At 73.4% G+C, this 47,556-nt stretch carries 40 protein-coding genes; 28 read left to right on the top strand and 12 right to left on the bottom strand.

Annotated elements, in window-relative coordinates:
- Positions 1-212 precede the first annotated feature (212 nt).
- From ACFC1T_RS33945 to ACFC1T_RS33850, 20 genes are all read left to right on the top strand, one after another.
- On the top strand, positions 213-1,001 hold the full coding sequence (locus tag ACFC1T_RS33945) for a response regulator transcription factor (RefSeq protein ID WP_375895337.1): 789 nt from the start codon (positions 213-215) through the stop codon (positions 999-1,001).
- A gap of 11 nt (positions 1,002-1,012) precedes the next feature.
- Positions 1,013-2,524: a sensor histidine kinase gene (locus ACFC1T_RS33940; RefSeq protein WP_375895335.1), complete on the top strand. Its 1,512-nt coding sequence runs from the start codon at positions 1,013-1,015 to the stop codon at positions 2,522-2,524.
- A 185-nt stretch (positions 2,525-2,709) separates the two neighbouring features.
- A complete protein-coding gene (locus ACFC1T_RS33935) occupies positions 2,710-3,630 on the top strand; it encodes an LAETG motif-containing sortase-dependent surface protein (protein ID WP_375895332.1) in 921 nt (306 codons plus the stop codon).
- A gap of 233 nt (positions 3,631-3,863) precedes the next feature.
- The gene (locus tag ACFC1T_RS33930) at positions 3,864-4,478 is read left to right on the top strand and encodes a Uma2 family endonuclease (protein WP_375895329.1); all 615 of its coding nucleotides are present in this window, start codon (positions 3,864-3,866) and stop codon (positions 4,476-4,478) included.
- On the top strand, positions 4,471-5,838 hold the full coding sequence (locus ACFC1T_RS33925) for an oxygenase MpaB family protein (protein ID WP_375895327.1): 1,368 nt from the start codon (positions 4,471-4,473) through the stop codon (positions 5,836-5,838). The genes ACFC1T_RS33930 and ACFC1T_RS33925 overlap by 8 nt, the downstream gene beginning before the upstream one ends.
- A gap of 378 nt (positions 5,839-6,216) precedes the next feature.
- Positions 6,217-7,761 (top strand): cytochrome ubiquinol oxidase subunit I, encoded by a 1,545-nt coding sequence (locus tag ACFC1T_RS33920; protein ID WP_375895324.1) that lies wholly within the window; start codon positions 6,217-6,219, stop codon positions 7,759-7,761.
- A gap of 56 nt (positions 7,762-7,817) precedes the next feature.
- Complete coding sequence (cydB, locus tag ACFC1T_RS33915) at positions 7,818-8,855, top strand: cytochrome d ubiquinol oxidase subunit II (RefSeq protein ID WP_375895323.1); 1,038 nt, start codon at positions 7,818-7,820, stop codon at positions 8,853-8,855.
- A gap of 4 nt (positions 8,856-8,859) precedes the next feature.
- Entirely contained in the window at positions 8,860-12,432 is a 3,573-nt protein-coding gene (gene cydD / locus ACFC1T_RS33910; protein WP_375895321.1) for a thiol reductant ABC exporter subunit CydD, read from the top strand.
- Positions 12,433-12,501: 69 nt separating this feature from the next.
- The gene (locus ACFC1T_RS33905; RefSeq protein ID WP_375895318.1) at positions 12,502-14,355 is read left to right on the top strand and encodes a GAF domain-containing protein; all 1,854 of its coding nucleotides are present in this window, start codon (positions 12,502-12,504) and stop codon (positions 14,353-14,355) included.
- 91 nt (positions 14,356-14,446) lie between these two features.
- On the top strand, positions 14,447-15,034 hold the full coding sequence (locus tag ACFC1T_RS33900; RefSeq protein WP_375895316.1) for a DUF1508 domain-containing protein: 588 nt from the start codon (positions 14,447-14,449) through the stop codon (positions 15,032-15,034).
- A complete protein-coding gene (locus ACFC1T_RS33895) occupies positions 15,024-15,428 on the top strand; it encodes a hypothetical protein (RefSeq protein ID WP_375895314.1) in 405 nt (134 codons plus the stop codon). The genes ACFC1T_RS33900 and ACFC1T_RS33895 overlap by 11 nt, the downstream gene beginning before the upstream one ends.
- Before the next feature lie 373 nt (positions 15,429-15,801).
- Positions 15,802-16,836, top strand: a complete 1,035-nt coding sequence (locus tag ACFC1T_RS33890) for a PstS family phosphate ABC transporter substrate-binding protein (protein WP_375895311.1) — start codon at positions 15,802-15,804, stop codon at positions 16,834-16,836.
- Between the two features lie 85 nt (positions 16,837-16,921).
- The gene (locus ACFC1T_RS33885) at positions 16,922-17,968 is read left to right on the top strand and encodes a substrate-binding domain-containing protein (protein WP_375895308.1); all 1,047 of its coding nucleotides are present in this window, start codon (positions 16,922-16,924) and stop codon (positions 17,966-17,968) included.
- Positions 17,969-18,014: 46 nt separating this feature from the next.
- Positions 18,015-18,611 carry a hypothetical protein gene (locus ACFC1T_RS33880; RefSeq protein ID WP_375895306.1) on the top strand — a complete coding sequence of 199 codons (597 nt, stop codon included), beginning with the start codon at positions 18,015-18,017 and terminating at the stop codon, positions 18,609-18,611.
- Between the two features lie 261 nt (positions 18,612-18,872).
- Positions 18,873-21,449 (top strand): hypothetical protein, encoded by a 2,577-nt coding sequence (locus tag ACFC1T_RS33875; RefSeq protein ID WP_375895303.1) that lies wholly within the window; start codon positions 18,873-18,875, stop codon positions 21,447-21,449.
- A 395-nt stretch (positions 21,450-21,844) separates the two neighbouring features.
- Complete coding sequence (gene pstC / locus ACFC1T_RS33870; RefSeq protein WP_375895301.1) at positions 21,845-22,888, top strand: phosphate ABC transporter permease subunit PstC; 1,044 nt, start codon at positions 21,845-21,847, stop codon at positions 22,886-22,888.
- 127 nt (positions 22,889-23,015) lie between these two features.
- Complete coding sequence (gene pstA, locus ACFC1T_RS33865; protein ID WP_375895298.1) at positions 23,016-24,290, top strand: phosphate ABC transporter permease PstA; 1,275 nt, start codon at positions 23,016-23,018, stop codon at positions 24,288-24,290.
- 65 nt (positions 24,291-24,355) lie between these two features.
- The gene (locus ACFC1T_RS33860; protein WP_375895296.1) at positions 24,356-26,134 is read left to right on the top strand and encodes a substrate-binding domain-containing protein; all 1,779 of its coding nucleotides are present in this window, start codon (positions 24,356-24,358) and stop codon (positions 26,132-26,134) included.
- Positions 26,131-27,027: a sortase gene (locus ACFC1T_RS33855; protein ID WP_375895294.1), complete on the top strand. Its 897-nt coding sequence runs from the start codon at positions 26,131-26,133 to the stop codon at positions 27,025-27,027. Before ACFC1T_RS33860 ends, ACFC1T_RS33855 begins: the two co-directional genes overlap by 4 nt.
- A gap of 154 nt (positions 27,028-27,181) precedes the next feature.
- Complete coding sequence (locus ACFC1T_RS33850) at positions 27,182-27,958, top strand: phosphate ABC transporter ATP-binding protein (RefSeq protein WP_375895339.1); 777 nt, start codon at positions 27,182-27,184, stop codon at positions 27,956-27,958.
- Between the two features lie 5 nt (positions 27,959-27,963).
- On the opposite strand, the gene ACFC1T_RS33845 is transcribed toward ACFC1T_RS33850, so the two are convergent.
- The gene (locus tag ACFC1T_RS33845) at positions 27,964-28,818 is read right to left on the bottom strand and encodes an HAD family hydrolase (RefSeq protein ID WP_375895292.1); all 855 of its coding nucleotides are present in this window, start codon (positions 28,816-28,818) and stop codon (positions 27,964-27,966) included.
- A gap of 197 nt (positions 28,819-29,015) precedes the next feature.
- Between ACFC1T_RS33845 and ACFC1T_RS33840 the strand changes: the two genes are divergently transcribed.
- From ACFC1T_RS33840 to ACFC1T_RS33810, 7 genes are all read left to right on the top strand, one after another.
- Positions 29,016-29,204 carry a hypothetical protein gene (locus ACFC1T_RS33840; protein WP_375895290.1) on the top strand — a complete coding sequence of 63 codons (189 nt, stop codon included), beginning with the start codon at positions 29,016-29,018 and terminating at the stop codon, positions 29,202-29,204.
- Positions 29,205-29,259: 55 nt separating this feature from the next.
- Positions 29,260-30,147, top strand: coding sequence for an LLM class flavin-dependent oxidoreductase (locus ACFC1T_RS33835; protein WP_375895288.1), 888 nt, complete (start codon positions 29,260-29,262; stop codon positions 30,145-30,147).
- 109 nt (positions 30,148-30,256) lie between these two features.
- Positions 30,257-30,838, top strand: a complete 582-nt coding sequence (locus tag ACFC1T_RS33830; protein ID WP_375895287.1) for a hypothetical protein — start codon at positions 30,257-30,259, stop codon at positions 30,836-30,838.
- A 152-nt stretch (positions 30,839-30,990) separates the two neighbouring features.
- Positions 30,991-32,040, top strand: a complete 1,050-nt coding sequence (locus ACFC1T_RS33825) for an ABC transporter ATP-binding protein (protein WP_375895284.1) — start codon at positions 30,991-30,993, stop codon at positions 32,038-32,040.
- Positions 32,024-32,923, top strand: a complete 900-nt coding sequence (locus tag ACFC1T_RS33820) for an ABC transporter permease (protein WP_375895281.1) — start codon at positions 32,024-32,026, stop codon at positions 32,921-32,923. Before ACFC1T_RS33825 ends, ACFC1T_RS33820 begins: the two co-directional genes overlap by 17 nt.
- Positions 32,924-32,932: 9 nt before the next feature.
- Positions 32,933-33,850 (top strand): ABC transporter ATP-binding protein, encoded by a 918-nt coding sequence (locus tag ACFC1T_RS33815; RefSeq protein WP_375895278.1) that lies wholly within the window; start codon positions 32,933-32,935, stop codon positions 33,848-33,850.
- A gap of 52 nt (positions 33,851-33,902) precedes the next feature.
- Positions 33,903-34,619 carry an ABC transporter permease gene (locus ACFC1T_RS33810; protein ID WP_375895275.1) on the top strand — a complete coding sequence of 239 codons (717 nt, stop codon included), beginning with the start codon at positions 33,903-33,905 and terminating at the stop codon, positions 34,617-34,619.
- Positions 34,620-34,687: 68 nt separating this feature from the next.
- On the opposite strand, the gene ACFC1T_RS33805 is transcribed toward ACFC1T_RS33810, so the two are convergent.
- From ACFC1T_RS33805 to ACFC1T_RS33755, 11 genes are all read right to left on the bottom strand, one after another.
- On the bottom strand, positions 34,688-35,953 hold the full coding sequence (locus ACFC1T_RS33805; protein WP_375895274.1) for a CynX/NimT family MFS transporter: 1,266 nt from the start codon (positions 35,951-35,953) through the stop codon (positions 34,688-34,690).
- Positions 35,954-36,106: 153 nt separating this feature from the next.
- Positions 36,107-36,838: a FadR/GntR family transcriptional regulator gene (locus ACFC1T_RS33800; protein ID WP_375895271.1), complete on the bottom strand. Its 732-nt coding sequence runs from the start codon at positions 36,836-36,838 to the stop codon at positions 36,107-36,109.
- A gap of 113 nt (positions 36,839-36,951) precedes the next feature.
- A complete protein-coding gene (locus tag ACFC1T_RS33795; protein ID WP_375895269.1) occupies positions 36,952-37,785 on the bottom strand; it encodes an HAD family hydrolase in 834 nt (277 codons plus the stop codon).
- Positions 37,782-39,056, bottom strand: coding sequence for a serine--tRNA ligase (gene serS, locus ACFC1T_RS33790; protein WP_375895266.1), 1,275 nt, complete (start codon positions 39,054-39,056; stop codon positions 37,782-37,784). The genes ACFC1T_RS33795 and serS overlap by 4 nt, the downstream gene beginning before the upstream one ends.
- Positions 39,057-39,606: 550 nt before the next feature.
- Complete coding sequence (pheA, locus tag ACFC1T_RS33785; RefSeq protein ID WP_375895263.1) at positions 39,607-40,542, bottom strand: prephenate dehydratase; 936 nt, start codon at positions 40,540-40,542, stop codon at positions 39,607-39,609.
- 139 nt (positions 40,543-40,681) lie between these two features.
- On the bottom strand, positions 40,682-41,962 hold the full coding sequence (gene efeB / locus ACFC1T_RS33780) for an iron uptake transporter deferrochelatase/peroxidase subunit (RefSeq protein WP_375895260.1): 1,281 nt from the start codon (positions 41,960-41,962) through the stop codon (positions 40,682-40,684).
- On the bottom strand, positions 41,959-44,025 hold the full coding sequence (locus ACFC1T_RS33775) for a FixH family protein (RefSeq protein ID WP_375895257.1): 2,067 nt from the start codon (positions 44,023-44,025) through the stop codon (positions 41,959-41,961). Before ACFC1T_RS33775 ends, efeB begins: the two co-directional genes overlap by 4 nt.
- Before the next feature lie 13 nt (positions 44,026-44,038).
- Complete coding sequence (locus ACFC1T_RS33770; protein ID WP_375895254.1) at positions 44,039-44,536, bottom strand: copper chaperone PCu(A)C; 498 nt, start codon at positions 44,534-44,536, stop codon at positions 44,039-44,041.
- Positions 44,536-45,207, bottom strand: a complete 672-nt coding sequence (locus ACFC1T_RS33765; RefSeq protein ID WP_375895252.1) for an SCO family protein — start codon at positions 45,205-45,207, stop codon at positions 44,536-44,538. The genes ACFC1T_RS33770 and ACFC1T_RS33765 overlap by 1 nt, the downstream gene beginning before the upstream one ends.
- 73 nt (positions 45,208-45,280) lie before the next feature.
- Positions 45,281-46,036 carry a YcnI family protein gene (locus ACFC1T_RS33760; protein WP_375895249.1) on the bottom strand — a complete coding sequence of 252 codons (756 nt, stop codon included), beginning with the start codon at positions 46,034-46,036 and terminating at the stop codon, positions 45,281-45,283.
- 179 nt (positions 46,037-46,215) lie between these two features.
- Entirely contained in the window at positions 46,216-47,034 is an 819-nt protein-coding gene (locus ACFC1T_RS33755) for a hypothetical protein (protein ID WP_375895246.1), read from the bottom strand.
- 229 nt (positions 47,035-47,263) lie between these two features.
- Between ACFC1T_RS33755 and ACFC1T_RS33750 the strand changes: the two genes are divergently transcribed.
- The coding region (locus ACFC1T_RS33750) for an ATP-binding protein (RefSeq protein ID WP_375895243.1) at positions 47,264-47,556 on the top strand (293 nt) is incomplete at its 3' end.

Raw genomic sequence — 47,556 nt, 5'->3', positions numbered from 1 at the left:
GGCCGCCCGCCGCCGCCCGCCGCCGTCCGCGGCCGCCGCGGGCGGGTGGGGGCGTGACCGGCCCGTGCGCACACCACCGAGCCCCACCCCAGGGGGCTTGTCACCGCAAAACCGACCGTTAAGGTGTTAATCCAACATTCATCCATGCCGCATAGCCTCCGGGGGCTAGCCTCATGCTGAACGTCATCGTCCGACCGGGAGGCGGAACCCCCGTGCAAGGCACTGTCACCACACCGGGCGGCCCCGCCGTGGCCGGGGGCCAGGGCGAGGCCTTCCTCCTCGTCGTGGACGACGAGCCGAACATCCGCGAACTGCTCGCAGCCTCGCTGCGCTTTTCCGGATTCCGGGTCGCCTCCGCCGCGAGCGGGACGGAAGCGCTGGAACTGATCGCCGTCGAACGTCCGGACCTGGTGGTCCTCGACGTGATGCTGCCCGACCTCGACGGCTTCACCGTCGTCGAGAAGCTGCGCGAGCGCACCAACCGGGGCCAGATAGCCGGGCCCGCGCACGGACACCCGGGCGACCACCTGCCGGTGCTGTTCCTCACCGCCAAGGACGGCGTCGGCGACAAGGTGCAGGGCCTGGCCGCGGGCGCGGACGACTACGTCACCAAGCCGTTCAGCCTGGAGGAGCTGATCGCCCGGATCCGGGCGATCCTGCGCCGGGCCGGCGGCCCCGCCGAGGACGGGCGCCTGCTGGTGGCCGACCTCAGCCTCGACCCGGTCGCCCACGAGGTGACCAGGGCCGGCACCCCGGTCGCGCTCTCCCCGACCGAGTTCAAGCTGCTGCACTACCTGATGGCCAACGTCGGCCGGGTGGTGTCCAAGGCGCAGATCCTCGACCACGTCTGGGCCTACGACTTCGGCGGCGACCTCTCCATCGTCGAGTCGTACATCTCCTACCTGCGCCGCAAGCTCGACTCCGGCCCGGCGCACGGTCCCAAGCTGATCCACACCGTGCGCGGCATCGGCTACGCGCTGCGCCGCCCCCCGCAGGGCTGACGGGCCGGCCCGTGTTCACCCGCTTCACCTCCCGGTTGTCGCTTCGCGCCCGGCTCCTGATCCTCGCCCTCGTGCTGGTGACCACCGGTCTCGCGGTCAGCGACACCTTCGTGCTGGGCGCCGTGCGGGCCCAGCTGGTGGAGCAGCTGGACGAGCAACTCCAGCGCTACGGCGTGCCGTTGTCCCGCAAGGCGCCGATGCAGCTGAGCACCCCGGGCAGCAGCAAGCCGGTCGTCTCGGGGCGCCGGATCAGCCTGCCCAGCCAGTACCTGGTGCAGTGGCTGTCCGCGGACGGCAAGGTCCAGACCTCGCTCCGCCAGCCCGTCTCGGACACTGACCCGGCCCCCCAACTCGGCGGCCTGGACCCGACCCAGACCGCCCCCGACACCCCCTTCGACCTGCCCGACCAGCGCGGCCACCACAGCTGGCGGGTCCTGGTGCTGCCGATCCAGGCCCCGCGCACGCCGACCCCCGGGCCCGGCGTGTTCGCCTCCCCGGTCAGCACCCCGACCTACGTCATGGTCGCCGTCTCCCGCGAGGACATCGACACCACCGTCGGCCGGCTGAGCACCTCCTTCCTGGCCATCGGCGGCGGCGTCCTGCTGCTCATCGCCGCGCTCGGCTTCTTCGCCGTCCGGGCCGGGCTGCGGCCGCTGCGGCGGATCGAGGAGGGCGCCGCGCGGATCGCGGCCGGCGAACTCTCGCACCGGATGCCGGAACTCTCCCCCGGCACCGAGGTCGGACGGCTGTCCGTCGCGCTCAACGGCATGCTCACCCAGATCGAGGCGGCCTTCGCGGCCCGCGCCGAGTCCGAGGCCCGGATGCGGCGCTTCGTCGCCGACGCCTCGCACGAACTGCGCACCCCGCTGGCCGGCATCCGCGGCTTCGCCGAGCTGTACCGGATGGGCGCGCTGCCCACCGGGGCGGACGTCACCCGGACCATGAGCCGGATCGAGAGCGAGGCCGTCCGGATGGGCACCCTGGTCGAGGACCTGCTGGTGCTCGCCCGGCTCGACGAGGAACGCCCGCTCGACCTCGCCCCGATGGACCTGCGCACCCTCGCCGCCGACGCCCTGCACGACCTCACCGCGCTCGACCCCAGCCGCCCGGTCGCCCTCACCGGCCCGGCCGGCACCGGCGCGCCCGGAGCGGCGCCCGTCCTCGGCGACGAGGCGCGGCTGCGGCAGGTGGTCACCAACCTGGTCGGCAACGCCGTCAAGCACACCCCGCCCGGCACCCCGGTGCGGATCGGGGTCGGCGGCGGGCCCGACGGGGTCTGCCTGCTGGAGGTCGCCGACACCGGGCCGGGCCTCACCGAGGAGCAGGCCCAGCGGGTCTTCGACCGCTTCTACCGGGTCGACGCCTCCCGCAGCCGCGACAACGGCGGCGGCGGCGGACTCGGCCTCGCCATCGCCACCGCCCTCACCCGCGCCCACGGCGGCACCCTCACCCTGGACACCGCCCCGGGCGCCGGCGCTACGTTCCGGGTCGAACTGCCCACGAATGGCGACCGGGTTTCCTGAGCCCTCGTCGACCGTCTTTGTCGACTCGTCAATTCCGCTGCGGACCGGGCAATTACAGCCTCCCTCCCATTGCCGGAAACCGGCATGGAGAGCAAAGAATCCGTATGCCTATGATCGGCGCTGCCGGAGCGTCAGAAGGCGCCCCGGAAAGGGTATGTGCTTTCCTTTTCGACCCGAAAGGGGTCATGGTGAAACTCCGCCGTACGCTGGTCTCGGCCGCCCTCGTCGCCGCCGTGCTCTCGCCCGCCGCCGTACTCTCCGCGGCACCCGCCTTCGCGGAGTCGGCTCCGGCGGCGCAGACCCAGAGCGACACCGGCTCGATCGCCGCCCTGGAGAAGGCCGCCGCCGACGCGGCCAAGGCCTACCAGAAGGCCAAGACCGAGCAGGCCGACATCGCGGCCAAGCTCGAAGCCTTCGACCCGGAGCCCTACCTCGCCAAGCACCGCGAGGCCCAGGCGGCCGCCAAGAAGGCCACCGAGGCCCGGACCGCCGCCGAGGACGAGCTCCACCAGGCCATGTCCGTCTACGACAAGGCGTCGGACGCCGAGCGCGAGAAGGCCCGGCAGGACCTGCTGAAGGCGATGGACAAGGCCAACGCCGCCATCGCCGCCGAGAAGAAGGCCCAGGCGGCCGCCGCGGCCACCGGCACGGCGGCGGACGACGCCAAGGTCGACCTCTACCGCAAGGCCAACGAGGCCAACAAGGCGGTCGACGCCGCCCTGGCCGCGAAGAACATCGCCGACAAGGCCCTCGCCGAGGCCAAGGCCGCGGCGGAGAAGCCCGCCGAGAAGCCGGTCGAGAAGCCGGTCGAGAAGCCGGCGGACAAGCCCGCCGACCAGGGCGCCCAGCAGCCCGGCACCGTCACCCCGGTCACCGACAAGTCGCCCGCGACGTCCACCACTTCGACCCAGCAGACGGGCACCACCAAGACCACCACCGCGACCACCACCGCGACCGCCGCCACCACCGGTTCGGCCACCGAGCTCGCCGAGACCGGCTCCAACCCGGCCACCCCGTACCTCGCCCTCGGCGCCGCCACCGCCATCGGCCTCGGCGCCGCCGCCCTCTACGTCTCGCGCCGCAAGGGCGCCCGCGCCACCTCCTGACCCACCCGGTCCGCGCCCGCTCGGGAGGAGGACGCGGACCCGCTGCACCCCGAACCGCAGGGCAGGCCCCTCCCGGCCCGCCCTGCGGTTTCGCGTTTCCGCACCTTAAACGCCCCGTTCGGGTGAACCCCGGGCCATTCACCCGATCAGCCCTCCGGTCGTGTGCGACCGTGCTGCCGTCGCTTGTGCGAGATCGCGCAGGCTCATCACACTGGACGGGAAAGAGGTGTCTCGTGAGCGCACTCGTTGCTGAGGTGACCGTCGTGGACCGTGACCAGGTGCTGTGGGAGATGTGGAAGTCCTCGGACGAGTTCGAGGGCTACCGCGTGGAGATCCTCGATGAGGAGGGCCTGACGGTGTCACCCACCGGTAACAGTCGCCACGCTCGTATCAACAGGCGGCTGCTCGCGGCCCTGGTCGGCCACCTTCAGGGGTCCGAGTGGGCACCGGGCACCGACTGCAATGTCATCCACGGGCTCAAGGTGTTCATCCCTGATGTGTATGTGACACCCGAGGACGACGAAGAGATCGAGCATCCGGACGGTCTGGGTCTGCTGGCGTCCGGAATCCCGCTGGTCGTCGAGACCGTCTCGCCGGGTCCCAAGGCCCGTACGCGCGACCATCTCCTCAAGCGCTGCGCCTATGCCGCCGCTGCCATTCCGGTGTACGTGATCATCGACGACTATGACGAGGGTGGCACCGTGACCATCCTGACCAGCCCTGACCCCGGTCGCGGGGAGTACCTCTCCACGTCTCGGATCCCGTACGGCAAGGAGGCCGTGATCCCCGAGGGCCCGGCCAAGGGCTTCGTGATCGGCCCCGAGATCACCGGAGAGCCCCGTGGTTGATCCGACGTCCGTCTCCTTCAAGCGGGACCTCTCCGAGTGGCGGATCGCCCTCGTCGCCTGGCGGTTGCTGGTCCTCCAGGCGGCGGATCCGGTGGTGGCGGCCGGGATGCAGGAGCACTCGACCTACCGGGCACACCCGTGGCGGCGGATCGAGCACACGCTGGGCAGTGGCCGGCGGCTGTTCTACGCGGACGCGGAGGCCCTGCGCCGGGAGGTGGCCCGGCTGAACCGCGCCCACAAGCGGATCAGCGGCACGATGCCGGACGGCCGGGCGTACGACGCCCGGGACGCGGCGACCAGGGTGTGGGTGCTGCTGACGCTGTTCGAGTGCGTGGCGGCCATGCGGCGGCTCGGCGGGGACGGCTACGACGCGGACCAACTGGAGCTGGTGTACGCGGAGTTCAGGGAGGCGATCGCGGCCTTCGAGCTGCCGGAGGAGGAGCTCCCGAAGACCGCCGCCGACCTGCCCGGGTACTTCGCCCGGTACGCCGCCGAGAAGCTGGAGTTCACCGAGGCCGCCCGCTACCTCCTGGACGACATCCTGCACGAGGCGCCCCGCCCGCGCCGGCTGTGGTTCCTCGGGGACGCCGGGTGGCGGGTCACCCGGTCCCTGGTCGCCCGGCTGCTCCGTGAGTTGACGGTGGCGGACCTGCCGCCGGCCGTGCGGGAGCGGTTCGGCCTGGTCCGGACCCGGCGGGGCGCCCTGCTGTCGGTGCTGCTGCACCGCGGTGCCGGGATCGTCGTGCCGCGCCTCCCGGAGCGGCTGCGCTACCGGGCCCCGGAGGAGCAGGCCCCGCCGCGCCGGCTGCGGCCGCAGCGCCGGGACGCGCGCGGCTCCCGGGTGGACCGGTTCTTCCGCGAGGTGCTCGACCAGACCGGGGACGGCGTGATCACCGTGCACGACCTGCGGGCGATGGCCCACAACGTCTGCTGGCAGCTGGAGTTGGACGAGGCCGCGGAGGCCCGGGTGTACGCGGCCTTCGACGGGTGGTGGGAGCAGCTGCGGGTGGCGATGGACGCCGACGGGAACGGCGAGGTGAGCCGGGAGGAGTTCGTGGCGGGGACGCTGGCGGGCTGCGACCGGGACGACGCGTACCTGGAGCAGGGGCTGCTGCCCGCTCTGCGGGCGGTGTTCACCGCGGCCGACACCGACGGCAGCGGCTTCCTGGAGTTCGACGAGTACCGCGCGGTGTTCGGCGGCCCGCGGGTGCACCCGGCCGAGCTGTCGCACGGTTTCCGCCAGTTGGACACGGACGGGGACGGGCGGATCACGGTGGAGGAGTTCGTGGGGGGCTTCACCGAGTTCTTCACCGCCCGGGCCGACTCGACCTCGGGCGCCCAGCTCCTCGGCCGTCCGTAGCCGAGGTCAGCCCACAAGCCCACAGCCGAGCAGGCGCTCAGCGCCTAGCACGCCCCGCCCGCGACCGCGAGCGGGGCGTGCCGCTGTCAAGCGCCGGTTCGGCCAAGAGCGACGCGCCGTCCGCCCGCTCGTTCGTTGCCCCGGGCCCGGCCGGTCCGCAGACTGTGCGCACCGCCCGCACACACCGTGACGCACCGCACAGGGATGTCAACCCCACCCCACCTGCGGTTCCCCCGTAAGGATGGTGGATACTGTGCTTGTGAACGTGTTCACGTTCACAAGCGGACAAGCTTGCACGGGTGTGCGGCGGTCTACGGCTATAGATGAAGTTTGTCCGGAACACGCCCTGAGAAAGGGCCGGTTGGGAGAGAGGGCGACGTGGAACTGGCAATCGCTCACGAGACGATCGCGCGATGGCAATTCGGAGTCACCACCGTCTACCACTTCCTCTTCGTACCGCTCACCATCAGCCTGGCCGCGATCGTGGCCGGGCTGGAGACCGCCTGGGTGCGTACGAACAAGGAGAAGTACTTCCACGCGACGAAGTTCTGGGGAAAGCTCTTCCTCATCAACATCGCGATGGGCGTCGTCACCGGAATCGTCCAGGAATTCCAGTTCGGCATGAACTGGTCCGACTACTCCCGCTTCGTCGGTGACGTCTTCGGCGCCCCGCTCGCGATGGAGGCGCTGATCGCCTTCTTCTTCGAGTCCACCTTCATCGGCCTGTGGATCTTCGGCTGGGACAAGCTGCCGAAGAAGATCCACTGCGCCTGCATGTGGATGGTCGCGCTGGGCACCGTGCTCTCCGCCTACTTCATCCTGGCCGCCAACTCCTGGATGCAGCACCCGGTCGGCTACGCGATCGACCCGGCCACCGGCAAGGCGCAGCTCACCGACATCGCCGCGGTGCTGTTCCAGAACACCACCCTCACCGTCGTCTTCCACACCCTGACCGCCGCTTTCCTCACCGGCGCCGCCTTCATGGTCGGCATCTCCTCCTTCCACCTCTGGAAGGCCAAGCGCAAGCCCGAGGGCGCCGACCCGAAGAAGACCGCCGTGATGCGCACCTCGCTGCGGCTCGGCCTGGTCCTCGCCGTGGTCTTCGGCGCCGGCACCGCGCTCAGCGGCGACACCCTCGGCAAGGTCATGTTCGAGCAGCAGCCGATGAAGATGGCCGCCGCCGAGGCACTGTGGGACACCCAGTCGCCCGCGCCGTTCTCGATCTTCGCGGTCGGCGACGTCAGCAAGGGCCACAACTCGGTCGAGCTGGAGATCCCCGGGATACTCTCCTTCCTCGCCCACAGCGACTTCAGCTCCTCCGTGCCCGGCATCAACGACACCGCGGCCGCCGAGGCCGCCGCGCACGGCGGCGACCCCAAGGACTACATCCCGAGCGTCTTCGTGACGTACTGGGGCTTCCGCTTCATGATCGGCTTCGGGATGACCTCCTTCGTCGCCGCCCTGATCGGCCTCTGGACCACCCGCCGGAAGTTCCTGCTGCGCCCCGAGTTCCGCACCGGCGACACCGAGGTGCCCCGGCTGATGCTCACCCCGTCCAAGGAGATGGGGCCGCTGCTCACCAAGTGGAGCTGGCGGATCGGCATCCTGACCATGGGCTTCCCGCTGATCGCCAACAGCTTCGGCTGGATCTTCACCGAGATGGGCCGTCAGCCCTGGGCCGTCTTCGGCCTGATGACCACCGCGAGCGCCGTCTCCCCGAACGTCGGCATCGGCACCCAGATCGGCGCGCTGGCCACCTTCACCACGCTGTACGCGATCCTCGCCGTCGTCGAGGTCCGGCTGCTGGTCAAGTACGCCAAGGCCGGCCCGGTGGTGACCGAGCAGCCCCCGGCCAAGGACCCGTCGCTGCGCGGCCCGGCCGCGGACGAGGACGCCGACAAGCCGCTCGCCTTCGCCTACTGAACCCGTACTGAACCCGTACTGAACCGTACTGACCCACGGAAAGGAGACCTAGGGTCATGCAACTCCACGACGTCTGGTTCGTGCTGATCGCGGTCCTGTGGATCGGCTACTTCTTCCTGGAGGGCTTCGACTTCGGGATCGGCATCCTCACCAAGCCGCTCGCCCGCGACACCGCCGAGCGGCGGGTCCTGATCAACACCATCGGCCCGGTCTGGGACGGCAACGAGGTCTGGCTGCTGACCGCCGGCGGCGCGACCTTCGCCGCCTTCCCGGACTGGTACGCGACCCTGTTCAGCGGCTTCTACATCCCGCTGCTGGCCATCCTGGTCTGCCTGATCGTCCGCGGCGTGGCCTTCGAGTACCGGGCCAAGCGGGACGGCGCCCGGTGGCAGCGCAACTGGGAGGAGGCCATCTTCTGGACCTCCCTCCTGCCGGCCTTCCTGTGGGGCGTGGCCTTCGCCAACATCGTCCGCGGCGTGGACATCGACGCGCAGAAGAACTACGTCGGCGGCCTCGCCGACCTGCTCAACCCGTACGCGCTGCTCGGCGGGCTGGTGACGCTCACCCTGTTCACCTTCCACGGCGCGGTGTTCGCGGCGCTCAAGACCGTCGGCGAGATCCGTGAGCGGGCCCGCCGGGCCGCCCGGTACGCAGGCCTGGCCGCCGCCGTCCTCGCCCTCGCCTTCCTGGTCTGGACCCAGGCGGACAGCGGCAACGGACGCAGCCTGGCCGCCCTGGTGGTCGCGGTGCTGGCCCTGGCCGGCGCCCTGGCGGCCAACCAACTCGGCCGCGAGGGCTGGGCGTTCATCCTCTCCGGGGCGACCATCGTGGCCGCCGTGGCGATGCTCTTCCTGGCGCTCTTCCCGAACGTCATGCCGTCCACGCTCAACCCGGACTGGAGCCTGACCGTCACCAACGCGGCCTCCTCGCCGTACACGCTCAAGCTGATGACCATCGTGGCCGCCGTCTTCACCCCGCTGGTGCTGCTCTACCAGGGCTGGACCTACTGGGTGTTCCGCAAGCGGATCGGGGTCCAGCACATCCCCGGCCACCAGGCCGGTCAGCAGCCCGCCGCCCCGGCCGACCGGGCCTGACGCCGTGCAGCCGGTCGACCCGCGCCTGCTCGCGCACGCCCGCACCACCCGTGCCTTCCTCGTCGGATCCGTGCTCCTCGGCGGGGCGGGCGCGGTCCTGGTGGTCGCCCAGGCGAGCCTGATCGCCGAGATCGTGGTCCGCGCCTTCCAGCGCGGGGCCGGCCTCGGCGAACTGACCACCCCGCTGGTCCTGCTCGCCCTGACCGCCGTCGGCCGCGGGCTGGTCGGCTGGCTCACCGAACTCACCGCGCACCGGTCCGTCGCCCGGGTGAAGTCCACCCTGCGGCGCCGGCTGCTCGACCACGCCACCGCGCTCGGCCCGTCCTACCTGGCGGGCCGGCGCACCGGCGAACTCACCACCCTCGCCACCCGCGGCATCGACGCCCTCGACGACTACTTCGCCCGCTACCTGCCGCAGCTCGCGCTCGCCGTGGTCGTGCCGGTGATCGTGCTGCTGCGGATCGGCGGCGCCGACCTCACCTCCGCCGCGATCATCGCCGGGACACTGCCGCTCATCCCGCTGTTCATGGTGCTCATCGGGATGGCCACCCAGTCCCGGATGGACCGGCAGTGGAACACCCTGGCCCGGCTCTCCCACCACTTCCTGGACGTGGTCGCCGGCCTGCCCACCCTCAAGGTGTTCAACCGGGCCCGCACCCAGGCCGCCACCATCGCCCGGATCACCGCCGACTACCGCAAGGCCACCCTGCGCACCCTGCGGATCGCCTTCATCTCCTCCTTCGCCCTGGAACTGCTCTCCACCCTCTCCGTCGCCCTGGTCGCGGTTACCGTGGGCTTCCGGCTGGTCGACGGCAGCATGGACCTGGAGACCGGGCTGCTGATCCTGGTCCTCGCCCCCGAGGTGTACTTCCCGATCCGCCAGGTCGGCGCGCTCTACCACTCCAGCGTCGAGGGGCTCACCGCCGCCGACGAGATCTTCCGGGTGCTGGAGACCCCGCTGCCCGCCGCCGGCACCCGCCCCGCCCCCGACCTCACCGGCGCCGTGATCACCGCCGAGGGCCTGACCGTACGCCACCCCGGCCGCGCCCTGCCCGCCCTGGACGGCGCCGCACTCACCCTGCGCCCCGGCTCCAGCACCGCCCTCACCGGGCCCAGCGGGGCCGGCAAGTCCACCCTGCTGGCCGTCCTGCTCGGCCTCACCGCCCCCGAGGCCGGCACCGTCCGGATCACCGCCGCCGACGGCAGCACCCACGACCTCGCCGACCTGGAGCCGGACAGCTGGCGACGGCAGATCGCCTGGGTGCCCCAGCGCCCCCACCTGTTCGCCGGGACGATCGCCGACAACCTGCGGCTGCACCGCCCCGAGGCCCCCGACGCGCAGCTGTGGACGGCGCTGCGGGCCGCCCACGCGCTCGACTTCGTCACCGACCTGGACGCCGAGCTGGGGGAGGACGGCGCCGGGCTCTCGGCCGGCCAGCGCCAGCGCCTCGCCCTCGCCCGGGTCCTGCTCGCCGACGACCGGCCGCTGGTGCTCCTCGACGAGCCCACCGCCCACCTGGACGGCGACTCCGAGGCGGCCGTCGTGGCCGCCGTCCGGACCCTCGCCGAGGACCCGGCGCGCACCGTGCTGGTGGTCGCCCACCGGCCGGCGCTGCTGGCGGTCGCCGAGCAGCGGATCCGGCTGGCGGGGCCCGTCGCCGCCTCCGCCGCCGACTCCGCCTCCGCCGCCGACTCCGCCTCCGCCGTCGGCGCCCCGGCCCCGGTCGTGCCGCTCGCCCACACCGGCGAGCCCACCCCCGCCCCCGCCGCGCCGGAGGAGCCGGAGGCCGAACCCGCCGCCCCCCGGCTGGCCCTGTCGGTGCTGCTCGGCGCGCTCGCCCTGGGCAGCGCCGTCGCCCTGATGGCCACCTCCGGCTACCTCATCTCCCGGGCCTCCCAGATGCCCCCGGTGCTCTACCTGATGATGGCCGTCACCTCCGTCCGCGCCTTCGGCATCGGCCGCAGCGTCTTCCGCTACGCCGAACGGCTGGTCTCCCACGACGCGGTGCTGCGCACCCTCGGCACCCTGCGGGCCGCCGTGTACCGCCGGCTGACCGTGCTCGCCCCCGCCGGACTGCCCGCCTTCCGGCGCGGCGACCTGCTCTCCCGGCTGGTCGCCGACGTCGACGCGATCCAGGACCACCACCTGCGCTGGCGGCTGCCCGCCGCCGTCGCGGCCGTGGTCGCGCTCGTCTCGGCCGTCGCGATGGGCGCCTTCCTGCCCGCCGCCGGGCTGGTGCTCGGCCTCGGACTGCTGCTCGCCGGAGTGCTGGTGCCCGCGCTGGCCGCCCGCTGGTCGGCCGGCGCCGAGCAGCGCCAGGCCCCCGCCCGCGGCCGCCTGGCCACCGCCGTGGTGGACGGCCTCACCGGCACCGCCGAACTCACCGTGGCCGGCGCGCTGCCCGCCCGGCTGGCCGCCGTCCGCAGCGCCGACGCCGCCCTGACCGGCCTCGCCGCCCGCTCCGCCGCCACCACCGCGCTCGGCACCGGGCTGATCACCCTGCTCACCGGGCTGACCGTGGTCGCCGCGGCCGCCGTCGGCATCCAGGGGGTGCGCGACGGCGCCCTCGCCCCGGTCTGCCTGGCCGTCGTGGTGCTCACCCCGCTGGCCGCCTTCGAGGCCGTCACCGGGATGCCGCTCGCCGTCCAGGCCCGCCAGCGCAGCCGCGCCGCCCGGGCCCGGCTGGACGAGGTGCTGACCACGCCGCCGGTGGTGGCGGAACCTCAGGACCCGTCACCGGCCGCACTGCCCGGACGGCCGCTGCCCGTCGCGGTGCGCGGGCTGACCGTACGGCACCCCGGGCAGGCCGTGGACGCGCTCACCGCCGTCGACCTCGACCTCGCGCCCGGCCGGCGGATCGCCGTGGTCGGCCCCTCCGGCTCCGGCAAGACCACCCTCGCCCAGGCGCTGCTGCGCTTCCTGGAGCCCGCTGCCGGGTCCGTCACCTTCGCCGCCGGCCGTCCACAGGCTGTGGACAGCCGCGCGCTCGCGGGCGAGGACGTCCGCCGGGTGATCGGCCTCTGCGCCCAGGACGCCCACGTCTTCGACAGCTCGCTGCGCGAGAACCTGCGGCTCGCCCGCCCCGACGCGGACGAGGACGAGCTGCGCGCCGCCCTCGCCGCCGCCCGGCTGCTGGACTGGACCGAGGGCCTGCCGGACGGCCTGGACACCATGGTCGGCGAGCACGGCGCCCGCCTCTCCGGCGGCCAGCGCCAGCGCCTCGCGCTCGCCCGGGCGCTGCTCGCCGACTTCCCCGTGCTGGTCCTGGACGAGCCCGCCGAGCACCTCGACCTGCCCACCGCCGACGCCCTCACCGCCGACCTGCTGGCCGCCACCGCGGGCCGCACCACCGTGCTGATCACCCACCGGCTGGCCGGACTGGACGACACCACCGTGGACGAGGTGCTGGTGCTGGACGCCGGCCGGGTGGCCGAGCGCGGCCGCTGGTCCGAGCTGGTCGCCGATCCGGACGGGCGGCTGCACGCGCTGTGGCGCCGGGAGCGGGAGGCGGACGGTCTGCTGGTGGCGGAGGCACCGCCGGCGGCGGGGGCACCGTTGGCGGCGGTGGGGCACTGAGGGCGGCGGTGGGGCACTGATGGCCGCATCGTCCCTCGGCTGAAAACCGTACAAAAGTAGGCTTTCTCCATGGACCCCACGCCGGACCTCCCCGAGACCGCCCCCGAGCCCACCCCCCACCGGGTGCCCGAGATCGCCTCGCTCGGGCTGGACACCCTGGTCACCGAGGTCGCGGAGCGGCTGCAGTCCGCCGCCGCCGTCACCGACCGGATGCAGCGCCTGCTGGAGGCGGTGGTCTCCATCGGGGCCGGACTCGACCTGCACGCCACCCTGCAGCGGATCGCCACCGGCGCCGCCGAACTCGTCGACGCCCGGTACGCGGCCCTCGGTGTGATCGCCCCCGGCGGGCACGGCCTGGCCGACTTCATCCACGTCGGTATCGACGACGGCACCGCCGCCGAGATCGGCGAACTGCCCGCCGGCCGCGGCATCCTCGGCGCGCTCATCGACCGCCCCGAACCGCTGCGGCTCGCCGACCTCGGCGCCGACCCGCGCTCCTCCGGCTTCCCGCCGCACCACCCGCAGATGAAGACCTTCCTGGGCGTGCCGATCCGGGTCCGCGAGGAGGTCTTCGGCAACCTCTACCTCACCGAGAAGAAGGGCGGCGGCGCCTTCACGCCCGAGGACGAACAGGTCGTGCACGCGCTCGCCGCGGCCGCCGGCGTCGCCATCGAGAACTCCCGGCTGTACGAGGAGGGCCGCCGCCGGGAACGCTGGATCGCCGGTGCCGCGGCCGTCACCACCGCGCTTCTCTCCACCGAGCAGGCCGAGGGCGCGCTCACCGTCGCCGCCGAGCAGGTCCGGGAGCTGGCGGGCGCCGCGCTCGGCATGATCCTGCTGCCCACCGGTCCGGCCGGCCCGCCCGGAGCGGCGGGCTCGGCGGGCTCCTCGGGCTCCTCGGCGGAGGGGGACGGGCAGATGCGGGTCGCCCACGCCTCCGGCGAGGCCGCCGAGTTCGTCCGCGGCGAACTGCTGCCCAAGGACAGCTTCGCCGCCCAGCTGCTGGAGGGCGACAGCGTCCACCTCGACGACATGTCCAGCGACCCCACCGTGGTGATGCGGCTCGCCCGCAGCTTCGGCCCGTCCCTGGCCGTGCCCATGGTCGCCGCCGGGCGGGTGCTCGGCGGCCTCTGCGTCTGGCGCTCGCGCGGCGCCCTGCCGTTCACCGACTCCGAGAAGCAGCTCGCCGAGACCTTCGCCTCCCAGGCCGCGCTGGCCCTGCGGCTCGCCGAGGGCCAGCGCGACCAGCAGCGGCTGGCCGTCTTCCAGGACCGCGACCGGATCGCCCGCGACCTCCACGACCTCGTCATCCAACGGCTGTTCGCCACCGGGATGATGCTGGAGAGCGCCGCCCGCCGGTCCGTCGTCCCCGAGGTCAAGGTGGGCATCGGCAAGGCGGTCGACGAACTGGACGCCACCATCCAGGAGGTCCGCACCACCATCTACGCGCTCCAGCACGACAACCACGGCGACGCCCCCGACACCCTGCGCACCCGCGTGCTGCGCGAGGCCAGCCAGGCCGCCGCCGCCCTCGGCTTCAAGCCCTCGGTGAGCTTCGTCGGCCCGGTCGAGAGCCTGGTCGGCGAGAACACCGGCCGCCAACTCCTCGCGGCCCTGCGCGAGATGCTCTCCAACACGGCCCGGCACGCCCGCGCCTCCCGGGTCGGGGTCGAGATCGACGCGACCGTCCACCTGGACGACGCCGGACGGCCCGTCGGCGGCGACCCCGAGTCGCTGGACCGGGGCGGGCGGCCCGGCGTGCTGCTGACCGTCACCGACGACGGCGTCGGCATCCCCCAGGGCGGCCGGCGCAGCGGACTGTTCAACCTCACCCGGCGCGCCGAGGCCCTCGGCGGCGCCGCGTGGCACGAGCGCGGGCCCTACCGGAAGGGCGCCGTGGTCCGCTGGACGGCCCGGCTGTGACCGTTCCGGTACCGACAGATGAAAGCTGAACGAGGGAGAACTTCCCGACCAACGGCGCAAGTTGTGAACGTTCTGGGCTTTCGGCGGTTCCGTGTGCACACATAGCTTGGCTCCGTCCCGGAGGGGAAACCGGACGGAGGGGGCAGTGGACGGTTCCGGCCGCGGTCACACCGCAGCAGGGGCGAGCCGAGGGGGGTTCCGGACCGAGCGTGCACCGGACGGGCGCTACCGCTGGCAGCTGAAGGCACCCAACGGCCGGGTGGTGGCGATCACCTCCGCGCTGTTCGAGACGGCGGGCGAGGCCGAGCGGGGCTTCGACGGACTGCGCGCCGGTGCCGACGGACTGACCGCGCGGATCACCCATGTCCGCGACGGGCTCGGCTGGATCTGGGTCGTCCCCGGATCGCGCAGCCTGCCCGAGGTGCGCTCCAGCCGCGCGTACGAACGGTACGCGACGTGCCAGAACGCCTTCCGCCGCTTCGTCGTGCTGCTCGCCAAACAGCCGCCGCGCGAGCCGGCGGTCCACGAGCCACCCGTCCGCGAGGGGTCGGTCCGCGAGGCTCCCGGCCGCGAGGGGTCGGTGCGCGAGCGGTCCGTGCGCGATGTGCCCTTCCGCGACGCGCCCGCACGTGAACTCCCGAGGAGAGCAGTGTCGTTGAGACGCCCCGATGGCAGCTGAGCGGCGCGGACCGCGGCTGCTGATCGTGCCCGCGGCCGACCGCTGCGTGGGCTGGGCGCTGCGCGCCGCCAACGGGCGGCCGCTCGGCGTCGGCGTGCGGACGTACCGCAGCGAGGAGGAACTCGCCGACGCGGTGCGCGAACTGATCATCGAACGGGCCGCCCTGCGCTGCTCGACCGTCCAGGCGGAGGGCCGCCAGTGGGTCTGGTCCGCCCACCTGCCGGTGCGCACCACCCGGCCGGGCGCGACCCCCGCCGTCCCGGTCGCCCGCAGCGCCCGCGGCTACCTGCGGCGCGACCAGTGCCAGGCGGGCGTCGAGGGCTTCCTGGCCGGACTCCAGTGGGTCGGGCAGGAGTTGCGGCGGTCCGGCCGCGACGGCCGCTGGCCGCTGTAGCGCCGGTTCCGCTTCGTACCGTCCTACTCCGTACAGCTCCGTACGGTTCTGCTCCGGGCCGTTCCGCTTCGTGCTGTTCCGGTGAAGCGCAGGTTTCCGGCAACACCCCGAGCCGCCTCCTGGAGAAGAACGTCGACCGGGTTCGTCACCCCTGTTCCGCCCCTGTCACATCCGCGTTGACCAGTGCCTAAACCTCGTCGAACCGATGAGTCGACATTCGCCGCCCGGCCCCGACGGCCCTTCCGACGGAACCTCCCGGCCGGACAGGATCGGCACTGCCGGAGCGGCCGCAGCAGACACGGCCCCCGGCCCCGGACTCCCCCCGGAGCACGGGTTCACGCGATGGACGTCTCTCCCTCGGAGGAAGAGGAACATGCGTAAGACCGCTGCCAAGCTGCTCACCGTCGCCGCCCTGGCGACCTCCCTGGTCACCGTTGCCAGTGGCTCCGCCCTGGCCGACCCGACCGGCACCCCGGCCGCCCAGGACATCGTCGGCGTCGGTTCGGACACCACCCAGGCCGTGCTGAACCAGTTCTCCACCGACTACAACGCGTACCTGGGCGCCGGCTCCACCCTGCCGCACCTGTACAGCTGGGACGCGACCGGTTCCTCGCCGATCACCACCAAGACCGGTGCGACCTCGATCGCCCGCCCGAACGGCTCCGGCGCCGGCATCTCGGCCCTCAAGAACAACACCAGCGCGACCGTCGACTTCGCCCGCTCCTCGCGCGGCCCGCAGTCGACCGACCCGAACACCTTCGACTTCGTCGCCTACGCGACGGACGCGGTGGCCTGGGCCGCGCCGAACAACGGTGACGCGCCGGCCAACCTGACGACGCAGAACCTCAAGGACATCTACAACTGCAACATCACCACCTGGGACCAGATCGACCCCAGCCTGCCCAGCAACACCATCAAGCCGTACCTGCCGCAGGCCAACTCCGGCACCCGGTCGTTCTTCCTCTCCGTGCTCGGCATCTCCACCATCAAGCCGTGCGTCACCGAGGGCGTCCAGGAGAACGAGGGCAGCGACACCAACCTGTCCGACCCCGACGCGCTGGTCCCGTACTCCGTCGCCCACTACATCGGCCAGGTGTACTACGGCAAGGGCAGCGGCTCCGACGTCCAGGGCCCGCTGACCATCCGCAGCATCGACAACACCGCGCCGGTCGACACCACCAACAAGGTGATCAACGGCGACTTCGCCGCCACCTCCTACGCCCGCACGGTCTACAACGTGGTCCGTGACGCGGACTGGAAGGCGACCGACGCCCACGGCACCGCGCTGCGCAGCATCTTCGGTACCACCGGCTGGGTCTGCACCAACGCCACCGCGAAGGCCGACCTCAAGAGCTTCGGCTTCCTTCCGCTGAACGCCGGCGCCTGCGGCAGCACCATCCACTCCTGATCACACCCCGCACGATCCGACGGCCACGGGCCCGCCGCCCGTGGCCGTCGGCCGTCGGGAGCCGACCGAAGGGAACCGGAGAACGATGCACAGGACGTGGCGGAAGCTGCTCGTCACGGCCGTCCTGGCGGCCTCGGTCGCCGTGGCCCCCGGCGGCGGCCCGGCCGTGGCGGACCCGGCAGGGCCGGCGCTGCCGGCCGCACAGGACCTCGTGGGGGTGGGGGACGCCGACAGCCAGGCCGTGCTGAACCAGTTCTCGGCCGACTACAACGCCACGATCCCGGGATCGGACACCACGACACCCCGGCTGTACAGCTGGGACGCGACCGGGGCGCCGACGATCACCACCAAGACCGGTGCCACCACGATCGCGCGCCCGAACGGTGCGGAGGTCGGCATCTCGGCCCTCAAGAACAACACCGGCGCGACCGTCGACTTCGCCCGCTCCTCGCGCGGCCCGCTGCCGACCGACCCCCGGTACTTCGACTTCGTGAACTACGCGGACGACGCGCTGTCCTGGGCCGCGCCGGGCAACGGCAACGCGCCGGCGAACCTGACGACGCAGAACCTCAAGGACATCTACGACTGCGACGTCACCACGTGGAAGCAGATCGACCCCGCCCTTCCCGGCAGCACCATCAAGCCCTTCCTCCCGAAGGCGGGCTCCGGAACCCGGGCGTCCTTCCTCGCCGCGCTGGGCATCCACACGGTCAACAGCTGTATCGACGACCGGACGGTGACCGAAGGCCAGGGCAGCGACCCGAAGCTCAACGACCCGGACGTGCTGGTTCCCTACTCCGTGGGGCACTACATCGGCCAGGCGTACTACGGCCGGGGCAGCGGGGCCGACACCCAGGGGCTCCTGACCATCCGCGGCATCGACGGAACGGCCCCGGTCGACGCGACGGGCCGGGCGATCAACACCGACTTCCTCACCCTCCACGGGCAAACGGTCTACGTCGTGGTCCGCGACGCGGACTGGGCGGCGACCGACGCACACGGAGCCGCGCTGCGCGGCGTCTTCGGGCCTGACGGCTGGATCTGCACCAGTTCCACGGCAGCCGCCGACATCAGGACCTACGGCTTCCTGCCGCTCCCGTCCGGCGCCTGCGGCGGCGTGCTCATCCCTTGACCAACTGTCACCACCGCACCATCCCACCTCTCCCAGGGAGTACGACATGGCAAGAACCGGCGTCCGTCTCGCCGCCACCGGGATCGCCGTGGTCCTCGCGATCACCGGATTCAGCGGTGTGGCCGCGGCCGACACCCCGGCCACCACCACCGCGCCCACCGGCAGTGCCGTGGTCACGGTCGACCAGCAGTTCCTGGCCAAGACCCTGCTCGGCGGCATCGCCGTCGTCCCGTTGACGCCGGCCACGGCGGACGTCACCAACAACGTCGTGACCAGCACCTTCCCGGTGACGGGCGGCGTCGCCAACATCCCGTCGTTCTCCGGGCAGGTGCAGCTCGGTGGCGGACTGCTCTTCGTCAACCTGAACAACGGCAAGACCGTCACGTTCAAGCAGCTCGGCTTCAAGGTCCGTGACTGGAACGTCTCGGCGGTCCCGAACGGCGGCACCGCGCCGGTGGCCCTGCTGGACCCGCTGGGCGACACCCAGATCGGCCGCACGGGCACCACCCAGTCGCTCTCGGCCTCCAGCCTGCAGCTGGACCCGGCCGGCGCGCAGTACCTCGACAGCGCGCTGGGCACCACGTACTTCACGGGCGGTCAGTCGCTCGGCTCCTTCGCGCTGACCTACACCCCCGGCAGCTGATCCGGCTCCTCGTCGGACGGCCCCGGACGACCCCGGGTGCCCCGCGGGCCCGCGCCTCGGCGCGGGCCCGCTCGTGTGCCAAGGGGAGCACTCAACTCCGTTCCAGGGGCGCCGCGTTGTGTTCTCGTACATCCTGTCGACCGGATCCGGACACGTCCGGCTGGCCGAATGGTGGGTACTGGGGGTGCCCGGCCGTCGGCATGCCCGATCCCACCTTGCGCCGCGTGCTGGGCGGCGCGGATCCGCACGGAGGTGCCCACCATGAGAGTCCGATTGCCCGACCGGAGGGATCCGGGGAGATGGCGCCGCCGACTTCCGGCGATCGCGCTGGTGTGGTCGGTGGTGGTGGCGCTCGGTGTGGTGCCGATCGGCCTGGGGGCCGGGCCGCAGGCGGTGGCGGAGTCCTCCAGCGTGACCGTGGCGGGGCCCAAGGTGCTCGACCCGGCGACCGGGACGCGCGGCCGGGCCGGCAAGATCACGGTCTCCCAGACGAAGAACCTGGTCAACCAGGTGGTGCAGGTCTCCTGGAGCGGCTTCACGCCCACCAAGACCACCAGCGGCCAACAGGTCACCCTGGCGCGGGTCGGCGAGGCCAAGTACCTCTACCCCGTGCGGATCTACGAGTGCCGCGGCGCCACTCCGAAGGTGACCGACTGCTACAACAGCTCGCTGTTCGGCGGTGACGCGAACGCGGGCTTCCAACAGACCCTGCCGCCCGGGTCGAGCACCGCGCCCGACTTCCCGAGCAACATGGCGATCGCCCCGACCGGTGCGGACGGCACCGGCGCCGCGAACATCGAGCTCTACACCCAGGCCCAGGCCCCGACGCTGGGCTGTGACGACACCCACCCGTGCTCCCTCGTGGTGGAGGCCAACTACGGTGGCGACAGCCTCGGCCGGACCACCCCGACGGCCTCGGTCGACTGCCTGAACCACTCGCTCGACAGTTCGAGCTCGCTCGCGAGCGACGCGGTGCTGTTCAGCTACGCGGCCAACGGCATGTCGAGCGGCGAGCAGTGCGCGTGGGAGAACGGCATCGTGATCCCGCTGTCCTTCGCGCCGGTGGCCCAGGCCTGTGCGTCGCAGAACGGTTCGTTCGACGCGGAGGGCCTGGAGATGTTCAACCGGGCCATGCAGCAGTGGCGTGCGGGCCTGTGCCTGAGCGATTCGCCGATGGCCGTCCGGTACGTGTCGGCCGGCGGTGAGCCGCAGGCCCGTTCGCGCTTCCTCGGCGGATCCACGGACGTGGCGCTGACCGCGCGGGCGGACGGTTCACCACCGGCCCGGCCCTACGTCTACGCGCCGCTGGCGACCTCGGGCATCTCGGTCGTGTTCTCGGTGGACGACCAGGACACCGGTCGGCAGATCCGCGACATGAAGCTCAACGCGCGGCTGATGGCCAAGCTGCTCACCCAGTCCTACGCGCCCCGCGGCGGCGTGGTCACCTCGGTGAAGGGCAATCCGACCTGCCTCTTCGCGGATCCCGAGTTCCTCCAGCTGAACCAGCTGCCGGCGACCTCGGGGCTCAAGTGGCCCAGGTTCTGCGACATGTTCGACTTCAGCCCGACCGTGGTGGGCGGGACGACCGACCTGACGTACCAGTTGACCTCGTGGATCGCCTCGGACCCGGACGCCGCCCGCTTCCTGGACGGCGAGTCCGACCCGTGGGGCATGCACGTCAACACCTACTACCTCCGGCCCGCGTTCTCCGGCTACCCGGTCGACTCCTTCTCCCGGCAGGACTCCTCCGGGATCGTCGGCAGCAAGGTCGACGCTTACCAGCACCTGATGCAGTACGAGTGGAACCCGGTCACGAGCGGACTGGGCCAGGTCGCGCGCGGGTTCCTGCAGAACAAGGCGACCTGCGTCAACCCCGGGCTCAACGGAACCGGCGGGCACGACCAGTGCGCGCCGGTGGACGTCGGACAGCGGATGCTGATCGCGATCATGGACACCGGCCAGGCCAAGGCCTACTCCCTCCCCGAGGCCCAGCTGCTCAACCCGGCCGGCGCCTTCGTCTCCCCGGGGACCACCGGCTTCCAGGCCTCCGTCGCCGACATGACCGTCGACGCCTCGACGGGCGTGCAGTCGCTGCCGTACGGGACCGCCGACACGGCGTACTCGCGCGACCAGCGGGCCTACCCGCTGACCACCGTGCAGTACGCGATGGTGCCCACCCAGGGCGTCCCGGCCGACAAGGCCGCCGCGATCACCATGTTCCTGCGGACCACCACGAGCAGCGGCCAGGTCTACGGCAACGAGCCGGGCCACCTGGCGCCGGGCTTCCTGGCGCTCACCAGCGCCCAGCGGGCCCAGGCGGCCGACGCCGCCACCCACGTGGAGGCCCAGGACGCCAAGCTGCCCGGCAACCAGGCCGCGCCGCCGAACCCGCCGGCCGTCACCCCCGGCGACGGGGGCACCGGCGGGGGGACCCCGGCGGAGGGGTCGGGCTCGGCGGGCGGCACCACCCCGGTCAGCGCCGGGACCGACAACGGCACGAGCGGTGGCGGCCTCGGCGGGGCCTCGACCGGCGGCCTCGGGGAGGGCGCCGCGACCACCGGGGGCGCCGCCGCGGCCGCGGCCACCGCCGGGGGCAAGACCCCGGGCGCCTCGCCGAGCACGCCCGGCAAGTCGCTGAGCGCCGCGCCCGTCGCGGCCGGGACACCGGCCGCGGACCGCTCCGGCGCCGCGCGCCTGCTGCTCCCGATCGCGCTGATCGGCGGCCTGGTGCTGCTGGTCGGCGGGCCGGCGGCGCTGGTCCTGGGCGGGACACCGGCCGGGGAGCGGACGCTGGCGGGGCTGCGCAACGGCTGGTCGCGGTTGCGCCGTCGCCCCTGACGGCCGACGGCTGACAGCTGACAGCTGACGGCTCGGCGAGGCCGCCGTCCCGGCCCGCCGAGCCGTCGGGCTCATGGCCCAACCCTCCCGCAGGAAGGCCGAGTTGACCGTCGCCGCACCGGTGGCCGGAAAGGATCCGGCCACCGGTGGCGGTCAACTCCAGCACCGAACTGGCTCGTTGGGGCCCCGTACACGCGTGCGACCCAGGGCGGACACCTCCGGATGGCCGAATGGGTACGCACCGGAACCGCGGCCCCGTGCCAACCGGCCGCCCCCACAACGATTTCGCGCCGCCGAGCCCCACCGGAGCCGCCGAGCGCGACCGGCGCCACGTCGCGCCACCGTCCGGTCCGGGCGCAGCCCGGCCATCCGCACCCGAGCACGGAGAGCAGAGCATGACAGCCGCCGCCGAGCCCGCGGCCTCGTCCGCCGGGGCCCCGGGCAGACCCGACCGCGGAGCCGACCGCGGAGCCGACACCGACGTCCCGCGCGCCATCACCTCCCCCGCGACCCCCGGCGACCGGGTGTTCCGCGGGGTGCTGCGGGTGGCCGGGCTCTCGGTGTTCGCGATCATGGGCCTGATCGCGTTCTTCCTGCTGCTGCGCGGCTCGGACGCGCTGCGCGCCGTGGGCTGGTCCTTCCTGACCGAGCAGAAGTGGCAGACCGCCGCGCACACCTTCGGCATCGCCGCCGTCCTGCCGAACGGTCTGCTGATCGCCGTGATCGCGCTGGTCATCGCCGTCCCGGTGGCGCTCTCCACGGCGGTCTTCATCTCCGAGTACGCGCCGGTCCGGCTGCGCGCCTCGCTGGTCTCGCTGGTCGACCTGATGGCGGCGATCCCGAGCATCATCTACGGCCTGTGGGGGCTGTTCTTCCTCCAGCCGAGGATCATCGGTTTCAGCCGCTGGCTCTCCAACCACCTCGGGGACACGATCCCCTTCCTCAAGGTGCGCACCGGCGACATCGGGACCTCCTACACCTCCTCCACGTTCATCGCGGGCGTCGTCGTCTCGCTGATGATCATCCCGATCGTCACCTCGCTCAGCCGGGAGGTCTTCTCCCAGGCCCCGCAGGGCGAGCGGGAGGGCGCCTACGCGCTCGGCTCGACCCGGTGGGGGATGGTGCGCACGGTGGTGCTGCCGTTCGGCCGCGGCGGTGTGATCGGCGCGGTCATGCTGGGCTTCGGCCGGGCGATGGGCGAGACGATCGCGGTCGCGCTGATCATCTCCCCGAACTTCAAGGCCATCAGCCACATCCTGGAGAACGGCGCCAACTCGATCTCGGCGCTCATCGCGCTGCGCTTCGGCGAGTCGGACGCGCTCTCGCTCTCCGCGCTGATGGCGGCCGGCCTGGTGCTGTTCGCGCTGACCCTGCTGGTCAACGTGGCGGCCGGCTTCGTGATCAACCGGTCCCGCTCCGGGGCCTCGACCGCCGACTGAGGCGGCGCACGGACATGACCGGTCCCGCTGAGACCCCCGCCGCACCCCCGGCGGCCCCGCCGGCCGCACTCCCGCCGGCCACCCCCGCCGGGCCCCCGGCCGAGACCCTGTCGAAGGGAACGACCCGATGACCACGCTCGACCTGCCTCCGGCCGCCGCCGTCCCGGGGCCCGCCGCCCAGGGGCCCGCCGCGCCCCCGGCCGGCCCGGCGGAGCCGCGCCCGGAGAAGCGGGTGAAGCTCGGCGGCGTCACCCGCGAGGACGTGTTCACCGTGGCCGGCTCGTCGATCGGCTCGCTGGCCCTGAACTGGACGCTGTACGAGCGGGTGCTGCCGTTCAGCGGCGCCTTCGGCTTCCTGGTCTGCTGGTACCTGCTGTTCCTGGCCGCCTACTTCACGCTCGGCCGGCTCCAGTGGGGCCCGCTGCTGGTGCGCGAGCGCCTGGTCTCCGTCGTGGCGTGGAGCGCCGGCCTGCTGGTGCTGGCGCTCATCGTCGACCAGGTCGGCTACCTGGCGGTGCGCGGCTACGAGGCCGCCCAGCACCTCAACTTCTTCACCGAGTCGATGGAGCGCACCGCCGCGCTCTCCCCGATCACCTCCGGCGGCGCGCTGAACGCGATCGTCGGCTCGCTCGAACAGGTCGGCCTGGCCACCCTGTTCGCCGTGCCGCTGGGCATCGCCGCGGCGATCTTCATGTCCGAGGTCGGCGGCCGGATGGCCAAGCCGGTGCGGACCCTGGTGGAGGCGATGACGGCACTGCCGTCGATCGTCGCCGGGCTGTTCGTGCTCGGCATCGTGATCCTGACGCTCGGCTTCGACAAGAGCGGCTTCGCGGCCTCGCTCGCCCTCACGGTGATGATGATGCCGATCGTCACCCGGGCCTCCGAGGTGGTCATCCGCCTGGTGCCCGGCACGCTGCGCGAGGCCTCGTACGCGCTGGGCGGCAGCCAGTGGCGGACGGTGTGGAACGTCGTCCTGCCGACCGCCCGGCCCGGCCTCGTCACGGCGGTCGTGCTCGGGGTGGCGCGCGGCATCGGGGAGACCTCGCCGGTGCTGCTGACCTCGGGCTTCACCCCGCAGTTCAACGCCGACCCGTTCCACGAGCACCAGGTGTCGCTGCCCCTGTACGTCTGGAACTACGTCAAGCAGCCCTACCCCGAGATGGTCGCCCGGGCCTTCGCGGCGGGGCTGACCCTGATGGCGCTGGTGCTGGTCCTCTTCGTCACCGCGCGGGTGCTCGGCGGCCGCCGCCCGGGTGAGCTGACGCGCGGTCAGCGGCGCCGGATCGACCGGGAGGCGCGGCGGGCCGAGAGCGCCGCCCGGGCCGCCCGGGCCGGTGCCCACGCGCCCGTCGCCCATCCGCCCGTCGCCCACCCGCCCGTCGCACTGCCCGGGAACAGCTGATGAACCGTCCAACCACCCTCCGTACCAGAGGAGTTCTCATGTCATGGGAGGCCGCAAGGCGCTCCGTGGCCCGTGTCCTGGCGTGCCTGTCCGCGTTGCTGCTCGCCGCGGGCACCCTGCTGTTCGGGCAGGCCGCTCCGGCCTTCGCCGCCTCGGTCGCGCTCAGCGCCGACGGCTCCAGCTGGGCCGGCCCGGCCATCGACCAGTGGCGCCAGGACGTCGGGCCGCAGGGCATCCAGATCAGCTTCAACCCGGTGGGGTCGGCGGCCGGCCGGACCGCCTGGAGCAACGGGCAGGACGACTTCACCGCCTCGGACGTGCCGTTCCGCAGCGCCGAGGACACCGGCCTCAACTCCGGTGCCCGCACCAGCGGTCAGGGCACCAGGGAGAACCCGGTCTACGGCTTCTCCTACGTGCCGATCACCGCGGGCGGCACGACTTTCATGTACAACCTGGTGGTCGGCGGCAAGCAGGTCCGCGACCTGCGGCTGTCCCCGCAGACCGTCGTGGACATCTTCACCAACAAGATCACCAACTGGAACGACCAGAAGATCACCGCCGACTACGGCAAGCAGCTGCCCAACCTGCCGATCACCCCGGTGGTCCGCTCGGACGGCTCCGGCGCCACCGCGCAGTTCACCCGCTGGATGGAGCACACCCACAAGGACCAGTGGGACGCCTACTGCTCCTCGGTCAACGGCACCACCTGCGGTGACTACACCGAGTTCTTCCCGCCGTCCGGCCGGATGGTCGCCCAGAACGGCTCCGACGTCGTCGCCGGCTACATCAAGGCCGCGGCCGGCCTGGGCACCATCGGCTACGACGAGTACGCCTTCGCCAAGCGCAGCAACTGGCCGGTCGTGAAGGTGCTCAACCAGGCCGGCTACTACTCGCTGCCGACCGCCTCCAACGTGGCCATCGCGCTCACCGCCGCCAAGATCCGCGGCGTGGACGACGACACCCCGGCGTCCGACCCGAACTACCTCCAGCAGAACCTCGACGGCGTCTACACCATGGACGACCCGCGCTCGTACCCGATCTCCAGCTACAGCTACGTGATCGTGCCGCGGGCCGGCGCCGCGCTGCCCCCGCCGGGCCGGTTCAACAACGACAAGGGCGCCGCGCTCAGCCGCTTCCTCGCCTACGTGCTGTGCGAGGGCCAGGGCGAGGCCGACGGCCTGGGCTACTCGCCGATCCCGCGCGGCCTGGTCAAGGGCGGGCTGCTGCAGACCAAGTCGATCCCCGGCAACGCCAGCCCGGTCAACCCGGACACCCTGGCCAACTGCGCCAACCCGACCTTCAACTCCGCCGGTGAGCTGACCGTCCTCAAGAACGCCCCGCAGCCGAGCCCCTGCGACAAGCAGGGCGCCCCGCTGGACTGCACCGTCCAGAACGGCCAGGCGGTCAAGACCGGTTCGGGCGGCTCCGGCGGTTCCGGCGGCTCCGGCGGCGCGGCCGCCGGCTCCGGCGGAACGGGCGGCACCGGCCACGGCAACGGCGGTTCGGGCGGCTCCGGCGGCAGCGGCAGCGGCACCGGCGCCGACGCGGCCGGCACCGGCGGCGCCGCGGCCGGCGGCGGTGACCCGAACGCCGCCGCGGCCGGCGACCCTGCCGCGGGCGACGGCTCCGGCGACGTGGTCGACCCGCAGACCGGCCAGGTGGTCGCGCGCGGCCGGGGCGGCGCCACCGAGGTCGCGGCCAACGTGGTCGAGGTGAGCGGCAGGCCCGAGGACTGGACGCTGTCCACGCTGACCGCCGTCGAGCTGCTCGCCGTCGTCCTCGTCCCGCCGCTGCTCGGCCGCCGGCTGCTGCGCCGGCGCAAGGGCTCGGGCGGTGCCTCGTGACGGCACCGGTCCTGGAGAAGCCGCCGGTCCGGCCGGCGCCCGCGGCCGAGGCGCCCCCGGCCCGGCCCGCCGCCGTCACCCCCGCCCGGCGCCGCTTCCTCCAGGGCGCCTGGGCGGCCAGCCTGGCGGCCGCGCTGGTGCTGGGCTTCGTCGGCTTCCTGTTCACGCTCTCGCACGTCCAGGAGCGGCACTACCAGTCGACGGCGTACAAGACCTTCCGGGACCAGCTGGCCCGGGCCGTCGCCCCGACCGGCGCGGCCGCCGACGGCGACCCGGTGGCGCTGGTGGACATCCCGGCGATCGGCCTGCACCAGGCCGTGGTGGTCGAGGGCACCACCGGCCGGGACCTGATGCGCGGCCCCGGCCACCGCCGGGACACCGCACTGCCCGGACAGAGCGGGGTGGCGGTGCTGTTCGGCCGCGGCGCGACCTTCGGCGCGCCGTTCGCCCGGCTGTCCGGGCTGCGGGTCGGCGACCGGATCGAGACCACCACCGGGCAGGGCACGTTCACCTACGTGGTCAACGTGTACGGCGACGGCGACCACCCGATCACCGACCCGGCCCGCAACCGGCTGGTCCTGGTCACCGGGGACTCCGACTGGATCCCCGGCTCCACCGTGCTGATCGGCGCCCGGCTGGAGGGCGACCCGCAGCAGAACCCCGGCGGCCGCCCCGCCACCGTCCCCTACGACAAGGCGCTGGCCGCCGACAAGGGCGCGCTGGCCACGCTCCAGCTCTGGTCGCTCGCCCTGCTCTGCGCGGTGGCCGGGGCGCTGCTGCTGGCCCGGTACTGGCGCCGCTCGCCCGCCTACCTGAGCGCCGCGCCGGTGGTCGGCGCCCTGCTCTGGGCGGTCTACGAGAACGCCGCCGCCCTGCTGCCCAACCTCTACTGACGCGCGCCCGGAGGACGTACCGATGACCGACACCGCCGACACCACGCACCAGCCGCACGACGCGGCGGTCGACCCGGCCGCCGACACCCTCACCCTCCCGCCGGTCCCGCCGGCCCCCGCCCCGCCGGTCGTCCCGGCCCAGGGCCCCGACGGGGTGCTCGCCGGGCTGGAGACCCGGGACGTCTCCGCCTGGTTCGGCAGCCGCAAGGTGCTGGAGCGGGTCTCCCTGGCGATGCCGGCCGGCGAGGTCACCGCGCTGATCGGCCCGTCCGGCTGCGGAAAGTCCACCTACCTGCGGATCCTCAACCGGATGCACGAGATGGTGCGCGGCGCCGCCCTGGCCGGCGAGGTGCTGCTGGACGGGGACGACGTCTACCGGCCCGGCCGGCGCCCCGCCGAGGTGCGGCGCCGGATCGGCATGGTGTTCCAGCGGCCCAACCCGTTCCCGGCGATGTCCATCCAGGACAACGTCTCCAGCGGGCTCAAGCTGGCCGGGATCAAGGTCTCCAAGGAGGAGCGCCAGCACCTGGTGGAGACCAGCCTGCGCCGCGCCGGGCTGTGGGACGAGGTGGCCACCCGGCTGCACGCCCCCGGCGGCTCCCTCTCCGGCGGGCAGCAGCAACGCCTGTGCATCGCACGGTCGTTGGCCGTCTCGCCGGACATCCTGCTGATGGACGAGCCGTGCTCCGCGCTCGACCCGACCTCCACCCGCCGGGTCGAGGAGACCATCGCCGAACTGCGCGGGCGGCTCACCATCGTGATCGTCACCCACAACATGCAGCAGGCCCAGCGGGTCTCCCAGCGCTGCGCGTTCTTCCTCGCCACCCACGACACCCCGGGCCGGATCGTCGAGGCCGGGCCGACCGAGCGGCTCTTCGGCAGCCCGCGCGACCAGCGGACCTCCGACTACGTCAACGGCCGCTTCGGGTAGGGGCGTTACCGGCCGGAGTCGGTGATCAGCCGCTCCAGCACCGCCGCGACGCCGTCCTCCTCGTTGCTCACCGTGTGCAGCGGCACCGCCGCCAGCACCTGCGGGTGCGCGTTGGCGACGGCGTACGCGGTGCCGGCCCAGGCCAGCATCTCCAGGTCGTTCGGCATGTCGCCGAAGGCCACCACCTCGGCCCGGTCGATCCCGTGCTCGGCGCACCAACGGGCCAGCGTGCTGGCCTTGGTGACGCCGGGCGCGCTGATCTCCAGCAGGGCGATCGGCGAGGAGCGGGTGATCTCCGCCAGGTGTCCGGCGGCCGTCCGGGCCTCGGCGAGGAAGGTGTCCGGGTCGAGGTCCGGGTGCTTGGCCAGCAGCTTGAACAGGCCCCGCACCGGGCCGCCGTCCGCCAGCAGCTCCTCGGCCGGGCCGACCGCCCGCACCTCGGTGTCGCCCCACATCAGCACCTCGTACCCGGGCTCCCGGGCCCAGCCGTCCGCGTACTCGAAGGCGAAGGAGGTGCCGGGCAGCTCGGCCCGCAGCGCCTCGACCACGGCCAGCGAGGTCGGTGCCGGCATCGGGAAGTACTCGATCAGCTCGCCACCGCGCCGCACGTCCACGATCGCGCCGCCGTTGGAGCAGATCGCCACCCCGTGACCGCCGATGTGCGGGCTCACCTGCTGCATCCAGCGCGGCGGCCGGCCGGTCACGAACACCACCTGCACCCCGGCCGCCTCGGCCGCCGCCAGGGCCGCGGCGGTGCGATCGCTGACGGTGCCGCCGGGGCACAGCAGGGTGCCGTCCAGGTCGGTGGCGATGAGGCGGGGAGCGGTGCGGGGTTCGGTCACCGGTCCATCTTCGCCCATCGCCACCGCCCGGTCACCGCCGCGGGCGGCCGCGGCGGGCCTGCGGCGGGCCCGGTGGCGGTGCCCGCGGCCGACCGACCGTGAGGACGGGTTCCGGCCCTTCCTGCGCCGCTTTCCGGCCGATCCGCCCCCGTCCGGGGTGTCGCGGCGGGCCGACGGGCAGGAACCCCCTGGTCACCCCGTCGGCAGGAAGAGCCATGCCCACTCGCCAGCTCCGTGACGAGCCGCCCCCGACCCTCCCTTCCCCGGATCCCCCCGCCGCCTCCCGCGAGCCGGTGCTGCTCGGCGAGGTGCTGTTCCACACCCTCGCCGAGCTCGCCCGCCGCACCCCGGACCAGGCCCCGGCCCCGGCCTTCCCGGCCCAACGCACCCGCCCGCACCCCTGACGGCCTCCTACCGGCCACCAGCGCCGGGGCAGCCCGTCCGGCTAGGGTCGGTGGCATGCGTCTGAGCACCGTGATCCTCCCCATCCACCGGTGGAGCGAGGGACAGAAGATCTGGCGACGGGCCGAGGACCTCGGATTCCACGCCGCGTACACCTACGACCACCTGTCCTGGCGGTCCTTCCGCGACGAGCCCTGGTTCGGGTCGGTCCCGACGCTGACGGCCGCCGCCACGGCGACCGAGCGCCTCCGGCTGGGGACGCTGGTGACCTCGCCGAACTTCCGGCACCCGGTCACGCTGGCGAAGGAGCTGATCACGCTGGACGACGTGTCCGGCGGGCGGCTCACGCTGGGCATCGGTGCGGGCGGGACGGGCTTCGACGCGACGGCGATGGGCCAGGAGGCGTGGTCGCCCAAGGAGCGGGCGGCCCGGTTCGGCGAGTTCCTGCCGCTGCTGGACGAGCTGCTGACCACCGACGCCACCACCCGCGAGGGCACGTACTACTCGGCGGTCGAGGCGCGGAACATCCCGGGCTGCGTGCAGACCCCGCGGGTGCCGTTCTACGTGGCCGCCGCCGGTCCGCGGGGGATGCGGCTGGCCGCCGAGTACGGGCAGGGCTGGGTGACCTACGGGGACCCGAAGGGCCCGGCGGACGTGCCGGTCGAGCAGGCGCCCGGCGTGATCGCGGCGCAGATCGGGAAGCTCACGGCGGCCTGCGAGGCGCAGGGCCGGGACGTGGCGACGCTGGAGAAGATGCTGCTCCAGGGCTCCACGGCGGAGAAGCCGCTCCAGTCGCTGGACGCCTTCGTGGACTTCGCCGGCACCTACCGGGAGCTGGGCATCACCGAGTTGGTGATCCACTGGCCGGTGCCGGACTCGATCTTCGCCAACGACCTGGCCGTGTTCGAGCGGATCGCCACCGAGGGCCTGGCCCAGCTGGGTTGAGCGGTACGGCCGGTCGCGGACGCCGTCAGGACGGGTGCGGTCGGGGGGAGGCGCTAATCTGTCCGCCGCACCTTTATCTGATCATGCGTTAAACGGGGGTTCATTCATCATGTCCGCATCCAGGAGACTGCTCGTCGCCACTCTGGTCGCCACCGCCGCGCTCGGCCTCGCCGCCTGCGGCCCGGACGACCCGTCGACCCAGGGGGCCGGCGCCTCCACCGCGACCGCCGCCCCGGCCAGCGGCGGGGCGGCCTCGCCCACCGCGGCCCCGGCCACCGGGACGGGCAAGCCCGCCCCGGCCGGCAAGCCCACCGACGGCGGCCCGGAGGGCTTCTGCACCCACGAGCCGCTGCCCGCCGGGCAGAAGTGGATCGAGCCGGTGAAGGGCACCAGTGCGACGACGCTGGTCTACAAGGAGACCAAGGACGCCTGCGGCGTCAACGACGTCGCCCTCGAACCGACGGGCGCCGACAAGAGCGCGACCTTCGCCCCCGGCGCCAAGGGCCACCTCAAGTCGGTCGTCGCCGCCCCGAAGGACGTCGTCGTCGCCGAGCTGGTGAAGCACATCAACGAGTGCATCGCCACGCCCGGCAACCAGAAGGGCTCGTACCCCTGCAACAGCGGCACCTACAAGGTCGCCCTCGACGCCTCCGGCAAGGTCGTCGAGATGTGGGAGCGCCCCAGCTCCTGAGCCGACGCCAGGCCCGGCTCCGGGCCGCCCGCCTCAACGGTGGGCGCCCCGGCGCCCCGGGCACACCCCCGCTCCGCGACCCTTAGGGGAGATCGGTCCCCACGTCATACCGCAGCAGCAGACGCCCCCGGGAAGCCTCGTCATTCCAGCTCATGGCCCCTGCGGCGCGGGACCGTTACGTTGAGGGCGTGTCCACTGCTGTCATCAAGACCGAGGGCCTCACCAAGAGCTTCCCCCGGGTCACCGCGCTCGACCAGCTGACCGTCGAGGTCCAGCCCGGGGTCGTCGGGCTGGTCGGGGCCAACGGGGCGGGCAAGTCCACCCTGATCAAGATCCTGCTCGGGCTCGCCCCGGCGACGTCCGGCCGCGGCGAGGTGCTCGGCCTGGACATCGCCACCCGGGGCTCGGAGATCCGCGAACAGGTCGGCTACATGCCCGAACACGACTGCCTGCCACCGGACGTCTCGGCGACGGAGTTCGTGGTGCACATGGCGCGGATGGCGGGGCTGCCCGCGACCGCCGCGCGGGAGCGCACCGCGGACACGCTGCGGCACGTGGGCCTGTACGAGGAGCGGTACCGCCCGATGGGCGGCTACTCGACCGGCATGAAGCAGCGGGTGAAGCTGGCCCAGGCGCTGGTGCACGACCCGAAGCTGGTGCTGCTGGACGAGCCGACCAACGGCCTGGACCCGGCCGGCCGGGACGAGATGCTCGCCCTGATCCGCCGGGTGCACACCGACTTCGGCATCTCGGTGCTGGTCACCACCCACCTGCTCGGCGAGCTGGAGCGGACCTGCGACCACCTGGTGGTGATCGACGGCGGCAAGCTGCTGCGCTCCTCCTCCACGGCCTCCTTCACCGAGGCGACCGCCGTCCTCGCGGTGGAGGTCACCGACTTCCCGCAGGACACCGCCGCCGAGCCCGGCGCCACCGTCCGGGAGCGCCTCGCCGCCACCGGGCTGGACGTCCGGGCGGAGGGCTCGCACCTGCTGCTGGTCCGGCTGGACGGCGAGGACACCTACGACACCATCCGCGACACGGTCGCCGAACTCGGCCTCGGCCTGGTCCGGTTGGAGCAGCGCCGGCACCGGGTCGCGGAACTCTTCACCGACCACGAGGAAGCCGATGCCATGGCGTACGACGCGCCCCACGGCGACGACCGGAGCAGCAGGGGAGGGACGGACGATGCCGCAGCCTCCTGACACCAGGGCCGCCGACACCGGTGTCATCCACGACATCGGCTACCGCGGCTACACCGGTCCGCGCCTCGGCCGCGCCTACGCCACCCGCTCGCTCTTCACCCAGAGCCTGCGCGCCGCCTACGGCCTGGGCCGCTCCGGCAAGTCCAAGGTGCTGCCGATGCTGCTGCTGGGTGTGGTCACCGTCCCGGCGATGATCTTCGTCGCGGGCGCGGTCTACCTCAAGCGGGACGAACTCCCGGTCGAGTACGCCGGCTACCTCTCCAGCCTCGGCCTGGTGGTGTCGATCTTCCTCGCCGCCCAGGCGCCGGTGCTGCTCTCCCGGGACCTCCGCTACCACACCGTCCCGCTGTACTTCTCCCGTCCGATCACCCGCGCCGACTACGTCCGGGCCAAGTTCGGCGCCATGGCCTGCGCCCAGTTCCTGCTGATGGCAGCCCCGTTGCTGGTGCTGTACGCGGGCGCGCTGCTCGCCGGGATGGACTTCGGGCACAACACCGGCCAGTTCCTCTACGGCCTGGTGGCGGCCGTGCTCTACGCCCTGGTGCCCACCTCGGTGGCCCTGGTGATCGCCGCGAGCACCCCGCGCCGGGGCTTCGGGGTGGCCGCCATCATGGGCTACCTGGTCGTGAGTTCGACCCTCGCCGCAGTCGTGGTCGGCATCAGCAGCCCCGGCCCGGGCGGCTCGGACGCGGCCCAGTGGACGTCGCTGATCTCGCCGAACGGCCTGGTGGAGGCGCTGGTCAACCAGGTCTTCGACCTCGGGTCCGGGATCGACCGCCGGCACGCCCCGGGGGCGCTCGGCACGCTGGTGTTCGCACTCGTCGCCGCGGCGATGGTGGCGGGCTCCTACCGCCTCCTGCTGCGCCGCTACGAGAAGGTCTGAGAGGGCGGCATGGCCACCATCACCATCGACAAGGTCTCCCGCTGGTTCGGGAACGTGGTCGCGGTCAACGACATCTCCATGTCGATCGGCCCCGGCATCACCGGGCTGCTCGGGCCGAACGGCGCGGGCAAGTCCACCCTCATCCACATGATGAGCGGCTTCCTCGCCCCCTCCAGCGGCGCGGTCACCCTGGACGGCGCGCAGATCTGGCGCAACCAGCAGGTGTACCGGCAGATCGGCCTGGTGCCCGAGCGGGAGTCGATGTACGACTACCTGACCGGCTGGGAGTTCGTCCTCGCCAACGCCGAACTGCACGGCCTGCCGCAGCCCGGCGCCGCCGCCCGGCGCGCCCTCGACCTGGTCGAGATGGCGCCCGCCAAGGACCGCCGCACCGGGACGTACTCCAAGGGCATGAAGCAGCGGGTCAAGATGGCCTCGGCGCTGGTCCACGACCCGGCCGTGCTGCTGCTGGACGAGCCCTTCAACGGCATGGACCCGCGCCAGCGGCTCCAGCTGATGGAGCTGCTGCGCCGCTTCGGCGCGGACGGCCGGACGGTGCTGTTCTCCTCCCACATCCTGGAGGAGGTCGAGCAACTGGCCCGGCACATCGAGGTGGTGGTGGCCGGACGGCACGCCGCCTCGGGCGACTTCCGGCGGATCCGGCGGCTGATGACCGACCGGCCGCACCGCTACCTGGTCCGCTCCAGCGACGACCGCCGGCTCGCCGCCGCACTGATCGCCGACGGCTCGACCACCGGCATCGAGGTGGACGAGCGGGAACGGGCACTGCGGATCGAGGCGGTGAACTTCCAGGGCTTCACCACCCTGCTGCCCAGGGTCGCCCGGGAGGCCGGCATCCGGCTGTACACCGTGTCCCCGGCGGACGAGTCGCTGGAGAGCGTCTTCTCCTACCTGGTCTCGGCATGACCCCCGGCCCCACCCGCGCCACCCACCGGACCCAGGAAGGGGTCGACCGACCATGAACCCGACCGTCGCCAGGCTGACCCTGCGCGGCCTGCTCGGCCGCCGCCGCGGCGCGCTGCTGCTGGTGGCCCCGGCCCTGCTGCTGATCGTCGCGGCGATCGCCGCCGGGTCGAGCGGCGACGCGCACAGCCTGACCGTCAAGATCCTCGGCCAGCTGGACCTCGGCACCCTGCTGCCGATCCTCGGCCTGGTGATCGGCACCGGGGTGATCGCCACCGAGATCGACGACGGCTCGATCGTCTACCTGCTGGCCAAGCCGCTGCCGCGCTGGCAGATCATCACCACCAAGCTGGCCGTCGCGATCGGCACCACCTGGGTGTTCGCCGCCGTCCCGACGCTGCTCGCCGGGCTGCTGCTGTACGGGACGAAGGACGGCGTGGCGCTCGGCTACACCGTCGCGGTGCTGGTCGCCGGGGCCGTGTACAGCGCGCTGTTCCTGCTGCTCGGCGTGGTCACCCGGCACGCGGTGGTGGCCGGGCTGGCGTACGCGCTGATCTGGGAGTCGCTGATCGGCAACTTCGTCGAGGGCGCCCGCACGCTGAGCGTCCAGCAGTGGGGCCGGGCGGTCGCCGAGGCGGTCGCGGGGGACAACGCGATCGGCGCCGACGTGTCGCTCGGGGCGGCCGTCCCGCTGCTGCTGGTGGTCGCCGTCGGGGCGACCGTGCTGGCCTCGGTGAAGCTGGCCGGGCTGACCCTGGCCGCCGAGGAGTAGGCCGCGCCTCGCGCGACCGGGCCCGGACTCCCACGGAGTCCGGGCCCGGTCGGCGTTGCGGGGGAGTCCTACAGGGTCCGGTTCCGTCCGGCGCCGAGACCGGCCGCGCCGACCACCAGGACCAGCACCAGCATCAGCACCAGGGTGGCGTCCCAGCCGCCGGTGAGCTGGTGCAGCGCCCCGGCGCCGACCGGGCCGGCCGCCGCGACCAGGTAGCCGATCGCCTGGGACATGCCGCCCAGCTGGGCGGCGCCGGCCGCAGTGCCGGTGCGCAGCACGATGAAGGCCAGGCCGAGGCCGAGCGAGCCGCCCTGGGCCAGGCCGAGGATGGTCGCCGACACCCAGGCGCCGGAGACCGGGGCGACCAGCAGCAGGGCGATGCCGAGCCCGTTCAGGACGGCCATGGTGACGGCGAGGGCGCGCTGGCTCGTCATCCGGCCGGCCATCAGCGGCACCAGGAAGGCGCCGGCCACCTGCACCAGGTTGGAGTAGGCGAAGACCAGGCTGGCCTGGCCCCGGTCCATGCCGTGGTCGGCCAGGATCGTCGGCATCCACGCGACCAGGGTGTAGACCAGCAGCGAGGAGATGCCCATGAACAGGCTGATCTGCCAGGCCAGCGGGGACTTCCAGATGCCCTCGATCGGCTTGCCGGCCCTGGCGGCCGCTCCGGGTCGGTCGTCCCGGGCGGGGGCGGCCACCCCGGCCTTCGCCTGCCGGGAGCGCAGCACCTGCGGCAGCCAGGCCACCGCGGCGATCAGCGCGAGCAGCGACCAGGCGCCGAGCGAGGCCCGCCAGCCGCCGCCGAGCGCGTGCTCCAGCGGGACGGAGGTGCCGGCCGCGAGGGTGGCGCCGACCAGCATGGTGGTCGAGTAGACGCCGGTCATGGTGGCCGCGCGGTCCGGGAACTCCCGCTTGACCAGGCCCGGCATCGACACGTTCAGCACCGCGATGGCCACGCCGATCACCACGCAGCCCGCGTACAGGGCGAACACCGAGGGCAGCACCCGCAGCAGCACGCCGGCGCCGAGCACCAGCACCGCGCCGAGCACCACCCGCTCGGTGCCGAACCGGCGGGTCAGCCGGGGGGTGAGCGGGGCGCCGACGCCCTGGAACAGCACCGGGATGGTGGTGATCAGCCCGCCCGCGGTGGCGGACAGCCCGAAGGTGCGCTGGATCTCGCCGACCATCGGGGAGATTGCGGCCAGACAGGCGCGCATGTTCAGCGCGACCAGCAGGATGCCGGTCAGCAGCAGCGCGGGGTGGGCCAGCCGGCTGCGGACGGGGAGCGGGGCGGCAGTGGTGACAACCGGCTGCGGGGCGCGGGTGACGGCCATGGGTGTGCTGTTCTTTCCGGGGCTCGGGGGTGGCGCGGGCACGGCGGGAGGAGGCCTCCACCGGCCGCGGGCAGGACGGGAGGGCAGGACGGGCGGGCAGGACGGGAGGGAGCAGGCAGCGGGGCTGCGTGCGGAAGCGGGGCTTGCGCCGTCCTACTTCCGGGCCGCGATGGCCGCGAGGAGCTGCTCGACGGCCGCGGTGGGCTCGGCGAGCAGCGCCCGACACGCCGCCTCGGCGCGGTCCGGGTCGCCGCTCTCGATGGCGTCCACCAGCGCCTCGTGGGTGGCCACGACCGCCTCGGGCATCTCGTGGTCGCCGAAGGCGGAGGTCATCGCCTCGCGCACGGAGGCGCCGAAGTAGCGGTACACCTCGGCCAGCGCCGGGTTGTGCGCGGCCTCGACGATGGCGGTGTGGAACTCCAGGTCGTGCTCGACGGTGGCCTGGCGGCCGGCCCGCTCGGAGTGCTGGGCGAAGACCTCGGCCTCACGGGCCAGCGCGGCCCGCATCCGCCGGACGTCCTCGGGGGTGTGCCGCAGCGCGGCCAGTCGGGCGGCCTCGGTCTCCAGCGCGGCGCGGACCTCCAGGACGTCCCGGATGCCCGAGCGCTGGACGCCGCGGAGCACCGCCGCCGGGTCGCTGGTGGACCGTACGAAGGTGCCCTCGCCCTGCCGGGAGACCAGCATCCCGGCGTGCACCAGCACCCGGAGGGCCTCCCGCACGGTGTTGCGGCCGACCTGCAGCTGCTCGGCCAGCTCGTGCTCGGTGGGGATCTGCGACCCCACCGGCCAGGCTCCGCCGGCCAGCTGCTCGCGCAGCCGGTCGATCGCGGTGTCCACCAGGGAACGCCGCCCGGCCGCCTGCAGGCCGTTTCCGTCGCCGCTCATGCCGGGCCTCCCTTCGCACACCACTCATCGGTCGTCGGTCATCCTACAACCACGTGCCCGGTCATCCTACAACTGGGGGTGAACCGTCCGTGAACGTGTCCCGGGGGGGGCGCTCAGCGCGTCGGGTAGAGGCGCTCCAGGACGACCGCGACGCCGTCCTCGTCGTTGCCCGCGGTGACCTCGTCGGCGACGGCGAGCAGTTCCTCGTGGGCGTTGGCCATGGCCACGCCGTGCGCCGCCCAGCCGAACATCGGCACGTCGTTGGGCATGTCGCCGAAGGCGATGGTGTCGGCGGCGCGCACTCCCAGGCGGCGGGCGGCGACGGCCAGGCCGGTGGCCTTGGACAGGCCCAGCGGCAGCAGTTCGACCACGCCGGGGCCGGCCATCACCACGCCGACCAGGTCGCCGGCGGCGCGCCGGGCGGCCTCGGCGAGGCCGTCGTCGGTCAGCCCGGGGTGCTGGATGTAGAGCTTGCTGAGCGGGGAGGCGAAGAGTTCGCCGCGCTCGGCCCGGACGACCGGGAGGTCGGAGCCGATCAGCAGCTCGTAGCCGGGGCCGGCCAGTACCTGGCCGTCCAGGCCGTCCTGGTTGGCGGCGACGGCCAGCGGGCCGGTCTCGGCCTCGATCTTCTCGATCGCGACCGCGGCGAGCCGGCGGTCCAGGGTGAGCGAGGTGAGCAGCTTGTGGGCGCCGGCGTCGTAGACCTGGGCGCCCTGGCCGCAGACCGCTATCCCGGTGTAGCCGATCTCGTCGAAGACCGGACGGGCCCAGACGGCCGAGCGGCCGGTCACCACGATGTGCAGCGCGCCCGCGCCGGTGGCCGCGGCCAGCGCGGCGCGGGTGCGCTCGGAGACGGTTTCCGCGCTGGTGAGCAGGGTGCCGTCGAGGTCGGTGGCGACCAGCCGGTAGGGCAGGTCGCCACCGATCAGGTGGGTGGAGGAGGTCACTTGACCGGCTCGAGGACGGTCCGCCCGCCGAGGTACGGACGCAGCGCCTCGGGCACGACGACCGAGCCGTCGGCCTGCTGGTGGTTCTCCAGGATCGCCACGATGGTGCGCGGCACGGCGACCAGGGTGCCGTTCAGGGTGGCGAGCGGGCGGGTCTTGCCGTCCTCGCGCATCCGGATCGACAGCCGGCGGGCCTGGTACTCGGTGGTGTTGGAGGTCGAGGTGACCTCGCGGTACTTGCCCTGGGTCGGGATCCAGGCCTCGATGTCGAACTTGCGCACGGCCGAGGAGCCGAGGTCGCCGGAGGCGACGTCGATCACCCGGTACGGCAGCTCCAGCGCGTTGAGGAAGTCCTTCTCCCACTGGAGCAGGCGGCGGTGCTCGTTCTCCGCGTCCTCGGGCGTGGTGAAGACGAACATCTCCACCTTCTCGAACTGGTGGACCCGGATGATGCCGCGGGTGTCCTTGCCGTAGGTGCCGGCCTCGCGGCGGAAGCAGGACGAGTAGCCGGCGTAGCGCAGCGGCAGCTTGTCGGCCTCGATGATCTCGTCCATGTGGTACGCCGCCAGCGGGACCTCGCTGGTGCCGACCAGGTACTTGTCCTCCTCGGGGAGGTGGTACACGTTCTCGGCGGCCTGGCCGAGGAAGCCGGTGCCGTCCATGGCGGCCGGGCGGACCAGGGCCGGGGTGATCATCGGGATGAAGCCGGCCGCGGTGGCCTGGGCGATCGCCATGTTGACCAGGGCGAGCTCCAGCAGCGCGCCGGGACCGGTCAGGTAGTAGGAGCGGGCACCGGCGACCTTGGCGCCGCGCTCGGTGTCGATCGCGCCCAGCAGCTGGCCCAGCTCGACGTGGTCGCGGGGCTCGAAGCCCTCGGCGGCGAAGTCGCGCGGGGTGCCGATCTCCTCCAGGGTGACGAAGTCCTCCTCGCCGCCGACCGGGGCGGCCGGGTCGATGAGGTTCGCCAGGGAGCGGAGCAGGCGGTCCGCCTCCTCCTTGGCCGCGCTCTGCTCGGCGTCCGCGGCCTTGACCTCGGTGGCCAGCTCCTTGGTGCGCTGCAGCAGGGCGGTCTTCTCGTCGCCCTTGGCCTGGGCGACCTGCTTGCCGAGCACCCGCTGCTCGTTGCGCAGTTCGTCGAAGCGGCTGCCCGAGGACCGGCGCCGTTCGTCGGCGGAGAGGAGGGCGTCGACGATGTCGACGTCCTCGCCACGGACGCGCTGCGAGGCGCGCACTCGGTCAGGGTCCTCACGAAGCAGGCGAAGGTCAATCACAGGCCCAAGCGTACCGGGCGGCCGTTCCTCCACCGGTACCGGTTTTCCCCTGGGGATAACCCGCCGGTTCCTGTGGATAACTCCGGTGGAGAACCGTCCGCCCCCAGGCCGGGGGCGGGTTATCCACAGGCCCGGCCCCGGGCCTGTGGATGGGGGGCGGGGATCGGGATCCGCTGATCGAAACCAGGGAATTGAGGTTTCAAACCTCAATGAACCTTCTCGGGTGAGGGAATTGAAGCACTCGCACGGGTGATTTGCAGGCAAGCGGGTGACTCTGGTCCGATAAGTCATCTCTGCGACGCAAACCGATGGTCCGACCAGTTCTGGGCAATGGCTATACCGGTTTGTCGACTCATCCCCAGGCCTGTGGATAACTTCCGGCTGTGGACAGCGGGGACGCCTGTGGACAGTGGCCCCCGGAGCGCGGCGTTCCTGTGGATGACGGTACGGTCACCCGCCGCGTTCGGTCGGGCCGGTCGATAACGGTCGGAAAAGGTCAGAAAGACACGAGATGACGCTCAGTTGTCCGGAGCCGACCCACCTCGGGGAATCAGATGTCCCCGCGCCCGTCGAGTGCCCGGGAGAGCCAGTCCGCCGCCGCGGTGAAATCCTCGTCCGACGTGCCCGGCCGCCGGTGCTTGGACACCTGCCGGTCCGCGCGCGGATAGGAGCCGAGGAACCGGACCTGCGGGCTGATCCGCTTGAGCCCCATCATCGCCTCGGCCACCCGCCGCTCCGACAGGTGCCCCTCGCAGTCGATCAGGAAGCAGTAGCTGCCCAGCCCCTCGCCGGTCGGCCGGGACTCGATCCGCATCAGGTTCACCCCGCGCACCGCGAACTCCTGCAGCAGCTCCAGCAGCGCACCCGGGTGGTCGTCCGGCAGCCAGACCACCATCGAGGTCTTGTCCGCCCCGGTCGGCGAGGAGACCCGCCCCGGACGGCCGACCAGCACGAACCGGGTGGTCGCGCTCTGGGCGTCCGCGATCTCCTTGACCAGCGGGTCCAGCCCGTAGATCGGCGCCGCGAACTCGCCCGCGAACGCCCCGTCGTACCGGCCCTCGGCGACCAGCCGGGCGCCGTCCGCGTTGGAGGCGGCCGACTCCCAGACCGCGTCCGGCAGGTTGGCCGCCAGCCACTTGCGCACCTGCGGCTGGGCCACCGGGTGGCTGGTCACCGTCTTGACCCCGGACAGCTCGGTGCCCGGCCGCACCAGCAGCGCGAAGGTGATCGGCAGCAGCACCTCGCGGTAGATCATCAGCGGTGCGCCGGCGGCCAGTTCGTCGTTGGTCGCGGTGACCGCGCCCTCCACCGAGTTCTCGATCGGCACGAACGCCCCGGCGGCCTCCCCGGCGCGCACCGCCTCCAGCGCCAGCGCCACCGAGGACAGCGGCACCAGCTCCCGGGTCGCCGCCTCGGGCAGGGTGTGCAGCGCCGCCTCGGTGAAGGTGCCGGCCGGGCCGAGGTAGGTGTAGCGGGTGGCCGACATGACGCCTCCGTTGCCAGGGGGGTGGTGCCCGAGCCGGGTGCTGCCCGAGCGGGGTGGTGCCGAAGCAGTCACCATAACGAGTCCGCGGCTCCGGCATGACCGCGTTCCGGTGGCCGGGACCGCTCCTCGCGCGCGGGCGCTACCCGTCCAGGAGTTGCTGCCCCAGGTAGCCCCCGGCCGGCACCCCCGGGGGGACGGCGTACAGCCCGCTCGCCTCGTGCCGGAGGAAGCGGGACAGCCCGTCGCCCCGGGAGAGCTTGCGCTGCACCGGGGTGAAGCCCCTGCGCGGGTCGGCCTGGAAGGCGAGGAAGAGCAGGCCGGCGTCCGGCGAGCCGTCCGGCAGCGCCCCGTCGTGGTACGAGAAGCCGCGCCGCAGCATCGCCGCCCCGCCGTTGCCCGCCGGGGCGGCGACCCGGACGTGGGCGTCGGCGGGGACGGCGAGGGCGCCGTCCGGGCCCTGGGCGGCGAGGTCCACCGGGGTGCCCTCGCCCGAGCCGGCCGGCGCGCTCAGCGGCGAACCGTCCGACTTGCGCCGGCCGATCACCCGCTCCTGGCGGTCCACCGGAAGCTCCTCCCAGTGGTCCAGCAGCATCCGGATCCGCCGGAACACCAGGTACGAGCCCCCGGCCAGCCAGGCCGGCTGGTCCCCGCCCGGGGCGCAGAACACCTTGGCGGCGAAGCCGTCCTCGCCGGGCCTGGGGTTGTTGGTGCCGTCGATCTGGCCCATCAGGTTGCGCCCGGTCACCGGGCGGGCGGCGGCGCCGGGGGTGCGGGCGAAGCCGGCCGACTGCCAGCGCAGGGCCGCCGTGCCGGCCGCCAGCTTCTGCAGGGTCCGCAGGGCGTGCAGCGTCACCAGCGCGTCGTCGGCGCCGATCTGGACGAACAGGTCGCCGTCGCCGCGCGCCGGGTCCAGCGCGTCGCCGGTGAAGGCGGGCAGCGGTTCGAGGGCGGCCGGGCGGCGGTCGGCCAGCCCGGCCTTGTCGAACAGCGCGGCCCCGAAGCCGAGCGTGACGGTGAGCGAGCAGGGCCCGGCGTCCAGGGCGACCTGGTTGTCGAACTCCGCGGCCGGCTCCCCGGCGGTCAGCCGCTCGACCGCCCCGGTCCAGCGCCGTAGCAGAGCGCGCAGCCCGTCCCGGCCGGCCCCGTCGACCAGGTCGAAGGCGGCCAACTGGACGCGGGCCTGGGCGGGTTCGAGGATGCCGGCCTGGTGCTCGGCGCGGAACGGCACCCGGCCCGCGCCGAGCGCGCCGGCCCCGCCGCCGGACGCCCCCGCCCCGGCGCCCGGCCGGTCGTCGTAGGCGACCGCCCCGGCCGCGCCCGCCCCGGCGCCGACCAGCAGTCCGGCGCCGGCCGTGCCGAGCAGGGCGCGGCGGGTGAAGCCCGCCGGGCCCGTCGTCTCGTCGTGCTCCACCGCGCTCATCCGATCTTGAACTGCTGGGTGGGGGTGGTCTGGTCGATGTCCGAGGAGCGGATCTGCACCGAGACCACCCAGGTGCCAGCCAGCGGGAGCTGGGTGGTGCCGCTCCAGCGCCCGGTGCCCTCCGCGGTGAGCGCGACCGGCAGCGGGCCGAGGTCGCGGTCCGGCAGGGTGAAGGCCAGCTGCACCTCGGGGACGTCCACCGGCTTGCCGTCCGCGCCGTCCAGCGCGAGCTTGACCTCGTTCGGGCCGGTCCGGGCCGGGTTGAGGGTGACGGTCGCGGTGCCCTTGGCGTTCGGCGTCCGGCCCTTGGTGTCGTACGGCAGCTTGAGCTCCACCGTGCGGCCGGGCTCGGTCTGCGGGGCGGCCGCCGATGCGCCCGCCGCCGGGGCGGCGTTGCCGGCCGCCTTGACCTCGCCCGCGACCCGCCCGGGCGGGGAGTTGGTGAGCATCGTGGTGACCACCAGCACCGCCACCGCGACCAGCGCCTCCACCAGCACCGAGCGGCGCAGCCCGGCCCTGGTCGGGGTCAGCCCGCGCTCGCGGCCGGCGGTGCGCGCGGCGGCACGCTGCCGTTCCAACTGGGCCCGTCGGACCGGGTCCTCGCCGTGCGCGACGGCGCCGACCGGCTCGGGCACCTCGGCCCGTTCGACCTCCGCCGCCTCGGCCGGGGCCGAGCGCAGCCGGGCCAGCCAGCTGCGGGAGATCCAGGCGACGCCCAGCATCACGACCACGCAGCCGGTCTTCACCAGCAGCAGCTTCCCGTACTCGGTGCCGGTCAGGGCGCTCCAACTGCCCAGGCCCCGCCAGGACTGGTAGACCCCGGTGACGGCCAGCACGGCCACCGAGCCGAAGGCGATCCGGGAGAAGCGGTCCACCACCTCGGCGCCGACGCCCTCGCGCAGCGCGACCAGCAGCGAGGCCAGCCCGCCCAGCCAGAGCGCCATCGCGATCAGGTGCAGGATGCCGAACGGCAGGGCCAGCCAGACCTGGATGCCCACCGAGGCGTGGTCGGCGCCGACCCAGGTCGCGGAGAGCGCCACCGCGAGCACCAGTCCGGCCACGCCCAGGCCGATCCGGGCCTCGCGCTGCGGCCGTGCGGCGGCCCGCTGCTCCAGCTCGTGCAGCTCGGCGGCCTCGGTGTCGTCGTCGTGCGGTTCCGCGTCCGCGTCCGTGTCTGAGCCCGAGCCCGAGCCCGGGCCCGCGGTCGCGACCGGCTTGGGCGGCTGTCCCAACTGCCCGACCAGCAGCGACAGGAAGATCCCGGCCGCGGCGAGCAGCAGCAGCCGGGCCGCCAGTGCGGTGCCGATCCGCTCGTCCAGGGTGGCGCGCACCAGCGACAGGTCGAGGGCCTGGCCGACGCCGGAGCCGCGCTCGTACGGGCCGCGCAGCATCAGCACCGCGACGGTCGAGGCCAGCAGCGCCGTCCAGCCGGTCATCAGCAGCCGCTGCACCGGGCGCCGGGCGGCGCCGGCCGGCCAGCAGACCAGGACGAAGGCGGCGACCCCGGCGAGCAGCGCGAAGGCGGCGTACGCGACGGTGCGGCCCGTGCCGTACAGGGCGGCGACCAGGCCGTCGGCCTTGGCGCCCTGCAGCGCGGTGGTGGACACCGAGGTGTCCGAGGGTGCGCCGATGGAGAAGGTGAACGCCCCGCCGACCGGGTGGGAGTCCTCCGAGACGGCCCGCCAGGCGACGGTGTACGTGCCGTTGGCGAGGCCGCTGCTGAGGCCGACCCGGGCGGTGTTGCCCTTGCCGTCGGCGTGCGCCGGGTTGCCGGTGTCCACGGCCTTGCCGGCCGGGTCGAGCACCCGGACGGAGTCGCTCGACAGCGACACCGCCTCGCTGAAGGTCAGGGTCACCGCCGGCGGGGCGGTGGCGACCACCGAGTTCTGCGACGGGTCGGTGGAGTCCAGGGTGGCGTGCGCGGACGCCGGGGCGGCGCCGGCGAGCATCAGCGCGAGCAGCGTGCCGAGCGTTCCCAGCGCCGCGGCGATGCGCAGCGGGACGCTCCGGCGGCGCGCGGCCGGCGGCCGTGACGCGCTGCGGGGGTGGGCGGCCTTCTCCATGCTGGCGGGTCCCCTAACTCTGGCCGGGGCGGTAGGTGAGCTCCTTGACCGGCACCTTGACGGAGATGGTGCCGGACTTGGCGAAGGTCAGGTCGAGCTCCAGCTCGTCACCCAGGGCGGGGGCCTTCTGCCAGTCCATGATCATCAGGTGGGTGCCGCCGCGGGCGAGCTGCAGCGCGCCGTGCGCGGGCACGTCCAGGCTGTTCACCTGCTCCATGGTCGAGGCGGTCGAGCGGTGCATGGTGACCGACCCGGCGGCGGGGCTGGTCACCTTGAGCAGCTGGTCCGGCCCGCCGTCGTTGCGGACGGTCAGGTAGCCGGCGCCCATCCCGCCCGCCGGGGGCAGCGGGATGTAGGAGTCGGCCACGCTCAGCTTCGCCGGACCGGCGTCCGACGGGCCGCCGTCCGGGCCGCCCGTCCCGCAGGCGGCGAGTATCGCGCCGCCGCCGAGGACCGTCGCCAGCACCGCCCCGGCCAGGGCCGAGCGGCGGAACCGTCGGTTCGCCGCCATCACGCCGCGACCCCCTTGGCGAGCAGCGGCAGGTCGTGCTCGTAGGTCTTCTCCTCGGTGCCGCTCATGTAGAGCACGTGCGCCTTGTCGTCCGAGGGGAGGAAGGCCAGCACCTGCGCGCCGTGGGTGGAGGTGACGGTGCCGTCCGCGTTGACCACCGGGTCCTCGATCATGATGCCGAGCGACTTGGCCGCGGTCTTCACCTTCGCCAGGTCGCCGGTGAGGCCTATGAAGTCGGTGCCCATCGAGTCCAGCCAGGTGCGCAGCACCTTGGGGGTGTCGCGCTGCGGGTCGGTGGAGACGAAGACGACGTTGACCTTCTTCCGGTCCTCCGCCGGGAGGGCCTTCATCGCGACCCCGATGTCGCCCATGGTGGTCGGGCAGACGTCCGGGCAGCTGGTGTAGCCGAAGAACAGCAGGGTGGCCTTGCCGTTGGTCTGCTGCCGCAGGTCGTACGGCTGGCCGGAGGTGTCGGTCAGCTGGAGGTCCGGCTTCTCGAAGTTCCTGGCCAGCTTGGTGCCCTGGTACGGGGTGTCCTCCTTCTGCTGGGTCACCTTGGCGGCGGTCGAACCGCCGCCGCCGGAGGAGCCGCAGGCGGACAGGGTCAGCGCGGCGGCCAGGGCGAGGGCGGCGGCGCCGGCCAGTCGGGTGGAGCGGGCGGTGCGGGGCATGGTGGTTCCGATCGGACGCGGTGGACCGCCGGCGGGGCCGTACCGGGAGGGGTACGGCCCCGCCGGCGAGGGGTCAGGAGGCGGAGCCGCTGTTCCTGCGGCGCAGGCCGAGCACGCCGACGGCGGTGCCGATCACGCCGACGACGATGCCGACCACGCCGAGGGTGCGGGCGGTGCCGTCGCTGGACTTGGCGTCGCCGGCGGAGGCGGCGTGGTCGGAGCTGTCGCCGTGGGCGCCGGCGGCCGGGGAGGCGGTGGCGGAGGCGCCGTGGTGGTCGTCACCGGCGGCCTTGGTGAGCTTGAGGGCCGGGGCCGGGTGGGCCGGCTCGGGCTGGCCGGCCGCGGCCTCGTCGATCCAGCGGACCACGTCGCCGTTGTCGTAGGTCTGCAGGGCCTTGAAGACCATGCTGTCGGCGTCGGTCGGCAGCGGGCCGAGCGAGACCCGGAACTCCTGGAACTGGCCGGGGGCGATCTTGGTGCCCGGGTCGGCGGTCCAGGTGATCTTGGAGACGGCCTCGTTGACGTCGCTGCCGTGCACCTTGATCGGCTTGTCGAGCTTGGCCTTCTCGACGGCGGCCGTCCAGCCCGGCAGCGGCAGGGTCCGGACCGAGGCCAGCGGGTGGTCCAGCGGCAGGTTGACCTCCAGCTTCACCGTGCTCGCCGTGTCGCTCTCGTTCGGCACCCGGAAGTCGACGGCCGTGTAGCCGCCCTGCGCGGCCGAACCCGGGTTCACGGTGACGTGCGCGAAGGCGGGGCCGGCCAGCGCCACCACCGAGGCGGCGGCGGTCAGGGCGACGGCGGCGAGACGGCGGGTGGGAAGGGAACGCATGATGGGGGTCTCCGATCGGAGCTCGGCACGTGACCGCCGCTCTCGGCGGCGGGCTGCACGCGCGGACGTGGGGGCAGGACCAGGGGCCGCCGTCGCCGTGGACGGACGGAACGGCCCGGACACCGCGCACCGCACCCGGTCGGCCGACACCCCTCCTCGGGGTGCGCGCCAACGCCGGATCAGTACGCGAAGGCCCCGCACGGCGGCCCGCGCCGCACCACGCTGTGCCGCAGCACCGCGCCCGCGGGCAGCCGGCTCCCGCCGCCCCCCGCACCGAACCGGCGGGCCGGACCGGCCACGCCGAACAGACCGCGCAGCAACGCGGCCACCAGCACCAGCGCCGAGCGCAGCGGCTCCGCCCAGTGCTCCCGGGCCGCCGACGCCGCCACCCGCAGCAGCCGCCACAGCGCCGCCTCGCCGCGCCGCAGCCACCAGCCCGCCACCAGCGCGGCGGCCAGGTGCCCGGCCAGCATCGACGGCGTCATCCCCAGCACTCCGCCCTGCTGCCACCAGGGCACGGCGGCGTACGCGTGCGGATCCAGACCCGCCGAGGAGACCAGCTGCTCCGGCGAGGTGCCGGCGGGCAGGCCCACCAGGGTGCCCGGCCGGGCCTCGTTGCAGATCAGCCGGCCGGCCGCCTGCGGCACGCTCATCGGCACGCCGTCGTGCATCCCGTGGCCGCCCAGGCCGTGGAAGAGGCAGTGCAGCCCCAGCTGACCCGCGCCCAGCGCACCGGAGATGGCCAGCAGCGAACGCTCCCGCCCGCCGCACGCCACCGCGAGCACCAGCACCGCGGCGAAGCCCGTCGCCAGCGCGACCGGCGGCACGTTCCCGCCACCCGCCAGCGCGTGCCCGGCGGCCGCTATCAGCGTGCACACCAGCGCGAACGGGACCGCCCGGGCAAGCCGCAGGTCCCAGGCGGCCCCCACCGGCCGAGCCGGCTGCGCTCGCTCGAAGACGGGGGTGCCCTGGAACGGGGCGGCGGGGAGGGCAGTCATGGCCGGGCCATCATCTCATCGCGTACACCGCCGACACGGGCAGGGTGGGAAATCCCTACGAATGCCCCGTTCGGCCGCGGCGTGCACCCCACCGCATGCGCCCTTCGGCACAGACCCCGTCCCCAGTCCATCCGCCGAACGGGCGGTAGCCGCCCCCGGGCACGGTTCACCGCCGAATCGCCCGGAGATACCTAGTTGTATGTGGAGCCGCAGCCAGGAGGGACCTCCCGTGGACATCTGGTGGACTCTGCACCTCAAGCGCGACCCGGCCAGCGTTCCGCTGGCCCGGCGCATCCTGCTCGGTGCCATGGCGACCGCGGGCGTCGACCCCCAGATCGCCGACGACCTCGGCGTCGCCCTCACCGAGGCCTGCGCCAACGCCGTCGAACACGGCGCCACCGGCCGGCCCGACGACGGCTTCCAGGTCACCGCCGCCATCAACGGCGACCGGCTGCGGATCGAGGTCACCGACTCCGGCCCGGGCCTGCCCGCGCCCAGCGCCCCGCCCGCCCGCCGCCCGGC

The organism is Kitasatospora sp. NPDC056076, from assembly GCF_042266305.1.
In the GTDB taxonomy this organism is placed as follows: Bacteria; Actinomycetota; Actinomycetes; order Streptomycetales; family Streptomycetaceae; genus Kitasatospora.
This window is presented reverse-complemented; position numbering and strand designations above follow the sequence as displayed.

Coding starts and splice junctions, on each gene's coding strand:
- ACFC1T_RS33935 (WP_375895332.1), top strand. CDS start 2,710: ATGGTGAAACTCCGCCGTACGCTGGTCTCGGCCGCCCTCGTCGCCGCC.
- cydB (WP_375895323.1), top strand. CDS start 7,818: ATGCAACTCCACGACGTCTGGTTCGTGCTGATCGCGGTCCTGTGGATC.
- ACFC1T_RS33905 (WP_375895318.1), top strand. CDS start 12,502: ATGGACCCCACGCCGGACCTCCCCGAGACCGCCCCCGAGCCCACCCCC.
- ACFC1T_RS33895 (WP_375895314.1), top strand. CDS start 15,024: ATGGCAGCTGAGCGGCGCGGACCGCGGCTGCTGATCGTGCCCGCGGCC.
- ACFC1T_RS33890 (WP_375895311.1), top strand. CDS start 15,802: ATGCGTAAGACCGCTGCCAAGCTGCTCACCGTCGCCGCCCTGGCGACC.
- ACFC1T_RS33885 (WP_375895308.1), top strand. CDS start 16,922: ATGCACAGGACGTGGCGGAAGCTGCTCGTCACGGCCGTCCTGGCGGCC.
- ACFC1T_RS33880 (WP_375895306.1), top strand. CDS start 18,015: ATGGCAAGAACCGGCGTCCGTCTCGCCGCCACCGGGATCGCCGTGGTC.
- ACFC1T_RS33875 (WP_375895303.1), top strand. CDS start 18,873: ATGAGAGTCCGATTGCCCGACCGGAGGGATCCGGGGAGATGGCGCCGC.
- pstC (WP_375895301.1), top strand. CDS start 21,845: ATGACAGCCGCCGCCGAGCCCGCGGCCTCGTCCGCCGGGGCCCCGGGC.
- pstA (WP_375895298.1), top strand. CDS start 23,016: ATGACCACGCTCGACCTGCCTCCGGCCGCCGCCGTCCCGGGGCCCGCC.
- ACFC1T_RS33845 (WP_375895292.1), bottom strand. CDS start 28,818: ATGGGCGAAGATGGACCGGTGACCGAACCCCGCACCGCTCCCCGCCTC.
- ACFC1T_RS33840 (WP_375895290.1), top strand. CDS start 29,016: ATGCCCACTCGCCAGCTCCGTGACGAGCCGCCCCCGACCCTCCCTTCC.
- ACFC1T_RS33835 (WP_375895288.1), top strand. CDS start 29,260: ATGCGTCTGAGCACCGTGATCCTCCCCATCCACCGGTGGAGCGAGGGA.
- ACFC1T_RS33830 (WP_375895287.1), top strand. CDS start 30,257: ATGTCCGCATCCAGGAGACTGCTCGTCGCCACTCTGGTCGCCACCGCC.
- ACFC1T_RS33825 (WP_375895284.1), top strand. CDS start 30,991: ATGGCCCCTGCGGCGCGGGACCGTTACGTTGAGGGCGTGTCCACTGCT.
- ACFC1T_RS33820 (WP_375895281.1), top strand. CDS start 32,024: ATGCCGCAGCCTCCTGACACCAGGGCCGCCGACACCGGTGTCATCCAC.
- ACFC1T_RS33815 (WP_375895278.1), top strand. CDS start 32,933: ATGGCCACCATCACCATCGACAAGGTCTCCCGCTGGTTCGGGAACGTG.
- ACFC1T_RS33810 (WP_375895275.1), top strand. CDS start 33,903: ATGAACCCGACCGTCGCCAGGCTGACCCTGCGCGGCCTGCTCGGCCGC.
- ACFC1T_RS33805 (WP_375895274.1), bottom strand. CDS start 35,953: ATGGCCGTCACCCGCGCCCCGCAGCCGGTTGTCACCACTGCCGCCCCG.
- ACFC1T_RS33800 (WP_375895271.1), bottom strand. CDS start 36,838: ATGAGCGGCGACGGAAACGGCCTGCAGGCGGCCGGGCGGCGTTCCCTG.
- pheA (WP_375895263.1), bottom strand. CDS start 40,542: ATGTCGGCCACCCGCTACACCTACCTCGGCCCGGCCGGCACCTTCACC.
- efeB (WP_375895260.1), bottom strand. CDS start 41,962: ATGAGCGCGGTGGAGCACGACGAGACGACGGGCCCGGCGGGCTTCACC.
- ACFC1T_RS33775 (WP_375895257.1), bottom strand. CDS start 44,025: ATGGAGAAGGCCGCCCACCCCCGCAGCGCGTCACGGCCGCCGGCCGCG.
- ACFC1T_RS33770 (WP_375895254.1), bottom strand. CDS start 44,536: ATGGCGGCGAACCGACGGTTCCGCCGCTCGGCCCTGGCCGGGGCGGTG.
- ACFC1T_RS33765 (WP_375895252.1), bottom strand. CDS start 45,207: ATGCCCCGCACCGCCCGCTCCACCCGACTGGCCGGCGCCGCCGCCCTC.
- ACFC1T_RS33760 (WP_375895249.1), bottom strand. CDS start 46,036: ATGCGTTCCCTTCCCACCCGCCGTCTCGCCGCCGTCGCCCTGACCGCC.
- ACFC1T_RS33755 (WP_375895246.1), bottom strand. CDS start 47,034: ATGACTGCCCTCCCCGCCGCCCCGTTCCAGGGCACCCCCGTCTTCGAG.